The sequence below is a fragment of the Arthrobacter sulfonylureivorans genome (genome assembly GCF_047607445.1).
GTDB lineage: Bacteria > Actinomycetota > Actinomycetes > Actinomycetales > Micrococcaceae > Crystallibacter > Crystallibacter sulfonylureivorans_A.
The window spans coordinates 1-55024 of record NZ_JBLKRT010000021.1; the positions used below are offsets into that span (position 1 = coordinate 1).

Below are 55024 nucleotides of genomic sequence, written 5' to 3' on the forward strand. Positions count from 1 at the left end.
GCCCCGGGAATGAAGACCACTCCGGCATCGATCGCGTCGTAGAGCAGCGGATAGGTGTCCACGCCCTCCGGCAGGGTCACCCAGACAAAGAAGCCGCCCTCGGGTTCGGTCCAGCTGGCCCCTTCCGGCATGAACTCCTTCAGGGCGGACAGCATGGCGGCGCACCGCTCGGCATACAGCTGCCGGTAGGTATCGATCTGCCCCAGCCAGTCGTGCTCGGCAAGGTAGCTGGTGATCAGCATCTGGTTCAGCGTCGGCGGGCAGAGGGTGACCGCTTCGTTGGCCAGGTAGAAGCTCCGCTGCAGATGATCGGGCAGCAGCGCCCAGCCGATCCGCAGGCCCGGCGCCAGGATCTTGGAGAACGAACCCAGGTAGATCACGTCATCGGGGTTGCCCGCACGCAGCGGCTGCAGCGGCTGGCCGTCGAAGCGGAGCAGTCCGTAGGGATTGTCTTCGAGCACCAGGATGCCTGCTTCGCGGCAGATGTCCACCACATGCTGCCGGCGTTCCGCGGCCAGCGTGATGCCGGAGGGATTGTTGAAACTGGGAATCGTGTACAGGAACTTGATGCTGCGGCCCTCGCCCTGCAGCTCCTCGATACGGCGCTGGAGTTCGGACGGGATGAGGCCGTGCTCGTCCATGGGGACCGGTTCCACCTGGACCTCGTAGGCCTCGAAAGTGTTGAGCGCGCCCACGTAGGTCGGGTCCTCGCAGAGCACCACGTCCCCCGGATTGCAGAAGACTTTAGCCGCCACGTCTTGGGCGGACTGGGATCCGGCCGTGATCACCACATTCGCCGGGTCTGCGCCGGTGATGCCCTCGTGTTCCATCACGTTGCAGATCGCCCGCCGCAGCTCTTCGGTGCCCTGTCCGCCTCCGTACTGGAGGGCGGCCATGCCGTGCTCGGCGATCAGGCGCTGCGCCATGCCGGCAATCTTGTCCAGCGGCAGGGACTGCAGGTAAGGGTTGCCGCCGGCCAGCGAGACCAGGCCGGGACGCATCGAAATGTCGAAAACGTCGCGAACGGCCGATTGCCTGATGTTTGCGGCCCGCTGCGAGAACAAGTGTTGGTGCCGGTGCGACGCCGTCGCACGTTCTAGCGCCACTTCCGTTTCAGCTGGCAGGGCGTCGAGGTCAGCATCCTGTGAAGTCACTCACACAGGATAACGCGATGTGTTACAAACAGGAAACAGAAGTTTTCTATTGGTGCTTCGACTCAGAGCCAGCCGGCGTCCCGCGCCTTCAGCGCGGCCTGGAAGCGGCTGTCCGCGCCAAGCTGTTCCAGCATCCAGGCGATGTGCCGCCGGCAGGTGCGGACACTGATGTCCAGTCTGCGGGCAATCACTTCGTCCGAGTACCCGGCTGCCATGGCGTTGAGGATGGCATGCTGGATGCCGTTGAGGACCGAGGCTTCGCTGTCCTGCCCGTCGAGCACATAGGGGTCCGCCAGCTCCCACGCCACATGGAACAGATTGATGAAGACCTGGATGAGGTTGAAGTCGCGGACCACCAGGGCGCCCCGGTCTTCCGGGTGCAGTTGGCGCCCGATTAAGGCGAGGTTGCGGTCGAAGATCATGATCTTCAGCGGCACATAGGGCAGCGTACGGTACTCGCCGCCGGCCGGGGAGATTGCGGCGACGGCTTTACGTGTGGGCACATGGTCCAGCGTGCTGGCGTGGCTGATGTTTTTCCTGATCACCCCGCGTTGGAGCAGTTCGAGATCCTTCTGGATGCCTTCCTCGTGGACATCGGCCGAGGAGCCGGAGCCGGGCTGGCTGATGAGTACCTGCTCGGCGACGTCGCGGCCGTAGTCCACCAGGAGCTTGCGGATCACCGCGGGGTCTTCGAGGACCTCCACGGAGGTATCGAGCGAGACGCGCTTGCGTGCCGCCAGATAGGTGGGAACCAGGGCGGCCATATCCGCCCGGTGCCCGCTGATCTTGGTGCGCAGGTCGATGAGCAGCCGCTCGTCGGAATCCACCAACTGTGAGAGCGCAACGTCGGGGGAGATGGCAACATAGCGCTCCACATCGGGCGCCGGCTGCTGCAACAGTTGCCGGCTGACGAGCTCTCCGATGGCAATATTGAGGTCGCGGATGGTGTAGCCAAGGGCCGTGGACGCGGTCTCCTTGGTCCAGCCGGGGTGGGCCACAGCGAATTCATAGACCTCGAATGCCGTCCCGCTCAGCATGGGGCGCTCCTCCGGTGGATCCATTTATGTATCACGCAGGGCTTGCTATTTCAGCCGCCGCTTGGCCGCTCTTTGGCTAGTCTAAGGCACTTCTTCGGCCGATCTTGCGCTGCCGGAAGGCTGCTACTTCCTGCCATGGCCACATTATGCCACCGGTTCCGGGTGTTTGTCTGGCCAATCGTCTAACCACCAGATTTCCGCGGAATCACGCGGAGAATGGCCCACTCATCGCCGTGTCCGGAACCTGTCACCGCAAGCCCCAAGGCACGATCAGGGCATGTCCGGATGTTGCAAGTGGATTGGCTGGACAGGCAGAGCAGTAGCACGGAACTCTTGGAGTTGTCGGGCCGAGCAGTTGGGCTGGATAAGCCACCGTACGAACCGAAGCCATGTGAAGGGAATGACATGTTCAAGAAGATCGCAAGCATCGCGGCAGGGCTGCTGGTTGCATTGGGGGCGGTCTCCGCGGCCACCCCGGCAGTAGCCGCTGATCTAGGTCCGGTTCCGCAGTCCGCAAAGTCAGTCAACGTTTCTACTTCAGCCCTTATCTGGGACTGGTAACAAGCCGCCCCATCTCATCGGCACTGTGCTGATTCCGCAACCAGGATGACGCCGACTATCCCTCCCCAAGACCACCAGAACATCGAACCAGGAGAAGCGCATGAGCCAGCTGACAGCCATCCGCCCGACAAGTTCGGTGAACGTCAAACCGTACTGGTGGGTTCTGTCTATTTACACGGGTAGGCAGGACGTAGTCGACGCCGTCATAGGAGAACTGGTTACACCGCTGGTCGCCCACGCTCGCCGCGAAGGCGTGGGCCGCTGGTACTTCAGCCACAGCGCCGACCAGATGGGGCCTCACCTCAAGGTCCGGTTCCTGGGCCGCCGTCCAATCCTCGATAGCCTCCAAAGGTTTGAGCTGGCGGCCCGGGACCGGGTCCTGGACATCCTTCCCGACGTGACCACCCAGGAGAACTTCGTTCTGCCCTCGGGTAGCGAGAACTCCATCCAGACTTCCCCGGGCGACGCCGTTGTCCCCGTGCCGGAAGCCGACCTGGACCGCTTCGGCGGACCAGACGGGTTGGAACTGGCGGAGGAGGTGTTCGAACTGTCCTCCGAGCTGGCCATGTGGGCCACGCAGCGCTTCAGTAAGTCGCAAGGCCGTTCCGCGCTGGCCTCGTTGCTCCTGTGTGATGCGGCCTGGGCCATGATGTACGGGCCGAAGGCGCCGCAGTGGCCTGACCGCAGCAGATTGTCCTGGGAGTACTGCTGGGACAACCACTTGAGGGTATCCACAGCCGAGTTGGGCCGTTCGGCGCCGAAGGCGCGGCACAGCCTCACTGCAGGGTTGGTCGCACGCACGGCGCCGATGCACCGGTTGATGGCAGCCACCGCGGACGAGAGCAGCGTGCAGAACTGGCGCCGCCGCTGGATCAGGACGCTTGACTCCTACCTCTACCGGGCAGATCGGGCCCGTGTGAGCCGCAGCGCCCAGCAACTGACGTTCTGTCAGGCCCACCTGTTGATGAACCGGCTGGGATTTACTACCTGGGAGGAAGCCGCACTCGGTGTCTATGCCAGAGCATGGTCGCCCGAAGTCGAATCCTCCCTGTTGGAAAAGAGGACAAAATGACCCCGTTCGGTTTTTCGTCGATCGGACCCGAATCCAGGGGGCCGGAAGTCCCGAACGAAAAAACTTCAGAGGTTGACCAGTCCGGCGTACTGGGTGCGCACGGTCAGGATGACGACCTCTGGAACCTCACCGGCAGCAACTACCTGCGTGACGCCGCGTGGGCCGACCAAGCCTGGCAATAAGAGACGCCCACCGGCACTCCGCCGGACACTCAGCCATCCTCCCCCCCCCAATAGGATCAGGCCGGAGCCTCCCCCCCAACGCTCCGGCCTGATCCTTCTCTTGCGGGATCCTACGTTGGTGGAACGTCCGGAGCGGGGCTGTTCCACGAGAGTCGCCGGTCCTGCCCCAGGATTGAGATGATCAGCGGCTGCCGGCGGTCGGCGTCCGGAGGAACGTCGAAAACATGTGTCATCGGCGCAAGGTCATCCGTGCAAGCCAGCGAGCGTGGATCTTCATAGGTGTCGACGGCGTCGATGGCCACGTGGTTCGGTGACAAAACCGTCCTGCCGGTACTGACCACGGGGCACGACGACGACCCGTACGTGACGACGGCGAATGCGCTGCCGCCCTTGAGGAGAAACACCTGGATGGTGGAGTCGGGGTCAGCGAGCGGGTCGGGCTGCCGCAGCTCCGTGCCCGACCCCGGCGGCGTTCCACGGTACATGTTGTCACCCGGCTCGGGCAGCGGCCCCGCAGGCCCATGGCATCCGCCGAGCATCAACGCGCCAGCACCAACAGTGATGGCGACAGCCAGGGCCGCGAGAGTGCGGCGCATGTCAGCCGCCGGTAGGGGACTCGGCTGCCGGCGAAGCCAGCAGTTTGTTCAGCAAGCGCAGGACCGGCTGCCTAATGGCCGAAGACGTCGGCATCGGCAATGTCCTTGGTCCCGCGGTCCAGCGCCGACAGTTGCTCCAATTCCGGGGCCTCCATCATGAAGTCGAAAATGGCGAAATTTTCGGCCAGCCGGTCCGGGTGCGCGGACTTGGGGATCGGAATATGCCCCAACTGGGTGTGCCAGCGCAGCACCACCTGCGCCGGAGTCTTGCCGTACTTGTCGGCCAGCGACTGGACGGCGGGTTCGCGGAGCAGATCCCCGCCCTTGCCCAGAGGACTCCACGACTCGGTCACGATGCCGTGTTCGCGGTGGATCTCCACCAGATCGCTGCGGGTGTGCCGCGGGTCCAGTTGGATCTGGTTGACCTCGGGCACCAGCCCGGCGTCGAACAGGCGCTGTAAGTGCGCAGGCTTGAAGTTGGATGTGCCGATGGCCCGGACGCTCCCGTCCGCCAGCAGCCGGGCCAGGCCCTGGAATGCCTCCACGTAGCGGTCCTGCCCTGGGTTCGGCCAGTGGATCAGCAGCAAATCCACATAGTCAACGCCCAGTCGCCGGGCGCTGGCCTCGAAGGCCGCCCGCGCGCCGTCTACGCTGTGCCACTCCTTGTTGAACTTGGTGGTGATGAAGACGTCGGACCGGTCCAGTCCGCTGCGCCGCAACCCCTCGCCCACGCCCTCTTCGTTCTGGTAGTTCTCCGCCGTGTCGATCAGCCGGTAGCCCAGCCCGAGGGCAGTTTCCACCGTCTGGGCGACGTCGGTATTGTCCAGCGGCCAGGTTCCCAGCCCAAGCAACGGCATTTTGGCCCCATGGCGCAGGGTCACGAGCGGAGCAAGCAGGTCGGCCACGATGAGAGTCTCCTCTGGTTGTCCTTCCGGCCCGACCTCCGGGCCAGTGGCACCCAGCCTAAGGGCCAATGCGTCGGCTGTGCACCCCTGGCGGCGGCTAGCGGCATCGGAAGGCAGGGAGAGAGCAGGCAGCCCTAACGGCGAGCAGGCTCCGTTGATCCGGCGGATGCTTCCGACGCTGCCTCCGGGGCGCCCGAGTCAGGGGCTGCGGTGCGCGTTTCCAGCCAGGCCAGCACATCGGAGAGCCGGATCCGCCGGTGCGTCCCGCGGTACTGCACCGGAATGGTGCCGGCATCGGTCAGACGCCGCATGTACGTGAGCGAGACGCCGGCCACCTCGGCCGCCTGCGACGTATTCAGCAGCTCCACCGAGGAGCTGACCATCACCGCATCCCCGTGGGCGAAGCGGCGGAGCAGGTCGACGACGGCGTCCGCGGCCTGGGCGGGCAGCTTCACCGCCGTGCCATTGACGAAGACAGTGACATCCGCGCTTTCGTCGAGCGCTCGCTGCAGCCGCTGCGCCTGGGCAGCGGGAAGGGCATCGGTGGTGCGGGGCGTCAGCTGGGCCATGAACACAGCGTAGGGCACTTCCTGCCCCGATGGCGGAAGGTGTCCGCCGCCGTCGTTGTCTGGCTGTGACGCATTCTGAAGCCGGCGTTGACATGGCATCCGGGCCTGCTGTTAGGTGCTCCTAGAATCCCTTCCGGCCCGGCGTCGCTGCGGGCCGCCCTACGCCCACCCACAGGAGGACCTTGTGCGGCAGACTTGCCCGCTGAGCCGGACCGCCGTCGCGGCCTCCGCATGCCGGCAGGCCGGCGGCAGCGGGATCGCGGCGCTGGGGGAGCGGCGCCGGAGGAGCACCGTGGAGCGCGCGGCTTGATGGAGCAGATCGCCAGTCTCCCATTCGGGCTAGCAGTGCTGAGCTTGTTTGCCATTGTGATGCTGCGCGCCAACGCCACCTATTGGGCCGGCAGGGCCGTGGCCGCCGGTGGCCGGCACACCCGCTTGGCCCGTCAGCTGGATTCACCCCCGATGCGCCGGGCGGAGGCGATCATTGCGCGCTGGGGAGCCCCCGCCGTCGCACTGTCTTTCCTCACCGTGGGAATCCAGACGGCGGTCAATGCCACTGCCGGGTTGGGCCGGATGCCGCTGCGCCGCTACCTGCCGGCCGTGCTGATCGGCTCCGTGCTGTGGGCGCTGCTGTATGCCACGGTCGGGCTGGCCGCCCTGAGAGCCTGGCTGGCCGCGACCGCCGGCTCCCCGGTGGGGATCGCCGTCGTGCTGCTGCTGGCAGTTGCCGTGGTGGTCGGCGTGCTGCTGGCCCGGCGTCGACGGCAGCGGGACCAAGCCTCTGCCTGATCGATCTGCCTTGGCCGTCTGCTCCACCTGAACCGCCAGATCCGGCGGGCCGTCGGGGCGCCCGGGACAGAACACGTAGCAGACGACGTGGCCGACGCCTCAGCCGCTATCCCTCCCGCCGTTGGTGGCTCCGGCAGCGAAAACATTAGGCTAGGGGTATGCCCGCTTTCAGAAACCGTCGTGCCGCTGCCCTCCCCGCCAAACTTTCCCGCTCCTGGCTGCTGGCCTCCGCAGCGGACGAAGCGAATTTCGGCCCGGCGCTCGCCTCTGAAGCAGACTCGGTCATTTTCGACATGGAAGACGCCGTGCCCGCCGCGGGCAAGGCCGAGGCCCGGGAGCGCGTGGTGGAGGCGCTGTCCACCGGCATGACCGCCTGGGTCCGCGTGAACGGCATTGAAACCGAGTACTGGGCCGACGACCTGGCCGCGCTGTCCAAGGCGCCGGGCCTGCGTGGCGTCATGCTGGCCATGACGGAGAAGCCCGAGCAGGTCACGCACACCGCCATGCGCCTGCAGGCCGGCACCCCGGTGCTGGCACTGATCGAATCCGCCGTCGGCATCGAGAACGCCACCGACATCGCCCGCGCGCCGGGCACCTTTCGGCTGGCCTTCGGCGTGGGCGACTTCCGCCGCGACACCGGTGCCAGCGATTCGCCGATGGCGCTGGCCTATGCCCGCTCGCGGCTGGTGGTCGCGTCCCGCGTGGGACAGCTGCCCGGCCCGATTGACGGCCCGACCGTGGGCGCGCTCGGCGAGGAACTGCTCGAAGCCTGCAAGGTCACCGCGTCCATGGGCATGACCGGCAAGCTCTGCCTGCTCACCGATGCCGCCGACACCATCAACAAGGGGCTCTCGCCCAGCGAGTCGGAGATCAAGTGGGCGCACGAACTGCTGGACGCGCACGCGGCCGGCGCCGTGGTGGGCGACGGCTCCTACCTGCCGCGTCTGGCCCGCGCCGAGAAGATCTCCTCGCTGGCTGATTCCTACGGGCTCTGGAACGCGTAAGGCCCTTTAGCCCCGGTGAAGCCCGACGGCGGTGCCTCCGTCGGGCGCGTCCGTCGGGCGCTCACACCGCTTGGCGCCGCCCCCGGGTCAGTCCCGGGCGAACAGCTCGCGCAGGCTCAGCGCCGGACGCCCGGTCAGCAGGTCAACGTCGTGGGTCACCAGGTCCAGCTCCCCGGCTTCGATCGCCGTGTAGGTGCTGACCCAGGCGTCCACCTGCCAGCTAGGCGCGCCGTAGTGTGCACGGCTGGCGTAGGCCTCCTCCACCGTTTCATTGAGGAACGACGTCGGACGGCCGGTTGCCTCGGCGATGGCTGCTGCCGCTTCGGCCAGGGTCACTGATTCCGGACCCGTCAGCTCATAGGTGAAGCCGGCGTGCGGCATAGGTTCGGCAAGGATCGTCGCCGCAGCTCGGGCCACGTCTTCGCGGGCCACAAACGCCGCCTTCCCCTCGCCGGCCGGACCGCGGATAACGCCGGCTTCGTCGGCGAAGAGCGGCAAGATATCCGCGTAGAGGTTGTTGCGCAGCAGCGTGTGCTTCAGGCCGGATCCGCGCAGCTTCTCCTCGGTGGCGAAGTGATCGCGTGCCAGCGTGAAGGTTGCGTCTTCGGCCGCGCCGATGAACGAGGTGTAGACGATGTGTTCCACTCCGGCGGCGATGGCGGCGTCAATGAAGGTGAAGTGCTGCTCAAGCCTGTCTTCGGCTTCGGCGGCGGAGACCATGAACAGCGTGTCGACGCCGTCCAGCGCCGCGGCAACGGCGGCCTTGTCGCCATAACCGGCGCGCGCCGTCGTCGTTCCCGGCAGTTGCGGCGCGCGGGAGGGATCGCGAAGGATTAGCCGCAGCGGCAGGTTCTGCTCCGCCAGCATGCTGGCTACCATCCCGCCCACTTGGCCAGTGGATCCGGTGACGGCAATCGGGGTTACCTCGGGGGAGTCGGGTGCGCTCATGGCTACAGCATATTCGCCCGCCGCTACCGCGGCAGGCGGGGGACAAGGCAACAACCCGCTTTCGCTGCGTTGATGCTGCTACCGTGGGGACGTGCCAGCAGCCCAGAGTCCCGCCGGTCCGCTGCCTCCAGCCGGTCGGTTCGCGCCCAGCCCTTCCGGTGAACTGCACATCGGCAACCTGCGCACCGCGGTGCTGGCCTGGCTCTTCGCGCGCAGCAGCGGCCGCCGCTTCCTCATCCGGGTGGAGGATCTGGACCGCGCACGTGCCGGCTTCGAGGCCCAGCAGCTGGAGGACTTGGCGGCCATCGGGCTCGACTGGGACGGCGAGGTGGTGCGGCAAACCGACCGCGGACCGATCTACCAGCGGGCCCTCGAGCAGTTGGCCGCGGCCGGTTTGATCTACGAATGCTTCTGCACGCGGCGGGAAATCGCGGAAGCTCCCAGCGCTCCGCACGCCCCGGAGGGTGCTTATCCGGGGACCTGTCGAAACCTGACCGACGCTGAACGCGAGCGGCGCCGCCAAGACCGCCCCGCCGCGCTGCGGCTGCGCACCGACACCGCCAGCTTCACGGTCGCCGACCGGCTGCACGGCTGCTACACCGGCATGGTGGACGACTTTGTGCTGCGGCGCAACGACGGCGTGCCGGCCTACAACCTTGCGGTGGTGGTGGACGATGCAGCCCAGGGCGTGGACCAGGTGGTGCGCGGCGACGACCTGCTGTCCTCCGCACCTCGGCAGGCCTACCTTGCGCGGCTGCTGGGGCTGCCGCCGGTGGAATACGCCCATGTGCCGCTGGTCCTCAATGAACGACGGCGGCGCCTGGCCAAGCGCGATGGCGCGGTGACACTGGAGGCCCTGGCCATGGCCGGGATCAACGCCTCCGCGGTGCGGGGCATGCTGCTGCAATCGCTGCAGCTGCCGGACGCGCCGCTGGACCAGTTGGCCGGCGACTTCCGGCCGGAGGCGCTGCCGCTGGAGCCCTGGATCTTCGACCCGCCGCAGGTAACACTCTCCGGCGGCTGACTTTCCCCCGCCCGCGCTCCTCCCGGCCCGGCGCGTCCGCCGGGGCCGGCCCGCCGAGCCAGGCCGCTCCGCTGACCCGGACTTCATGCGGCGTTTGCCTGCGCTTTCCCCGGAGGGGCTAGCGTGAGGTCGTGGGCGGACTCTTCGTGGCGTTGGGCGACAGCTTTACCGAGGGCGTCGGGGACTACAACCCGAATTTCCCCAACGGCGTGCGGGGCTGGGCGGACCGGGTGGCCAAGCAACTGGGCAAGCAGGACCCGGACTTCCGGTACGCCAATCTGGCCGTGCGCAGCAAGCGCCTGCGCCAGATCGTCGCCGACCAACTGGAACCGGCCATCGCCATGAAACCCACGTTGGTCTCCTTCTACGCTGGCGGCAACGACATCCTGGAGTTCAAGCGCAGCATGCCGGAGTTGATGGCCGAGTACGAGTCCGCCGTCAGCAGGCTGGCCCAGACCGGCGCCCGCCTGATCCTGTTCACCGGCTTTGAGGTCATGCTGCCGCCGGTGCTCGAACCGATGCGTCGGCGAAACTGGGCATACAACGAGGCGGTCCGGGAACTGTCCCGCCGGTACGACGCCGTGCTGGTGGACCACTGGGCGTTCGAGCGGTACCAGGACCGCCGCATGTGGGACACGGACCGGCTGCACATGTCCGCGCAGGGGCACCGGTACATGGCCGCGCGGGTGCTCGAGGCCCTCGGCGTGGATCACACACTGCAGCCGAAACGGCCTGAACCCTTGGTGCCGGCTGGTTGGCGGGAAGCGATCCGGCGTGAACGTGACTGGTTGCAGGAGTGGGTGTTCCCGATGTTCGGCCGCAAGTTCAAAGGCATCACTTTGGGCGATAACCTGCCGCCGCGCTGGCCGGAACCGGTACAAGTCTCGCGCGGGCTGAAAAAGCTTGCCCGGCAGCGTTCTGTCGCGTCTGCTGGCTGAGACGCGCTCCGGTGGCCGCGCCAAACCGGCCGTTTGTCGCCCGCGCAAAGAATAACGCGGTGGGGCGTGCCTTCTTGTCCTGCAGCGGTTGTACGCTGTTGCCACAACTACAGGCCTGCGCCAAGCCGCGCCGTCGGGAAAAGGAGGCTGCCGCTGTGACAGTCCAGGAACCGCGCGAGCCGGTCCCGGCGCTCGCTGTTCCGGCGGCGTTCCAGGAGCCTGTGGTGAAGGTCCGGCCCGGCTGGGTCACTGCCGTGGTGTTGACCAATCTCGGCATCAACGCTGCGTTCTTTGGCCCGCTGCAGGTTTTGCTGGCCCAACAAGCGCAGACGTTCGATGCGGTGAACAAGGAAGCGGTCCTGGCGTTGGCCACCGGATTTGGCGCTGCAGTCTCGCTGGTTGCGAATCCGATTTTCGGCGCGCTGAGCGACCGCACCACTTCCCGGTGGGGACGGCGGGTGCCGTGGGTCCTCGCCGGCGGCGTCTTGGGCTTCGCGGCGCTGCTGCTGCTTTCCGGTGCGCCCAACATCGCGGTGATGGTGATCGGCTGGTGCCTGGTGCAGGCCGGCTGCAACGGAGCATACGCGGCCGTCACCGCCAGCATCCCGGACCGCGTGCCCCGACGGCAGCGCGGACGGATCGGCGGACTGGCGGCCATAGGCCAGACGCTGGGGATCGTGATGGGGGCGATGCTGGCCAACCTTGCCGGCGGATTTGTCGCCGGTTACATCTACTGCGCCGTGTTCCTGCTGGTCAGCATCATTCCGTTCGTGATTGCCGGCCGTGACACACCGCTGGATAAGAGAGACCGCGCGGCCTTCGGCTGGGGCAGCTTCCTGAAGGGCTTTTGGATCTCGCCGGCCAAGCACCCCGATTTCGGCTGGGCGTGGCTGACCCGGTTCCTAGTCAACTTGGGCAACAACATTTTCACGCTGTACTTGTTTTTCTTCCTGCAGGACGCCGTGGGACATCCGAACCCCGCCGCCGGCGTGCTCCTGCTGACCGGTATCTACGCGGGCATGGTGGTGCTGATGGCCTTGCTCGGCGGGCCGCTGAGCGACCGGGTGGGGCGGCGTAAACCCTTCGTGATCGCGTCCTCAGTGACCATCGCGACTGCCTCCGTCATCGTGGCGCTGGCTCCTGAGTGGCCGGCGGTGATCGCGGCCGCGCTGGTCCTCGGCGCGGGCTTCGGCATGTTCCTGGCCGTGGACTTCGCCCTGCTGACCGAGGTCCTGCCCAGCGCCGCCGACCGCGGCAAGGACATGGGCGTCATCAACATCGCGGCCTCGTCACCCCAGGTCATAGCCCCGCTGATCGCTGCCCCTACAGTGCTCTACCTCGGTGGCTACACTGCACTGTTCTTCCTGTCGGCCGCCATCGGCCTGCTGGGTGCGGTCTTCGTCGTCAAGATCAAGGGCGTGCGCTAGCTCGGCCCCGGCACTGGCAAACACCTCGGCCCACAAGGCCCTCGAGTACCCCGTCGTCGCTAAAGAGCTACACGTCGGCACTAATAGACAGTTTGCTTACTAAATACGTCTGTGCTTATGGTGAGGCAGCAAGGATGAGGGGAACCTCTCCTCGTCAGTTCATCCAGACAAGGCCGCCACGATGCACCAGGCGCGGACGGCGGCACCAACCGCCCGGTTTCGACCGCGGCTGAAGTGCCGGTCACGGCGCTCGGCAGGCGGTCGTAGAAGGAGGACAGATGAAGGCACTGACATGGCAGGGAAAGCGTTCAGTGAGCGTCGAGGAGGTTCCGGATCCGCAGATCCAAGAACCCACAGACGCGATCATCCGGATCACGTCGACCGCCATCTGCGGATCGGATCTGCATCTGTACGAGGTGCTCGGCCCGTTCATGGACAAGGGCGACATCATTGGCCACGAGCCGATGGGGATCGTCGAGGAAGTCGGTTCCGCCGTCACGCACATCAAGGCAGGCGACCGGGTTGTCATCCCCTTCAATATCTCTTGCGGCCACTGCTTCATGTGCCAGCAGGGCTTGCAGTCGCAGTGCGAGACCACCCAGGTCCGCGAATACAACAGCGGTGCGGGATTCCTGGGCTACTCCCGCCTATATGGCTCGGTGCCCGGCGGCCAGGCCGAGTACCTGCGCGTTCCTCACGCGGACTATGGCCCCATCAAGGTCCCCACCACAGGTGAGGACGAGCGCTACCTTTTCCTTTCCGACGTCGTGCCTACCGCTTGGCAGGCCGTGCAGTACGCTGCGCCTCCGGAGGGCGGGTCCTTGGCGGTGCTGGGCCTGGGCCCGATCGGCCAGATGTCCGCACGAATCGGGCGGCATCTGGGCTACCGCGTGCTCGCCGTGGACCCGGTCGCCGAGCGGCGCACCATGGCCGAGCGGCACGGCATTGAGACGCTGGACTCTTCCGGAGACGTGGCCGAGCGGCTGAGGGACCTCACGGACGGCCGCGGCCCGGACTCCGTGGTGGACGCGGTCGGGATGGAGGCCCATGATTCGCATGTGGCGGGTCTGGCCCACAAGGCCGTTGGGCTCCTGCCGTCCCCGTTGGGACGTAAGGCGATGGAGACGGCAGGGGTAGACAAGCTTGACGCGCTGTACACCGCCATCGACGCCGTCCGGCGCGGCGGCACGATCTCGATCAGCGGAGTGTACGGCGGCATGAAGGACCCGCTGCCGATGCTTACGATGTTCGACAAGCAGCTCCAGCTGCGCATGGGCCAGTGCAACGTGAAGTCCTGGATCGACGATCTGCTGCCGCTGGTCGATGACCCCTCCGACCCGCTCGGCGTCCTCGACCTCAAGACGCACACCGCTCCGTTGGATGAGGCACCGATGATGTACGAGATGTTCCAGAAGAAGGACGACGGCTGCATCAAGGCGGTCCTCAAGCCGTAATCCCGGCTCCCGCGACGACAACCCCGGCGTCGGGCCCCTTGGTTTCCGCCGTTGACCGGAGGACGATTAAAGGGTCGAGGTGAAGGAGGTTTGTGATGTGCTACTCCTCGAACAGGGATTTCGGTTGGCGCTTCAGGAAGGAAAACGAGCGCACACCGGAGACCCGCAGGGAAGAGGACACCAAGGGCGAGACTTGGACGAAGTCCGATGACTCCGAGGTGAAGGCTTTCCTGGACCACTCCCCAGTCGACGAACCGGCCAGCGACCGGCGGTTGTAGCCGAGACCGTAGATAACCATTGGAGCCCCGCAGAAAACCTGCGGGGCTCCAATCGCGCCAAGATCAGCGCTGTAACCGCCCTAATGGGAGGGCTCCTCTGCCGCAGCAACCGACGGTAAACGTGGATCCGCCCCGCTTTGAACGCCCTTTTGTCTTCTCTTGGTGCCGCGGGCGTCATATTCTGGAGCCGTTGCAGCTAGCTTTGCACAGATAGCCCGACCCTTCGGAGCCGGCCCCTCGCTCGAGAAGGAGGCGCAGGGTGGCGCATATCCAACTGCTGGGCACCGGCGGTACTATCGCGTCGCGCGGCCACAGCACCGGGGGAGCTGTCGCGGTCGATGCTTCATCCGAGCTGGTCGACACACAATACGGCGATGTCACCGTCAGCGCCCGCGACGTCCTGACGATCGGCAGCTACCGGCTGGATCTGGCAGACCTACGCCGAATTGCCGACGCGGTGGGGCAGGCCCTCGCGGATCCAGGCACCGACGGAGTAGTGGTCACCCACGGTACGGACACCTTGGAGGAAACGGCCTTCCTGCTCGACCTCGTCCACACCTCGCCCAAACCGGTGGTCCTCACCGGCGCCCAGCGCACGGCCGACAGCCCCGACGCGGATGGCCCGCGCAACGTCGCCGAGGCGGTCCGTGCAGCAGCCGACGAGCATCTGCGCGGCGCCGGAGTGCTCGTCTGCTTCAACGGAACAGTCCGTTCCGCCCGGGGTGCCCGCAAGGTACATACCACCGCAGGCAGCCCTTTCGGCGGTGGCACGGAAGTGGCACACATGGTGGGCGGCCAACTCGTCGTGACGGCTACACCCCGGCGCTACCCTCCCTTGCCGGCTCTGCCTGCCGCATTCGATGACATCCGCGTGGAGATCATCACCGCCTACCCCGGTGCGACGCCGGACTTGTTGGACCACGCAGTGCAGCTCGGGAGCCACGCCGTCGTGCTGGCCGGTACCGGGGTTGGCAACGCGGGTCCGGGGTTCGCCGAGGCGGTGAAACGGGCGACGGCGGACGGCTGCGTCGTGGTGCTGAGTACCCGAGCGCCGTGGGGGCCTGTGGTCCCCACCTATGGCAATGGCGGCGGCATCGATTTGGTGGAAGCCGGTGCCATCCCTTCAAGGGACCTCAACCCCTTCCAAGCCCGCATGCTCACCGCCGTCCTGCTGTCGCAGGGCAAGCCGCCAGAAGAATTCCCAGAGATGTTCGAAACCTACCTGTAAGAACATTCACCGCCACCAGAGGAGAGACCATGTCCAAAAAAATCTACGTCTCTGTCGGCATTGACGTCGACGCCGTCGGCGGCTGGTTGGGCTCCTACGGCGGGGAGGACTCACCCGGCGACATCTCCCGTGGGATTTTCGCCGGCGAGGTAGGTGTGCCCCGGCTCCTTCAGCTTGCCCAGCGCCGTGAGATGCCCGTGACCTGGTTCTGGCCGGGCCACTCCGTCGAGACATTTCCGGAGCAGTTCGACGCCGTGGTTGCTGCCGGCCATGAGATCGGGGTGCATGGCTACAGCCACGAAAATCCCATCGCGATGACGCGGAAGCAGGAGACCGAGGTTCTTGACTACTGCACCGACCTCATCGAGCGGCGTTCCGGGCGCAAGCCGGTGGGCTACGTGGCTCCGTGGTGGGAATTCTCCCCGGTGACCAATGAGATCCTGCTGGAGCGCGGGTTCCTCTATGACCACTCGTTGATGCACGACGACTTCACCCCTTACTACGTGCGGGTTGGAGACAGCTGGACCAAGATCGACTACGAAGCCGAGTCCGCCGGGGAATGGATGAAACCGCTGGTGCGCGGCCAGGAGACCGATCTCATTGAAGTGCCGGCCTCCTGGTACCTGGACGACCTGCCGCCGATGATGTTCATCAAATCCAGCCCCAACAGCCACGGCTTTGTCAGCCCCAGGGACATCGAACAGCTTTGGAAAGACCAGTTTGACTGGGTGCACCGCGAGATGGACTACGCCGTCTTCCCGATCACCATCCACCCCGACGTCTCGGGCAAGCCGCAGAACCTGCTCATGCTCGAGCGGCTGTTCGACCACATCCAGCAGCACGACGGCGTTGAGTTCGCCGTCATGGAAGACCTCGCGCGGGACTTCGCCGCCCGCCACCCCCGCTAGGGCTCTGATGGGTTCTGGCGTCAAAGAAAGCAACCGCCATGTCAACACCACGTTCCGCCCACGGTCGCTCGGTCGAGCCGTGGAATGTCCCGATCACCAAGAAGACCATCACGCAGGTCTCGATCGTTTGCTTTATCGCCTGGGTTGCCTCGGTCTATGACTACACCCTTTTCGGCACCTTGCTGCCGGTCATTGCGGAGGAGTTCGGCTGGTCAGCCGCTCAATCTACGGCTGTCAACACCTTCGCAACGATCGGCGTGTTCATCGTTTCCCTGCTCGTCGGCACAATCCTCGACCGGATGGGCCGCAAGAGAGCGCTCATCATCCTCATGCTCGGCGGGGCTATTGCTTCCGGCCTGACCGGCCTGGCGGCCGGCGCCGTCAGCCTGGTCATCATCCGATCATTCACCGGGTTCTCCATGTCCGAGGAGGTCGTCAACGCGGTCTACCTGAACGAGATCTACAAGGAAGCCAAGAGCCGGGGCCTGATGTACTCACTGGTGCAGGGCGGCTGGCCGGTCGGCGCCCTGATTTCTGCAGGCCTCTCGGCGCTTCTGCTGCCGATCATCGGCTGGCGCTGGACTTTCGTGGTGGCCGCCGTCTTGTCACTGGTCGTGGTGGTCATGGCCCTGCGACTGCCCGAATCGCCCACCTTCGCGGCCATGCAGGAGGTCAAACGCCGCCGGGCCAGCGGCGACGTGGAAGGCGCCCACCGGTTGGCGGACGAACACGACCTTGAGGAGGCAGCCCACCATGCCACCGGCGTTAAGGATGTCTTCACCCCGGAGCTGCGTTGGCACACCATCCTGTTGTCCCTGTCGTGGTTCTTCAACTGGGTTTCCATCATGGTTTTCTCCGTCCTGGGCACCACGATTCTGGTCGAGGCCAAGGGGGTTTCCTTCGATAACGCGCTGGTCATTCTGGTCTTGGCCAACGCGGTGGGCTTCGTGGGCTACGTCTTCCACGGCTGGCTCGGGGACAAAATCACCCGGAAGCGCACCGTGGTCCTCGGCTGGCTGGCGGGCGGCATCGTCAGCCTGATCATGCTGCTGGGCCCGGGCATCCCGGGAATCATCATCCCGCTGTACGCGCTGACCCTCTTCTTCCTCACCGGCCCCTTCGCGGCGCTGTTGTTTTACATGGGCGAGTCCTTCCCCGCGCACGTGCGCGGCATGGGCACCAACGTGGCTCACGTGATGGCGCCAGTCGGCGGCATCGCCGGCTCCGGTCTGTTATCCATCCTGCTCGCCGCCGGAGTGGATACCGGCTGGGCGGCAATCATTACCGGCACCGGCGGGCTGCTCATCTCCGCTCTGTGCATGGCCGGTACGCGCACCATTCGCGACGCCCATCAGAAGACGACGGTGATCGCATGAGGTGCAGTGATGTCAACCGCACGAACAACAGAAGGGTGGTGGTCGCGTGAACCGCGACGACGGACTCGAGGGCAAGGTTGCCGTCATCTCCGGCGGAGGCAGCGGAATCGGCCGGGCGCTTGCCGTAGCCTACGCCCGGGCCGGCGCCCACAACGTGATCGGCTACCTTCCTTCGGATCCGCATGACGCGGCGGACACGGTCCGTGCCGTCGAAGAGGCCGCGGGTCGGTGCGTCGCCGTCCCGATGGATGTGCGCCGTTTCGAGGACACGGAGAAGCTGGCCCAAGCAGCGCTGGACGAGTTCGGCCGACTGGACATCGCGGTCGCCGCGGCTGGTATTCTGCGCCGCGCGCCGCTGGCCGAGATGACCGACGAAGCGTGGGATGACATGATGGCCGTCGACCTCTCCGGCGTCCTGCGCGTCTTCCGCTCCTGCAGCATGCGGATGGACGACGGCGGAGCGATGGTCGCCACGTCCTCGATTGCGGGCGGCGTTTACGGCTGGGAGGAGCACAGCCATTATGCCGCCGCCAAGTCCGGCCTGCTGGGTCTGTGCCGGTCGTTGGCCGTGGAGCTGGCTCCGCGGCGGATCCGGGTCAACGCAATCATTCCGGGGCTGATCGAGAGCCCACAGTCGCTTGACCCGGTGAATTCGCTGGGCAGGGAAGGCCTCGATGCCGCCGGATCCATCATCCCGTGGGGCCGTGTCGGCAACGTCGACGAGGCCGCCCGCGCCATCCGCTTTATGACCAGCGACGACTCGGCCTACATCACGGGACAACAACTTATTGTCGACGGCGGGCTGACCGTCCGCTGGCCCAGCTGAGTGCCGGTCAGGAGTCCAGATGGAACGACAGCTTGTAGGCAAGATCGCCGTGATATCCGGCGGAGGCAGCGGGATCGGTGCGGCCATTGCGCTGCTCTTTGCCCAGGAAGGCGCAGACGTGGCGCTGCTGGATCGGGACGAACAGCACGCTGCGGCCGTGGCCGAGGAGGCCGGATCCTTTGGCGTCCGCACCACTGCCGTTGCTGTGGACGTGACCGACGGCGAGGCCGTGCGGCGGGCGATGGACGACGTCGCGGCAACATTCGGCGGTATCGACATCCTGGTCAGCGCCGCCGGCATTCTCGACGAGACGCCGTTGCTGGAGATGACCGAAGCGACGTTCGACAAGACCCTGGCCGTGGACCTCAAAGGCGTATTTCTGGCTGCGCGTTGGGCCGCGCCCCACATGGTCGAGCGAGGTGGCGGCCGGATCATCAACATCGCCTCGCAGCTCGGGATTAAGGGCGGCGTCGGCTTGACTCACTACGTGGCGGCCAAGGCGGGAGTGATCGGCATGACCAAAGCCATGGCGCTGGAGTTGGCCGGGCACCACATCCTCGTCAATGCGATCGCGCCGGGGCCCATCTTCACGCCGTTGATCGAGGGGCTTTCCGAAGAGTGGAAGGCCGCCAAACAGGCGGAGCTTCCCATTGGCCGTTTCGGACAGGCCCATGAGGTAGCGCCCACCGCCTTGCTGCTGGCCTCCTCGCCCGGCGGAGATCTCTATACCGGTCAGACCCTAGGCCCCAACAGCGGCGACGTGATGCCGTAGGTTGTCATCTCTTTCTTTCGGTGCTTGGCTGACACAAAACGGTCCACATCTGGGAGAGGACAACATGCACGCGTCAACGATGTCGAAGACCACCCTGCGGGCCGGTATTTTGTTGGGTGCCATTGCAGTGCTCTTGATCGCGCTAGGCCCACTGATTCTTGGCAACTTCGGAACAACGGCTGTTGTTGAAGGTGCACCTGTCGCCATGGCGGTAACAACCACCTATCAGCTGGTAACGGCCACTTTTCTGCCGTTTTCGGCGGCGTTCATCTCCGCGGCCCTGGTCATGCGCCATGTGGATTCGCTTGCCAGCTCGAAGACCTGACCACCCCTTGCGGTAGACCGGTTGATGCGCCGCCGGTTAAGTCACCGGCTGTCCGCACGGGATGCTCTCGTGCTGTGCCAGGGCGAGTGAAGAGGCGCCCTCGGCACCACCCAATGATTTCTACGAGGCGTAGAATTGATGTGTCCGGTCCGCTCGCCAGTGAAAGGACGGTCATGGACTTCTTCCTCGGGCTGCCGCTGGGGTGGGCAATCGCCGCGCTGTTCGGTGGAGCGATGATCCGGTCCAACACCACGTACTGGCTGGGCCGAGGTGTTGCCGCCGGCGCCAGGCGCACCCGTCTGGAGAAGTATGCGGACAGCGAGTTGATGCGCCGGCGGAGGCGATGACGGCCAGGTTCGGGCCGCTCGCGGTGACCTTGTGCTTCCTAACCGTCGGCCTGCAGACTGCCGTGATCGCCAGTTCGGGCATTGGCCGCATGCCGCTGCGCCGCTTCCTGCCCGCAGTCATCGTCGGCAGCCTGATCTGGGCCGTCGTCTACGCCACCATCGGGCTGGCCGCGATGGCGGCCTGGTTCGCACTCATTCTCGCGTCCCCGTGGGCGGCTGCTGGCGTCGCGGTGGCGGTCGCCGTCGTCGTACTTTGCTTGGCGAAACGGCGCACAAAGGGCCATCATGCGGTGGGGGCGGACGACGGCGGTGCTCTGGTTGGGCGGGAAAGGCCGGTCGAGCGGCTGCAGCGATGACGCAACCGTGCGCCCGGAGGATAATGGTGCGCGATGAGCAGGGTCCACCGTAGTTCCGCTCGGAAGCGTGGGCAGCGCCTGTGGGTGCTGCTGCGTCCCGTCCTGACCGGCGTGGCCTTGCTGGTGGTTTTCTACGCGATTCCGCTCGACCGCAAAGGCTCCATCCTTGCGCTTCTCATCGGCATTGGTGCGCTGACACTACTGGTTGCGTGGCAAATACGGGCGGTGACGACGTCGCCGTCACCGCGACTGCGGGCCGCGGAGTCGTTGGCCACGTCGATTCCGCTCTACATTGTCCTCTTCGCCAGTTCGCACGCCACCATGTCCTATTGGGACCCGAACGCCTTCTCGGAGCCGCTAGACCGAACGGACTCCCTGTACTTCACCATCACCACATTGGCCACGGTGGGATATGGCGACATCGTCCCGGTATCGCAGGCGGCGCGGATTGCCGTCACCGTGCAGATGGTCACCGGGCTGGTCCTGCTGGGCCTGGTGATCAAGATGTTCGTGGGTGCGGTGGATGTGGGCCTCCGGAACGCCGCGGACAGGCCCGCCGCCCAGGATGAGGCCGAACGGCTAGCGCCCGGCCATCAACACGACGGCGGCCCTGCCGAAACTGGCGGGCCAGAAGCCGGCATCGGCGGATCCGCCGGACCTGAGGGGCCCGAACCCGGTACTGGCGGACCCGCCATCGGCGGGCCCGCCAGCAGGTGACGGCCAGGCCTTAGTTACCAGTCGGCGCCAGGGTTCGCCGGTGCAGTACCAGGGCTCGCTGCCGCTCCGCCGGACGCACTCGGCTGATCAAGTTTGAGTGCCCGCGCTTTGACGTGTTCGAACTCTTGCTGGTTGATCGCGCCAGAGTCCAGCAGTTCCTTGGCTTTTGCTATCTCTGCAGTCGGACTTGAGCCAGCCACTCCGCGGATATAAGACTCGGTGTCCATGCGCATCGCCTGCGACGCCGCGTGGCTGCGCTCGGCCATTCCCCTGCCACGTGCGATCAGATAGATCAGTGACGTCAGGAAGGGCAGGAAAAGCAGGAAGATCAGCCATACCGCCTTCAGCCACCCGTTCAGGGACCTGTCACGGAACAGGTCAGTGATGATTCCGAAGAGCACGAAGAGGTAGGCGATGAAAGCGAACGCCCAGAAGAACCACCAGATAGTGTCCCAAAACGATTCCCCGAAGTTCATGGCACCCACCTCCGATTTCCCGGTACCACCGCACCGGATAGCCTAGAGCCCTTCCAGAACGTGGGCGCAGTCTACAACCTCACCGGGCAGAGCCGTCAAGACCTCGCCACGTGGGGGCCACCGGAGTTGCGGGAGCTGTAGGAGCATCAGGGGAGGCAGTTCCCCGTGCTCAGGCCGGTCCGGCGACTAGTCCTGCCGCCGCCAGTCATCGGCAGTGCACGGAAAGCCGGGCCGTCCCGGTTAGTGTGGGGTGGGTGGAAGCCCAGATTCTTGCGACCGTTGTTTGCGGTCTGCTCATCGCCGTCGGAATTGCCGGCATCGTCGTGCCCGTTTTGCCCGGTACCATCACCATCGGCATCAGTTTGCTGGTCTGGGCCATTGCCCTGCAAAACATGGTGGGCTGGGTGGTCTTCGCCATCGGCATGGTGTTCGTGGCCGCCGGCATGCTGGCCAGCCTGGTGCTCACCGGGCGGCGGCTGAAGCAGCGACAGGTGCCCAACTGGTCCATCCTGGTCGCCGTGGTGGCGGGCGTCGTCGGGATGTTTGTGATTCCCGTGGTGGGTCTGTTCATCGGGTTCGCGGCCGGGCTGCTGCTCAGTGAATTCGCACGACGGCGGCACTTCGGCCAGGCGGTCGAGGCCAGCTGGGCAGCGCTCAAGGCGGTGGGCCTCGGCATGCTGGTGGAGCTGGGCTGCGCCTTCGCAGCCGGGGCGGTCTGGGTCATCGGCGTGCTGGTGCAGTTTGTCTAGAGGTCAGTCCTGTTGGAGCAGTCCGGTGGTCCGGTAGGGGATCACTTCGCGTAGGAACATCTGCGTGGACGTGCGCGTGATGCCGGGACAGAACCGGATCTCTTCGCTCACCCGGTACAGGTCGTCCGGGCTGTGCGCCACCACGCGGATCAGCAGGTCGGTGTCGCCAGCCGGGGCATGGCATTCGAGCACTTCCGGAATCTTGCGCAGGGCGTCGACTGCATCGTTGAGCTTGCTCTGGTCCAGCTCGGCGCTGACCATGGCCATGACGCCGCGGTCCAACGCCTCGGGCAGCACCCGGGCCGAGTGGGTGCGCAGGCATCCCGAAGCGGCAAGGCGTTCCAGCCTGGAGTGAACGGTTCCGCGCGCCAAGCCAAGCCGCTGCGCCAGCATCATCACCGGGACGCGCGGGTCCTCGTCCAGGGCAAGCAGGATCCGCCGGTCGGTGGCATCCAGTTGCTGCAAATTGACCACTTCCTGTCGCTCGGGTGACCTCTGCTTGAACAGTCTGATCAAGTATAAGGCGGCCCCTTGCGCGGATTGTAGGCATGCTGGTGGAATAACTATCAGATCGGGCGAAGCCACAAGCCGCAGCCCGTTGAGGTGCACAGTCCATGCTCACGACGCAGGGCAGTGTTTGCGGGCCCGCGAAGCCCGGACCTTGTTGTTCACACAGCCGAAGACCCCTGCCAGTCCGTATTCCGGACCGCCAGGGGTCTCGCTGGTTAAGGGGTCTGCTGAGGAGGACTTTTCAGCGCCGGACTAGGCTGCATCCGCCGGAGTGTCGCCCTCGCTGGGCGGGAGAGCGCCCCGTTTCTCCTTTGGCTGGAAGAAGCGTTTGGAGCCCAGGAACAGGACGATGGCCAGGCCCACGGTCACCACGATGAACGAGAGTGTGGTGTTTCCGGACATGAAACTCCGGGTGATGCTGTAGATCAAGGTGAACAGGCTGCCAAGCATGATGCCGTTGGCCAACACCCGGTTGCGCTTCTCGACCAGCAGGCTCAGGCCGAGCAGGGCGACGGATGAGATCAGCGTCATCGTGGTGACGTTGCGGTTGTAGGTTTCGTACGCGTCGTCGTACGCGCGGTAGGCAGCGTCGTACTTCTCCTGCAGTTCCCGCTGCTGCGCCAGCTCTTCGGCCGTTGGGTCTGACTTCTGGAAGACCTGCTCCTGCGGAAACTGCGGCATCTCCGGCGGCGCATAAAACGTGCGGATGCCCAACCCAACAAAGAGCGCGATGATGACCCCCAGGAAGACCGTGTAGACGGCCTTGAGAACTTTGTTGTCCATGGCGTGAGTCTATGGGGCGGTTTTGTCCCGCCGGCGGGGACGCCAGTGAACGCTGCACATTCGTTATCAGCGTGGGTAAACCGCGGGGGTCTCTGTTGTGCTGCCCGCCACGGAGGTGTGTCTGGCTCGCAACACTGCATCCCGTCAGCTTTGCGATCGCCCCGCCGCAGACTTATGATCAAACGCAGTGGCACGGGGCTTTAGCTCAGTTGGTAGAGCGTTTCGTTCGCAATGAAAAGGTCAGGGGTTCGATTCCCCTAAGCTCCACTGAAGACGCGGGTCTTCCGGGGGTCCGGCTTGCAAAAAACACACTTTCCACACACTTTGGCAGTGATGAGGGCATCGAGGCCACCATTGCGCTTGTCGTCATGTCGCCAGAATAGAGCGCAGAACGACCTCCCTCAAAGAGACCCGCCGGTCTTAGGGGCCGCTTGTAGCCACTCCCAGAGTTTCACCATTTCAGAGACCCAGCGTGGGTCATGTCGCTGTCGTCGAAGCTACCGCAGCGTCTGGCCAAGGTATCGGACCACCGCGCCGTGGTGGACCGGTTGGCGCGCATGACACTGGCCCCCTGACCCTGTGCGCCGCACCAGATCATAGGGGGGAACTGCGCAGCACTATGCGGAAGGTGCTGGGAAGCAGTGTGCCACGGATAGGTGGGTGGATCGAGCGACCTTCACCCGGTGCGCAAAACCTACCATGCTGTGCTGCTGCCCCAGTCGGCCGTCTTACTCTTCGTATCAGAGCCATTGCGCCAGATGCCAGCCGTCCTCGCCCGGATGTATACGCAGTTCCAAGGTCCGCAGCGGTGAAGTTGAGGCGGACCGTACCTGCAGGCGCCAGAATTCGATGTAGACAATGTGGTCCTGCCCGCGCCCGGTGGGCAGGTTGGATTCCCACCAATTCCACCCGGCAAGCTGTCCTGATTGCTCGGTGTTAGCAAAAGACGGCTGGAGGATCCGGTGTGCTGGGTTCCTCGTACGAGTTCCCCCGTATCGGAGCTGATCTCAGTGGCGCTGCTTTCAGTGAGGGAGAGCCTCTAAAACGATCATCGCCGGCATTGTAGCTATGCTCCGGCAAGCGGACATGCAGGTGACAGAAAGTAGCAGTGATGACAGTGGGGTAGTGTATCTCTTTCTCGGCGCGTGCAGGGCGTCCAGCTCTGCTCCCGGGAAACCGCAGCCACATGCAACACGGCGGTCGTCATTTGACAGCGCACCGCCCGGCCGCATCCACGTGCGGACTTTTTACGAATCGCAGCCAAGATCTCTAAGGACCACGATGTCATGGTCGGAAGAGGTTGAATGCGACGACTACCAGACTGATGGCCAGCATGACATTGGCGACCAGCACCTTGCGCGTTACCGTTGCGGTGGTGGCAGAAGCCGTGTTCGATTCGGAGCCGGAAGCGTTGGTTTGCGCGAGACTTACAGCCAAAGCAACGCGAGGTGGGGAAACCATCACTGCCGCGGACGCTGCGACGTTTAGGATGCCTAACACCTGCACTGCGTCAACGCCTAATTCGTTGGCGGCGTCGCTAAAGCCGGCAGCGAACATGGCGGCCGAGGCAGAATTTGACCCGGTGATGTAGCCCCCGAGGAATCCAGCAACGGGTGCCAGCATAATGAACTCGGAACCGAGGCCGGCAGCTGCGTTAGCAAGCTGAGCGCTCATGCCGTTCATTGAGAGGAGAGCGCCGAAAGCCAGGAAGAGCGTGGTCGTGAGGGCTACTGGTATTCCACGAGCAAATCCAGCCCTTAGTGCTCCTGGCAGGTCAGCCCTGCGCATTCCCAGAAGGGCGGGGCTCGCAGCGACTGTGAGCGTCAGCCAGAATGCAGGTCCGGACGCTACATCAAGGAGAGTGTTTACTGGTACTGCTTTAACGACAAGGCTCATTGCGAACAGCCCGGAGCAGAGAAAAAGATAAGGGGCTAAGGCTCGGACAACAGGTACCCCCATGCGGATAGGGCTCCGATGCCGCCACTTGGCCCCCGCCAAGATGGTCAGCATAGCCGTCATCGACGAGAAGACGCCGGCCAGCGGCGGGCCGAGAAAATGGTTCGTGGCGATAAGCACTGCCCACATGAGGAGAACCGTGAGCAGAGTCTCCGTTGCCATGGCTAGCGCCTTGGCTCTGCCGACACCCACAAGGAGCATCGCCGCTGCCATGATGAGAAGGCACGGTAATGACAGGAGGGCTGTCCAAACTCCCTGCTCAACAAAATCAGTTCCACCCAGCTGCGACATGATAAGAATGCCTGGGGCCAACGAACCCCAGGGCCCAAGCAGTATGCCCAGGAGCCCGATGGTAGCGGATACCCGCACGGAGTAGCCGATCCGCACAAGCAGCGGAACGGAAATGATAACTCCCAACCCCCACCCGATTATCGCTTCAGCAAAGGGCGCCACACCAAGGCCTATCATTAGCATTGCCCGGTTCGGTTCATGGGCGGCGGTACTGAGCCACTGAGCGAGAGCGTGTTGGGATCCTGCTGCATTAAGCATTTCCGCCAGCAGGATCCCCGCCAGTATGATCACGATGACTGTGACGGTTGTGGCTCCGAGTGAAGGTCCGATTTGCGACGCGGCGTGTAAATCGATGGGAAACGATGTCAGGGTCAGCACGCCCGTTACGCTCAGTGCGATAAGTGCGGAGCGAAAGGCGCCGACTCGAAAGGCCAACAAGACGGCCACCAAGACTATGGGCGAGACCGCCGCAAGTGTGTTGATAGCTTGCATAAGAAACCTGCCCAATCTACGGGTGGAAGACGGCACCTGGAAGGAGTTACCGAAGAGTCGGCGACAACTGTCCGCTGCTAGAGCAGGTGCTGCTTGGACGCCGCTCTCGTGAACACGAGGCCGTCCTTCTCAATATGAGTCAGATCTCAAAGTCGGCGGTGGCTAAGTGCTCTTTGACCGGTCCTGAAACGTCAAGCACAGCCTGGTGCTTGGGATGGTTGCTGTAGGTTGCGAGATCGTCAAGGCTGTCAAAGTCCGCAACGAGACCCACGTCGTATGACGAAGCTGCTTGGAGAATGTCCACCCCGATGCTCATGGAGCGGATTTGATCAATGTGGTTCGGCAGGTCAGCGACCATGTCGATCCAAGCCAAGCGCTGCGCTTCAGTGAATTCGGGTTTGAAGCGAAATACGGCTACGTGCCGAATCATTTCTAGATCCTTAAATTTTCGAGGTCAATGAGACTAGTGCCCGAATTCGTCTGAGTCGAGTCTGGCCGGGGCGCCGGTGTCGAGTGCGGTAATGGAGTCCATTTCGATTTCACTGAGCTCGAAATCAAAAATGTTCAGGTTCTCTTGCTGGCGAGTCTGGTTGGCTGACTTCGGTACCGGGACGAGTCCCTGTTGGATATGCCAGCGGAGCACGACTTGGCTAGGAGTCTTTTGGTGCTTCTTAGCAGCGTCCATGACACTCGGCGAGGACAAGAATGATCCGCCGCGGCCAAGCGGGCTGTAAGAGGCGGTGACGATTCCGTGCTGCTTATGGAATTCCTGCTCGACAGACCACACATGTTCAGGGTCCAGTTGGATTTGATTGACAGCGGGGGTCAGGCCAGCTTCCAGCAAGCGCCGCAGATGGGCCGGCTTGAAGTTCGACGTGCCGAAAGCGCGGATTTTACCGGCGTCCAGCAGTTCCTTCAGTCCCTGGGCAGCCTCCATGTATCTGTTTTGATGGGGATTGGGCCAGTGCACAAGGAACAGATCGATGTAGTCAACGCCCAAGCGGGATGCCGCGGCGTCGAAAGCGTGCTTGACTTCTTCGACACCGTGCCATTTCTTGTTGAATTTGCTAGTGATGAAGATGTCTTCGCGTTCCAAGCCGCTGCGGCGAATGCCCTCGCCCACGCCGGCCTCGTTCTCATAGTTTTCTGCCGTATCAATGTGCCGGTACCCCAAGGCCAAGGCATTTTCGACGGCAACTGCCGACTCTGTGTTGTCCATGGGCCAAGTTCCAAGACCGATCATGGGTAGCTGGACTCCACCACGCAGTTCCAAGGTGGGGGCAATACCGGGCATGTTTCTCCTTAGCAGTGATTAGGCCAAAACTAAAAGATCAGGATGTGGCCGAGAGCTTGGACATGTGTGTGATGGCCAGCTGATAGCCGTGAGGGCCGGCGCCGGCGATGATGGCTGTTGCGGCTTTCGACACGTAAGAGAGGTGCCGAAACGCCTCACGTCGGTGGATGTTGGTGATGTGCACTTCGATGACAGGCAGGTCGGAGGCAAGCAGCGCATCCAGGATGGCTATCGAGGTCGATGTGAATCCAGCAGGGTTCAGAATAATTCCGTCTGCGGATTCGCGGGCCTCCTGAATCCAGTCGATGATTTGGCCCTCGTGGTTGCTTTGGCGGAAGTCGATGGCAACGTCGAGACTTTGAGCGGTCTCACGGCAGAGCTCTTCGATGTCAGCGAGGGTTGTCGTCCCGTAGGTCTGCGGTTCCCGAACGCCGAGCAGGTTCAGATTCGGGCCGTTCAAAATCATGATCTTGGGCCGTGCGGCAGGAGTTGCAATCATATGGATCGGTAACCTTCCCGGTTTCGGAGGAATCTCGGTGGCAATAACTAGGAACTGTCACCAGCAAACTAGCACATTTTTGGAACGCCGTTCTAAGAATGTGCGAACTAGGGGTACGGCGCCAATGGAACGCCGTTCCAACAGTGATAGCATCGTAATAAAATTTGTCCAGTGCCCAGCGTGAGCTTGAACCGGACACTCACCGGACCGCAGCGGCGGAAAAGCTTGTATCGGTATGTCACCGCACCGGCACGAAAGGAGAACAAGCTATGTCCATGGCGTTGTCTCGAGGTTTGCAAACCTTGGAAATCATGGCCGGCCAAGTGGAGGGGTTGCCACTCAATGAGATCGTGGTGCAACTCGGCTTGCCCAAGAGTGCAGCCCACCGAACGCTGACGGAGCTGGTTGATCTGGGCTACCTCCGCCAAGACCACCCGCAAGGCAACTACGTGCTCAGCATGAAGGTGGTGTCAATAGCACAGCGGCATCTGGCACAGATTCCTCTTGTCGATCTCGCCAAGCCGTTCTTGGACCGCCTCGCTGCCAGTTCAGGCGAGCTTTCCCGCCTGAGTATCGTCGATGGGGCCTCTTTGGTGTGGGTAGCGAAGACTCAGGGCGCGAAATCTGCACTCCGCTATGACCCGGACGCGGGCCAGGAGGTAAAGCTTTCGTGCAGTGCGAGCGGGTTGGCTTGGCTCTCAACCCTCAGTGACGAAGAGGCAATAGCCCTGGTGGAGTTGCAAGGGTACGCGGACTCAGACTCATATGGACCAGCGGCTCCCAGAAATGCAGAAGAATACCTGCGGGAGCTAAACGTGGCGCGGGAGCGCGGCTATGGCTACGTCAGCGACAGTTTCGAGCCGGGCGTATCAGCCGTCGCCGTGCCAATTGTTCCCGTGGGCGCAGGCAAAGCCGCCGGCGTACTCAATCTTTGCGGGCCCAGTGTAAGGCTCACTGCAGAGCGCAGTGAGGAGTTCGTGCCCGAACTTAAGCAGGCAGCAGCCGAGCTGGCGCTGCTCTTCAACGATCAAACAAGTGCCCAGGGGGCTGTTTTCGAAGCGACGGGGAAATCGTGAGGCATACAGAGCGCGAACTTGAACTGGCGGGAGCCGACCAGCTTGATGTTGATGCTGTAGTCGTCGGGACAGGTCTGGCCGGACTCACGGCCGCTACGACGTTGATCCAAGCCGGACTCAGCGTAGCCGTTTTGGAAAAAGAACAGGCACCGTCCGGGAGCACGCCGATGAGCGGGGGATGGTTCGCCTTCTCAGGAACAGACGAACAGGCACGCGACAGCGTGCAGGATTCAGCGGAATTGTTCGTCAAGGATATGTTGAAGGGGTCTGGCGGGAAGGCAGATGAAGCACTCCTGGAAGCATATGTGAGCCATCAGATGGCAGCGTACCGATGGCTCAAAGGGCTTGTGCCGAATATCGGTGTGCTGAAAATCAGTTCCGGTCAATCCGTTCCCCGCAGCCATCAAACAGACATTCATGCCCTAACGGCTCGCCTGCGCGAACAAATTCAAATTGCCCCGCAGGCCACCATGCTCTTTAATCACCGGGCCGACCAGCTGATCATTGAATCGGGCGGTCGGGTGGCGGGAGTGAAGGCATCCTCACCAGCAGGAGAGATGGCAGTCACATCTCGTGGTGGCGTGGTATTGACAACCGGAGGTTTCAGCAGGGCTACCGACTTACTTGAGATCTTCGCCCCGAAGCAACTGGCCGGGATCCCGTACGGAGGCGCCGGCAATACCGGCGATGGGCTGAAGATGGCCTGGCGGGTCGGAGCAGGCTTTCGTGACATGGGTTATGTCTCGGGAACCTACGGCTCGCACCCCGAGACGAGGATTGAAGAACATGAACTCTTGACCGCCTTCTACATGGGCGCGATCGTCGTGAACATCCATGGAGAACGATTCATGGACGAGTCCGATTCCTATAAAGTCTTGGGAGATCAGTGCTTGGATCAGCCCAACGGCCTTGGGTTCCAGATATTCGACTCGGTGGTCCGGGCCAAGTCCCAGCCGGGCGTCCCCCTGTCTGACATCGGCCATCTGCAGGAGAAAGGCCGGCTGTTCGTTTCAGACACTTTGAGGGGTTTGGCCGAGCAATCTGGTTTGGATGCGACAACGCTGGAAGCGACAGTAGCCCGCTACAACCGTGTCGCCGCCGGTGAAACCGAGGACGAATTTGGCCGAAGCGGATTGTGCAATGGCGTGGGGACCTTGATACCGATAGCCGAGCCGCCTTTTTACGCCTACCCCGCCAAGACCCTCATGACCTCTACCTATGCAGGGCTGACAGTCACCCCGGAAGCCGAAGTGACGAGCATCGATGGTGGCATCATCCCCGGTCTGTATGCAGCAGGGGAGGTAGTCGGCGGCTTCCATGGCAGCGCCTACATGACCGGAACCGCGCTGGGCAAAGCCCTTATTTTCGGCCGAGTAGCAGCGCAAACCCTGAGGCGAAGCATGCAAGCTGCAGGCGCAAGAGAGATGCAGGCGAATTATTAGGCAATGCCTGGAACGTGAAGGCTTGACGTTTGTCTCCAAACATCGCTTCGCTTATTAATCAGTGGTACGGCGCTTGCCTTGGGGCAACAAACATGGGAGCCGCCGGGGCGGCCCATTCAGGTGCTCGTCCAGCCTTACCCGTCAGATACCGACGACGGACGATGGCGAAGTCAATAATAATGCTGCAACCATTTTTGGAATGGGGCAGAAACATGGCGTAGCTCAAGGATCCGCTGGAGCGGATCGGCATTGGGCGGGAGGGAAAGGATTTAGCCGTTCTTGCTCAGACGATACTGGGCGGAGAGGCGAACCGGGGCATTCGGTGCACCGTAGCCGTCATATCCTTGGCGGCGTTCGACGACCTCGAAGAAGACGCTGCCGACGGTTGCCGTGTAGAAATGGACGAACTCGCCCGCCTCGTCGCGGTCGTAGAGCAGGTTCAGTTCCTGCAGTGCGGCCAAGTACTCAGGTTCCAAGCGGAAGCGCGCCTGCAGGTCGGCATAGTAGTTCGCCGGAATCTCAAGGAACTCCAGGCCGGCGGCCACCGCGTTGCGGGCCAGTGTCATCACGTCTGAGCAGGCGAAGGCAATGTGCTGCGGGTAGGCGGACGCCGCCGATGGGCCCGGCCGCTCCATCACCAGTGGTGCGATGTTCAGCGCCAGGCGGACTTGGCCGTCGTTGGTGCGCATGACCTGGCTGCGCACCAGGCCGACGGGGCTGGGCACCTCGGTGGAGGGCCGCGGAGCGAGCGAGAGGGTGCTCTCGTAAAACAGCACGCTCTCGTCGAAGTGCTGCCATGGCTGCGCCAGGTTGACGTGGTCGATGCCGGTAATCAGCTCCTGGCCCGGCCCCGCGGCGGCGTCGCTGACGAATTCCTCCGTCCAGGCGGAGGTGCCGTCCTCGGTGGCTTCACACAGAAAAATCTCGGTGGTGTCCGGCGCCCTAACGGCCTGCAGGACTGCTTCGTTGGCTTGGCTCTGCCGCGGAACGGCCTCAGCCTTAAGCTGGAGTGCCCGCGAAGCTGCTACCAGCGGATCTTCGACGTCGAAGGCCAGCGCGGCAATGGTCGGTTCCAGTCCGCGGGCCTGTTGTTCGTTGACGATGATCCGGGCCCGGCCCTGGGTCCAAAGCTGCACCGGCTTGGTGCGGTGCCGGCCGCGGAAGGCGAAACCGAGTTGCCGCAGCAGCTGCTGGACCTGTTCGGTGTCCTCCGCCTTTACTTCGGCGAAATTGAAGCCAGTCGGTTCGGCGACCTGGGGCAGCGTCGCGAGCTCCATCGCAAACCTGGCGTCCGGTCCGTCGGTCTCCTGCAGATGGACGGAGGTCTGTTCTTCAAGCCAAATCAATGACCGCATGGCGTCCACGGCGGTGCGTTCCTCGTCGGCCTGCCGGAACACGTCGTTGAAGATCTCCAGCGAGACCGGCCCGTTGTAGCCGCTGCGGACCAGGTGGCCCATGAACTTGTCGAGTTCCCACGCGCCCTCGCCCGGGAAGACCCGGTAGTGCCGGCTCCAGGACAGGATGTCCATGCTCAGCTCCGGGGCATCGACCAACTGGACGAAGAAGATCTTCTCGGCCGGAATTTTCTCGATCGCGGCCGGGTCCCAGCCGCGGGACAGGATGTGGAAGCTGTCCAGGCAGGTGCCGATGTTCGGGTGAGCGGCCAAATCGACAATGCGCATGGCATGTTCGAAGTCGTTGACGAATCTTCCCCACGCCAGGGCTTCGTAGGCGATCCGGATCCCGTAGCCCGCGGCCAGGTCGCCGAGCTGGCGGAGCTGGGCGGCGGCCAGATCGTCGTCGTCATGAATGGCCGTCGCCACGTTGCTGCACAACAGCATCAGGTCCATGCCCAGCTCGTTCATCAGGCGGAACTTTGCCTCGGCACGGTACAGGTTGTCGGCCAGCAGCTCCTCGGTGACGCCTTCGAAGTCCCGGAACGGCTGGTAGAGATCCAGGGAGAGTCCCAGCTCCGCCGCCAGAGAACGGATTTCGCCCGGGCTGCAGGGGCAGACCAACAGGTCCTGTTCGAAGATCTCGATGCCGTCGAAGCCCGCATTCGCGCAGGCGTGCATCTTTTCTTCCAGCGTTCCGCTGAGGCAGACGGTGGCGATGGAGGTACGCAAAGGGAAGACCTTTCCTGCAGCTGGGGCAGCCGTTACCGGCCTTGGGCAAGGAGTTCGAGGAAGTGTGCGCGCATCCGCGCCGGATCCGGTTCCAGTCCTGTGATGTAGCGGAAGGCGTCGACCGCTTGGCCCACGGCCATGTGGCCGCCGTCAAGCACGCGGCAGCCCCTGGCCTTCGCGGCCGCGATCAGCTCGGTTTCGACCGGACGGTAGATCACGTCCGAGACCCAGTGCCGGGGCTGGAGCAGGGCCGGATCCAACGGAAGACCCGGATGGCTGTGCATGCCGACCGGAGTGGCGTTGAGGACACCGTCGGCGGCCGCGAGCACATCCGGCAGCTGGTCCATGGGCGCGACCGCCACTTCCTGTTCCGGGAAGAGCGCGGCCAGGGCATCCCGTCGTTCTGCGGCCCGCTGGGGGTCAAGATCCAGCAGCGTCAGCCGCCGGAGCCCCTTCTTCAGCAGCGCGTAGGCGACGGCGGACCCCGCACCGCCGGTGCCCAGCTGGACGACCGCGCCGAGCCCGGCATCGGGCAGACCCTGTTCCAGTCCCCTGCTGAAGCCGGAGAAGTCGGTGTTGTGGCCAATGAACTTTCCGTCCCGGATCACCACGGTGTTGACGGCACCCAAGCGTTGGGCGTCGTCGGAAACGTCATCCAGGTGCTCCAGCACCAGCTGCTTGCACGGGTGGGTGATGTTGAACGCGTTGTACCCCAGATCGCGGCCCTGGTGCAGCAGTTGGCCTACCTGGCCGCCCGGACGGTTGATGACGGAGAGGTCGATCGGCCGGTAAAGATAGCGGATCCCGTGGTGGTCCGCCTCGCGTTCGTGCATCGGGGGAGTGAGGGAGGCTGTAATGCCTTCACCGATCAAGCCGACCAGATAGGACTCCGCAACCGTGCTCATGATGAAACCCTTCGTTCGATTACTGCTCCGCTGTACGTACATCGCACAGCGGAGCTAAGGCTTTGATCAGGATCTTGTGTGAGAAGTGCCTGAGCATGTGAATGAAACTAGGAACCGGAATACCGACCACCGGTGAGATCCAAGACTTGTCCGGTGGTGTAGCTGCATTCTGCCGAGAGCAGCCAGGTGGCCAAAGCTGCGAATTCGGGCGGATGGCCGATTCGCCCGGCCGGCACACGGGAGAGCAGTTGTGCGTTACGCTCGCTGCTCAGGTGCTGCAACAGGGGAGTGTCGAACATGGAGGGAGCCACTGCGTTTACGGTTATCCCGTCTGCAGCAGTTTCCTTCGCCACGGCTTTTACCAGCGCGATGACGCCGGCTTTCGAGGTGGAGTAGGCGGTCATTGAGGCATTGCCTTCCCTACCTGCAATCGATGAGAGTACCGCGATCCTTCCATACCCTTGGCGCTTCATCACGGGCACCACGGATTGGAGGCCCAGAAAACATGAATCCAAGTTGACCCGGAGGGTTCGCACCCAACCGTCGTAAGGGACGTCTTCGACGGGCGCCTCCGGTCCTTGCGCGCCGTGGCACATGAGAAGCCCGTCGATACGGCCGTAGCGTTCCAACACGTGGTCAACCACGAGGCGCCACTGTTCGGGATCGGTTACGTCCAAAAGCAGGTCTGCTCCATGGGAGTCCATGACGGACTCGTTGGCGGGGGCGCCGATGGCAAGGTCGGTGGCCACAAGGATGGCGCCCTCCGCCCGCAGCCGTTCAGCGGCGGCACGCCCCAGCCCTCCGGCTGCGCCCGAGACAAGGACGACCTGTTCCTCAAAGCGTCCAGGCCATGTTTTAGCAGTCATCTGTGTATTCACCTTTGTCGTGGAGCTGCGGGACCTGCAGGTATTTCCGTGAAGCCATTGATTCGTCAATGGCCATTGCTACCGCGAGCGTGTTGAAGGCGTCCCGGGCGGAGATCAGCGGTTCGGCTTGACGGCGGGTGACGGCCGCCAGATGTTCCAGCTGGGCAACGTAAGGATTGGTCTCCGTGCGCTTCAGTACCGAAGTTTCGAACGGGCTCTTCCAGTTGTTGGCGCCACGGTGACGGTAGACAGTCAGCGAAGGCAAGGCGATGGAAGCTTCAGTGCCAGATATGAAATAGACATCACCGGGCGGCGGCGACGGAAAATACGCTCCATAGCCGGACGTTAGGTCCCAGCACCATGGGGAGGCGGCAGCGTCTGTCGCCATCGCTGTACCTATGGCCCCGCTGGCGAATTCAAGCACGGCGCCGGCCGTATCCGGCACAGGGAACCCGCGTACCTTGGACGAGCCCAACGCCATGACAGAGTCGATGTCACCGGCCAGATAACGAATCACGTCGAGGTCATGGATGAGATTGATCAATACCGGTCCGCCGCCCTTGCGGGAACGCCAGGTCACATCGAAGTACTTCTCGTCCTTTCGCCAGGTGCTCAGCAGCCCGACCGAAACGACATGGCCCAAGCCACCATCCTCAATAAACCGCTTCGCGGCGACAATATCCGGCGCGTAACGACGTTGGTGGCCTACGAGAACCGGAACGTTGTGCTTATCCGAAGCGGCGATAATGCGTTCGGCAGCTTCAAGGGAATCTGCAATCGGTTTTTCTACCAAGGGTGTTAGGCCGCGCTCCAGGGCCGCCACAGCGGCGTCGGCGTGCATGATGTTAGGCAGCGCAACGATCACGGCGTCGACGGGTGCCTCGTCCATCAGATCGATGTAGCTGACGAAATGCGGTACATCCAGTTCCCGTGCTACCTCTTGCCCCGCGGGACTGGGGTCTGCGATAGCGGTGAGCTCGACGCCCTCTGCACTCATGCAGTAGTTGGCGTGTTCTTTGCCAATCAAGCCGGCGCCCAACAGGCCGATTCTGACGATACCCGTCATGGTTTTCGGATTCCTTCCTGCCGAATGTGTTACGTGGTCGGTGAAGCACGCTTCGAAAAGAGAGTGATGCGCGTCTCGGTTTTGTGCGGATACGTGATAGCGTACCGACCGACCGAAAAATCTGGAACTGTGTTCCAAAATGAACAATATCAGTCAGGAAGGAACACCGTCCCATGGAGAAGAGCAAGGCCAAGGCCTTGGGTGTGGCTCCGCTTAGTGCCATTGATCTGCCCCACGCGGAGTATGTCCGCGCGGCACACGCGGCTGGCTTCGGCGCAATTGGATTGCGCCTCGAAGCAGTCAGTGTCACCGACGTGCCCTTTCCCCGCGATAGGGGTTCAAAGGATTTCCGAGGGATAGTTTCAGCGCTGGCGGAGACAGGTCTGGAGGTACTCGACGTGGAGGTTCTCTCCATCCGACCGGACACCACGCGGGAGGAATGGTTGCCCCTGCTGGAACTCGGGGCCGAGCTGGGGGCCAGTTACTTGAACGTGGTCGGGGATCATCCGGATCTAACTGCGTTCGCGGATATTGTGGCCGCGCTGACTGTTGACGCAGAGATCTTCCAAATCCAACCTGTACTTGAGCCGGTCGGATTTCGTCCGCTGAATAATTTCGACACCGCCGTCCAGATTGCCCGGGCGGCAGGATGCGGTGTTGAACTGGATGTCCTGCATTACATGCGCACCGAGGCCGACTTCAGCACCATCGCGGACAACCCTGATTTGTTCCCGATCCTCCAGCTCTGCGACGCGCCCACGGAACTATCCGGTCACGGGGAAAGGCTTATTCCTGTTGCCCGGTCCCGCAAGATGGTGGACTTGATGATCGCCGAAGCGCGCGACCTCAGGCTGCTGCCTGGGCACGGAAACGCCCCCATTGGCGAGCTGCTAGCAGCCTTGCAGAGAACCGCCAGAATCAGTGTAGAAATTCCCAACACGGAACTAAGAGCAGGCCGCCCGGCACCTGAATATCTGAGGATGCTTGCCTCGGAAACCACCGCCTACCTCGGATCCATCACCGGCTCGGAGAGGGCGAAAGACCTTCCAACAATCAACCGAAAGGAACAGAACCGTGTCGAATGATTCGATACACGGGGGCACCTTGGTAGAGCGGCCCACCGAACCACGGTTCCTGCGCTGGCTCTCCAACTGTGAGCTGGTTCTCGCCGTAGCTTTCTTTGCGATCCTCTTTTTTGGTGTCCTGTGGCAAGTTGTGGGCCGGTATGTGCCAGCGCTGAACTGGCCGGGTGCTGGCGAAATTGCGCGCTATTCCCTGGTCGGAGTCGCCTTCATCACCGTCGGCTATCTGATCGGGAAGAACGGCCAGATCACCGTGGCCGTCATTGACAACATGGTAGGCAAGCGTGGACGGGTCATTGTCCGCTACATTTCCGCCATTCTGCTGGCTCTGATCTGCCTTGGGCTGGCGTGGGAAGCCTGGGCATTGTTTAGCGATGGCTTCCGTCGCTCAACAGCCGTGCTTCGCATTCCGCTGGGCTATCTGTTTACCCTGCCCCTGATCGGGTTCCTATCCGGGACGATTCTCGCCATCGGAAGGATCCTGCACGCACGTTACGAGGAACCGGACCTGCTGACACTCGAAGAAGAAGAGGACTGAGCCATGGAACTCGGACTGCTCGCCGTAGGAATCATCCTCCTCCTCCTTGCCCGTGTCCCGGTCGCGTTTGCGATCATGGGACCGTGCCTGGCCTACTTCATGCTGAACGGGTACTCAACGGGCCTGGCTCTCAAGACCGTCTTTGACTCTGTCAACTCCTTCCCCTTGCTGGCCGTGCCGCTGTTCATCTTTGTGGGCGTCATCGCCAATAAGCTTGGAATCGCCGATCGCCTGTTTGAATTTTGTCTTGCAGCCATGGCACGCGTACGCGGAAACCTGGCGTACGTCAACGTTGGTACCAGTGTCGGCTTCGCCTGGATGAGCGGTTCCGCCCTTGCCGATGCTGCCGGACTCGGCAAAGTTCAGGTGCCGTCCATGACGAAAGCCGGATACCCTTTCCGCTTCGCCGCCGGCTTGACAGCTTCTTCAGCACTGATCAGCCCCGTCATGCCACCGAGCATTCCCGCCGTTATCTTCGCGGCAGTGGCCACAATTTCAACCGGAGCCCTGTTCGCGGCGTCCGTAATTCCGGCACTGCTAATGGCCCTCGGGCTGGTTATTTACATCGCTGTCTGGGTGCGCAGGAACCCCGGCTTTGAGAAGGAACCCTTCGACCTAAACCGGTTGGGACGGGCGACGGTTCGCGTGCTTGGACCCCTGGGCGCGCCGATTATCATCCTCGGCGGCATCATGGGCGGCTTCTTTACGCCGACAGAGGCAGCGGGAATTGCCGGCCTGTATATGGTTCTGCTCGGCCTTTTCCTTAAGACTATGAGCTGGCGCGTCCTGTGGGAGGCTGCGAAAGAGACAGTCTTCCTCTGCGGCGGAATCCTCATCATCATCGGCGCCGCGGGAATGCTTGGCCAGATTCTGGCCCGTGAGCGGGTCGCGGTGAGCTTGGCCGAATGGATCACAGGCTTCACGGACAACCCGCTGGTCTTCCTGCTGCTCATCAACCTGCTCCTAATCGTCCTCGGCATGCTCATCGATGCGACTGCCGTCATTCTGGTGACAGTGCCCGTGCTCCTGCCCCTTGCCGTAAGTTACGGCATCGACCCAGTGCACTTCGGCGTGATCATGATCGTCAACCTGATGATCGGTCTGCTCACACCGCCGGTCGGCAGCGTTCTGTACGTCATGAGTTCGGTAACGGCCAGGCCCGTTGACGAAATATTCAAGGGCATTGTCCCCTTCCTGACCCCCATGGTGGCCGTACTGATCATCATCACGCTCTTCCCCCAAGTGGTCATGTTCCTGCCAAACCTACTCGGCTTCTAACCCGTTCCAATCAGCAACAACCAGCGAATCGCCCATGAGGGCAGACAATATAAGGAGAACAACCATGGCAATCAATCCACGCTTCCTCCGCAGGCTCGGATCAGGAATAGCGCTGACCGCAGCCGCGGGTCTACTTGCAGGCTGCGGTGCCGGCGGCAGCACGGAAGCAGGCGGCGACATCACCATTTCCTTCGCAAGCAGCCAGTCCGAGGCAACGCCGAACTTCTTCTGTGGCATGGAACTGTTCAAAGAACGTATTGAAGCCAAAGACCTCGGCATTACCGTTGAATTGTTCCCGTCCAGTCAGCTCGGCCCGGATGCTGAACGCGTGGCCAACATCCAGTCCGGCGACCTTGACATGGACCTGCAGGAAGCCGGCCTAGCATCGGTATACCCGCACGTGGGTATTCTGGGCGCTGCCTATGTTTTCGATGACGTCGACCACGCCTTCAACTGGATCGATAACCATTCCGAGGAATTTCGAACCGGATTCAACGAGGCCACCGACATGACCATCATTGACGGTTGGTACTACGGTTCACGGACCTTCAGCTCCAACGAGCCGATCCGCTCCCCGCAGGACCTGGCAGGCATGCAGATCCGCTTCCCGGACACCCCGCAGTATCTGGCAAACGCTGAAGCCATGGGCGCAAACCCTGTGGCTGTGGCCTATGAAGAGGTTTACGTAGCCCTCCAGCAGGGAATTGCAGATGGCCAGGAGAACCCCGTTGTCGGCACAAAGACCGCCAGCTACGACGAGGTCCAAAAGTACGTCTCCCTGAACAACCACCAGGTCAGCATCCACTGGGTGACCATGTCGGACGCAACCTTGGAGAAGCTGAGCGATGAACAGCGCGAAGCCGTCTTCGAAACCGTCAAGGAGATCCGGCCCGAAAACCGCAAGTGCGTCGAGGACGAGACCGAAGAAATCCTCAATGACTGGCGCGAAAACGGGCCGCTCACTGTGATCGAAGCAGATGAAGTGGATCGCGAGGCCTTCGCCAGCAGTGCGGAGAAATACTTTAAGTCCCACTACACGGGTGATGATCTGGCTTTCTACGAAAGCATCCGGGCCTCAGCCAAATAGTACTGCCCGATAACAATCGCATGACTTAGAGCGGCGCCCAAGTCTTTCCCACTAGGGCGCCGCTCGTCTGCTATTGATCGGTTCCGAGAAGCGCTGCATGACTCCGCGGCAACGCTGCCATCATCCGGATTCTTCAAAAGGAGGCTCTGTCATGGGCGCCGAGACTGCAAGTACCCAAACCGGACCAGCAGGCACGGTCTTGGTGGTCAACAAAGACGACCGCACTCTAATGCTCGTGGATGCCCAGAAGCTGCAGGTTGTTAGTACGGTGCAGTTGAGTGGTATCACCGGCCATGAGGTCGCAGTTCATCCAGACCTTCCGATTGCGTATGTGCCGATCTACAGCGATGCCCCGGTGGGGGTGTCCGGTACGGATGGGAGCACGATTGATGTCATCGATCTCGTCAGAGGGCAGCGCAGCGCGACGATCGACCTCAAGGCGCCCTGTCGCCCGCATGATGCGATGTTCGGGCTCGACGGATTGCTGTACGTAACAACCGAACTCAACAAGAGCGTCACAGTGATCGATCCCAGCACGCAACAGGTGGTGCGGACACTGAAAACAGGCCACGCGCAGTCACACATGATGGCACTGTCTCCCGACGGAACGTACTGCTACACAGCAAATGTAGAACCTGGATCGATCTCTGAAATTGACGTGGAGAACGGCCACCTGCTGCGCACGGTCGAAGTAGCTGAGGTGATTAACCGCATCTCGCTCTCGGCCGACGGGTTGACCGCATTCACAGCCGACCAGCGCCAGCCCCGTCTGGCCGTCGTAGACCTGGTTACAGGTTCCGTAAATCAGTGGGTCGAGCTCCCCTCAACCGCTTTCGGCACGGCACTGACACCCAACGGAACTGAGCTGATATTGGCCCTGCGGGGAAGTAACCAGATTGCCAAGCTAAACCTGAAAACCTTGGAGATAGTAGCTGCAGCCGATGTTGCTCCTTCACCTCAAATGATTGTGCTGGATCCAACCGGGGCAATAGCGTACACCGCTTCAAGCCAAGCAGGACTGCTGACGGCGGTCCGTCTCTCGGACATGAGTGCGATCGGTGCCATCGAGACAGGGCGGAACCCAGACGGCCTGGCCTTCGCCAACATCGCCGTATAGCAAAGAGTGGCCCCAGTGTGTGCTTCGCCGTTAGGACAGTTGGGTCACCGGCTACCGCCAGGGAAGGCGCTATATGGGCCGGCCCTGACCAACTTGCTAGCTGCCGATTGTGGGGTCTCTAGAACTTCAAGCCCTGCGCGCGCACGAACTCAAAGAATTTAACCCACTCCGCGCCGTGCTCATCGGCGATGTTGGGAATCTTCTGGTTCTTGTCGATGGTACCGGGGCCTTTTCGGGTCTCCTCGGTGACGATCACGCGAAGGGAATGTTTGGCATGGGCGATGACGAAAGGGTCGCCATCATTCTTCTGGTCCTGTACCCAATCTAAGGACTTGCTATGACCCTGCCGTGGGTCGCGCGACGCACGCGATCTATTCTCATGACGCCGAGCCCAGTTGGGGGCGCGGCACCGCTCCCGCCAAGGACGAACGCCGATGGCCTAGTGGGCGAACCGTAAGTTGTTGGGGGTTCTGATCGCCGAGGCTTGCTAGTGCCGACTAATAGTTGCACCGAACCCCGCCGCAGAATCGTCCGGAGGATTTCTAGAAAGCTCACAGCAATCGGGGCCTTCTGCCGAGCTTGCCGCAAACTTGGCATGTGCTGCGAAGGGGACAGGGAAATCAGTCGCCGCAGCCGGGCCACGGTAGCCTCGTCGCACCCAACGAGCGGCTCGCCCGTCTGAGCGCAGTGTGACCATGCGCGATAGCGCTGACGAAGGGCAGCCGCCCGGAAGTCGTAGCGTGAACTCCTCGGACTACGTCTAGATGACGCTCTGAGCACTTCCCCCACCACGACACCGGACAACAAGTGACCCCCTACCCCTCGCCAAAGGCGTCCATGAGTTCATTGGTCCCCGCTTCACGACGTCATCGTCTGGCAAACAGCACGCAGACTGCGGTCAATCGAGCCGCTTCCGAGCATCAACAGCATTCTGAATGCGTCGGACCACACAATCTAGGGGCGAGCACTTGAGTTTTTATTGCAAGCTCATGGACTACCTGTCCGATGCCAGGCATCCAAGAAATGCTTCGGCAAATCCAGACAAGACGTCCCCTCTAACCTCGGCTGAATTTTTACCATGATGTACCAACTCACACGGATGCATCGTCAATCAGCTGAACCCTGTTCCGTGTATCGGCCCGCCGAAAGGTCCGGCGACGAACCAGCAGGCGGCAAGAATCACTCGTCTCCGATGCCGGTCCGACGAGAAAACTTGGCCGTAATTGCCGCGGAACAGTCCATGTCCGCGCCCCTGACTGCTAGCTTCAGCTAAGCCCTGCCCACACCTGCCCATTTAGGTATTGACGCGTCCACGTGCATCGCAAAGCGGTTATCAGGGGATTTGCTCCACAGTTAGAGCGCGTAAAGCGCGGGTAACTTTCCCCTTATCGGGCCGTTTGTATCTGTTCGACGTAACTGATGCTCAGGAATTTTCCGGTTTTCTCGTCCCGAGCCAACCTGCCACCTCCGCTATGACAGCCTCCGGGTATGAAGCCTTCGAATAGACCCTGATCTCCAGATAGCTCGGGTCATCGATGTCCAGCGGCGGCAGATCATCTTCCCGCAGTCGAACCACCAAATAGCCGGCGGCAAGCAGATCCAAACTCTTGACACGGTCGATCAGCTGTTTCGGTTCGGGGGCATGCCAATAGGCGCCATCGTACTCAATGGCCACGTTAAGTCCGTCGTGCTCGGCGAGGATGTCGATGCTCCATGCTGTCGGTATGTTGAACACCTTGTCTCGGACGATGGCCCCCGAGCGGACGTTGTCGAACACTGCCTCGGCGGCCTCCAGATGGTGTAGTTCGATACGGGACTTGCCGGCCTGACGGCACTCAGGGCATTCCGACCCGGAGGAGCGGGACCCCAGAGTGCTCTCCCAGACATGGGAACGATCGACCGAGCACACCCACTTGGGAATGAAGGCCGTGTTGGCGGTCGGCCTGACGTGCCAGGCAGTGAGTAGGTTTTCCTCGCTCCATTCGGCGGCCAGCCCCGGATCGGACCAGGCCAGCGAATCGAGGATCGTTTCGCACCTCGGGCAGCGCAGACGCCTGCCCCCGTCCCGGCTGGCAGGTGACTCCACCCACTCGTAGCCGCAGCACGCGGCCTTCCAATGGATGCGGCGCTGTGAGCCCGGGACCACGTTCTCCGGCGTCCAGCGGCCGTTCCGGTCCGGGTGCCATTGGCTCGCGAGCTCCGGCTGCACCTCCGCAAGCATCGGCCGGTCTTTGGCAGCGGAAGCCTGGCCTTTGCAGGAGGGGCAGCCCGAGGACAAGAATGTTCCCGGCCTCGACTTTGGGTAGTGCCCGTTCGGGCACCTGAACCGGTACAGCCGCCAGTCTCCCTCCACCATGACAGCGTCAGGGTCAGTGTCATCAGCCCACGACGCCGCGAGCTCGGGGACTGAGGAGACAGGTGTCTGTTTGAGCCGCTCGTAGTCCTCCTGCCACTTCAGGCTGCGGGTCTCCTCGCACGACGGGCACTCGGGCCGCAGCCGGTCCGCCATGACGTATACCTTCGCGGAGAACTTCAGCCCGCACTCGGGGCAGATCCACCATGCATCCCGACGCGCTTTCATTGAGACCGTCTTGAACTCGGCTTCGCTGTTGGCATGGTGGTCCCACCACTTCAGGGCCGGACTGTCCGAGTTGGCGAACAGCTTCTGTCTGCCGCGGTCACGACCTCCCGTGGCAGACCCCTGACGGGGCACCGGGTTGTGCCCGCAGCTGCAGTTGAGATCATTTGGCCTGCGCGCCTCCTGACGGTCGCACCGGATGCACCGGACAACAACTGGGTGGTTGTCGCTCGGGATCGGCGTCAACTCGGCAACGGGCTCGCGTTGCCCGAGTGCGATCATCTCTTTGAGCGCCGCGGAGCCGACGGGTTCAACTTTCAGCCCGGAAAGGCGGTTGGCCATCTCTGCCCATTCCGTCCAGAAGCAGAAGCGGCAGGCCGGCTCATCCCTTGTTTGCAGGTCCAGCAAGTAATCCAAAAGGTAGTGGCACTCGGCGCTGCATTTGCGGCACCGGGTCAACCGACGAACCTTACGACCAGTGAACTCCTCGAGGGGATCGAGTCCCATACCGACGAGCATGTCGTCGAGACAGCTTGTGCACCATGTCGGTTTGCTGTTCGTGGTGAACGCCGCCTGGTTCACGCAGCCCGGCGTTGCACACGCCTGCACTCTCGCCATGCCTCTCCCAATCCTCAGGCTTTCCGGCCCATCCTCCGCCTCGATTTCTTCAACGGCCAGCGTACCCGTGTCCAGGACGACGGCGTCGCCGGGCATGGACTCCTATTGAGGCAGCGACTCACTGCTGTGCTGGTGGCCTGCTGCCCCTTCCCAAGGTCGGGTGGTACCGACCAAGGTCTTGAGTTCCCCGCGAGGTCGAGCGCTTGGAGGTCGTGATCCGCAAAAGAGGCACTCTGTTATTCGCTGCTGAGCGGATGGGTCCGAGCCGGTGCCGTCCGGCGAAAAGCGCCTTCAACGAGCAAAAACGGGGATTTTGGGCCGGTTGCGCACCTATTTGCGACCCTCTGCACACCCGGTTGCACACCCACTTTGGAGGTAAAACGCCTAGTCAGAGGCACATTGCACACTTTTTCACCAATTCGACCGGAAATACATAGCCTTTAAAGGGCCAGGGAAGTTAAGAGTCCCGTGAGGGAAGAAGTCTTGGCTCTATATGTGTATGAGGGCAAAAAGGGTGTGCAAGGTGTACAAGGGCCCCTTATATACATACTTCTCTCTCTTAAACGTTGAGAAATAGGGATATATAGGGGGCCCCTATGCCCCGCCGGCTTGTACACCCACGGGTGTGCAACGGGTGTGCAAGGTGCACACCCGTTACTGGAACCTGTTCAGGTCGCTTTGCCCCGACTCAACCAATTCTTCGAGGTGTCCTAGGATCACAGCCGCAAAGGCGTGGGCAGGCGGGCGATGACCTTGATCGCGGCCGCGACGCCCGCCGAAACGTTCATCGCCTACTCCGAGGATGCCGAAGAATTCTGGGCCAGCTTCGGCTGGACCAGGCATGAGCACCGGACGGACCCGGACCACTTCCGGCCGGCCTATGTAGGTGGCATCCCGGCTGCCGGATAGCATTTCCGGCATGACCAACCGGCACTTTCCCCTATTCCTGGCCAAGCCCATGGATCCGCACAGGACCATGCAGGGCGAGGACAGCCAGCAGTGGGCAGTGTACGCGGCCGAGCAGTCGATCAAGCCCGGCCGGCAGTTCGGCGACACCGGCGAAGTGCAGCAGTTCATTGACGACATCCTGGCCAGCCGGGCCTGGCAGGAGCGTTTCCCGCGGATGAAAAAGGTCGAGGTGTCCGGCCGGAAGGGGGTCGACGACCATCCCCTGGTTGGCCGCCGGACTTACTCCTACGGCGGACCGCGGGGACGGATGCCGTACGCCGAGGGCATGATCAGCCTGCACGAGAATATGGGCTTCGAAACCGTCGTCCTTCACGAGCTGGCCCACTGCGTGTCCCCGCAGTTTGTCGGCGACCCGTCCGGCGTCAAGAAAGGCGCCTTGGGTTTCAATTCGCCTCAACACGGCCACGGACCGTACTTCCGGGCGTCCTTCTCCTGGCTGTGTGAGCACTTCGGCTCCGACGGCACCCATTCCGAACTCTGGGACGCTTACCGGCACTACCAGGTGCCAGCCGCCCCCGTCGATGAGCTGTGGAAGGCCCTCGAGCAGTCTGCCCATTGGGAAGGCGTCCTGCAGGCGATGCACGATGAGGAAGAACCGAGCCTACCGAAACAACCGGAGGCAGATGGCCAGCGGGACGCACCAGGAGCTGCGGCCTTGGGTGCGCCGGGATTGGAATCGATGTGGTGGGGCTCGTTCCTCTGGGAAGCCAGGGTGCTGGCGCACAGGACCACCAAGACGGAAGTGGCCCGCCGGGTATCGCTGGTGACCAGGTGCAAAACCGCCGACGTGACGAGAATCGAGAATTACCGCCAGCCACCGGAGGATCCGGCGGAGCGGCTGCTCGCCTTCCAAATGGGAGTGGTGCTTGGCGCCGACCCACGCTGGATGCTCACTGCCCAGCACTTGTTTCGCATGGAACTGGGCGCGCGGATGAAGGACCTGGAGAAGCTGAACCGTCACTGGGTCGCCCACGTCCGGTGGATGAACCGAGCCTTGCGGCAGCGCCCGCCGTACTGGCGGGTCAGCGGGCACAGGTAACTCCGTCAGCGGAAGGAGCCATTCGGCTGACCTCCCGGGTTCCGGTGAGCTGGCCGACGTCGCCGCGGCCCCTTGTCCGCGCATAGCAGGGCCCAAGACGCCGCCCTTCCACAGACCGGGCGGGACCGGCAGTGAGGCTGAAGGACATGACGACAGAAGCAGGGCAGGGAACCGTAGCACTGGTGGAAACGAAGCTCACCTTCCGCCCGCCGGGCCCCGAAGTTGGTGCCAAGGAATTCTTCCTCACTCTGCGCGGGCTCCTGCTGGGCGGCTGCCCAGACCTCAAGCTCGGCTACCCGATCGTGTTCCGCACCGAAGACGGCGGGGCCACCCCGTGCCTGGACGTCCCGACTGCGGTCGCGATTCCCGCCGGCCATGAGGCCCACGACGCCGTCCGAACCCAGAGCGCGGCCTGGGAAGAAGCGCTCAAAGGGGAGCCGGACCTGGACCGGTTCAATGCGGCCAACACCAGCATCAACGAGGTCGTCGCCAGCTTCGCGGAAGCATCAGCAGCTGCCGCCGGCTTCGCCGTGAAAGCATCTTCGTCATTCTCCATGGTTTGGTGGGATGCGGACGCCGGAGACTTCCAGTCCTCGCAGCTGAGCAAGCCCCAGGCAGCGTAGCCGCAGGAGCTCCCGGCCGCACACAGCCTGACATGACCAAAAACCCAGCAGCAGGCCGCAGCCGTGTATCCGCCGGCCTGACAGAAGGCGGCCAGTTCGCCGTCGAAGCCAAGTCCGAGGCCACCGGCGTCTCCCTGGACGCTCCCTGCAGAGAGATCGATAAGGCTGCCATCGAATACCTGGGCCGCAGGGCCCGGTCCAAGGCGGCCTATGATCTCGGCGACTACCAGCGCAAGGTGGACCGGGGGCGCGGCTGGCACGGTCTGGAGGAAAGGATGGCCCGCCTGGAAGACATGAAAGCCAAGGCGGACAACTTCGAGAACCTGGGCACCGCCGAGCAGCAGGAGGCGCTGAGTTCCCTGCAACTCGGCCGCCTCACGCACCTGCTGCAGCCAGGCCAAACCCTCGGCAACAGCCGCGTGGCCGTCGCCGACGACCTGGACGCCAACCCGGAGGATCTGGCTTTGGCGCTGGAGGCCCAGAAGCAAATCCTGGACGAGCGGATCCCGGGTGACATCACGCTGACCAAGGTGGAGTCCGGCAAAGCCACCTTCGTAGTCAAAGACGGTTCCGTCACCAGCGAGATCGAAGCCTTCGACGGATACGTCACCTACAGTGCCGTTTCCGAGCAGGCCTGCGGCGAGCATGCCGACTGGCTCTACAAGGCAAACCGCAGCAACCACCGCGTGGGCGTTCGGGCGGAGGACTACAACGAGCACCACGAGTACGCGGTGATGATGGATGCGGTTGCCGACTCACCGATTAAGTTCGACCCGATGATCGTCTCCTTCGACCGGAAGGAGCGCAGCATCGAGCTGGGTGCGGACGGCAGCTTCTACACGTACAAGGTCAGCGGCCACATCCCGGAGCTCCGCACGGAGTCCGGCACCAAGCTGCACACGTCCATGCTCCACGGGTTCATGAACTACGTGGCGGTCAGCACCGGCACCGAAAACTCCGGCGGCTTCACCGAGGCGCTGCAGGAAGTGTTCCGCGAAACCGAGCGCCGGCTCGTCCGCTAGGGCACCAATGAAGTATGTGTCGCTTTACTTGGCGCAGGAATGGCAGCGGGCAATGCCACTAGCCTTGCGTTAGCGCTAGACTAGTGGCATGGAGATTTCTGCGAGAGAGTACGCGGAGCGAGAGGGGGTCTCGGTCCAGCGTGTCCGCCAGCTCATCGAATCCGGAGCCGTGCCGGCCCGCAAGGTTGGCAGGGCGTGGTTGATCGAAGCCTCCGCACCCAAGCGTGTCGCGGCCGCGGTGCGTCCGTTCTCGGCCGACTCAGTCTTCGAAAAAGCCCTCGCCCTGTCCGGCGAGAAGTCCTCCGTCCGGGGCGACAGGGTTCGGAACTGGCGGGAGCGCCTCGCCTCGGAGAGTGAACCGGAGTCCCTCCTGGTCGCATGGCTGGCACGACGCGCTGAGCGTAGGTCTTACATCGCCGACTCCGAAGACATCGCGGACCTCCAGGCTGATCCGCGTATCGCCCTCTCCGGGGTGTCCCATCCGGCCGCACAGCTGTCGTCCGGCCGGGAAATTGAAGGCTATGTGGAAGAGAGCCAGGCGAAGAAAATGGTCCGCGAGTTCCTGCTGCGTCCGGCTGCGGACGGGCAGGGGAACGTCGTCCTCCACGTTGCCAAGCACAAGCCCGAAAGGGTGCCCGAATTGATTGTGGCTGCCGATCTGGCTGATCGAGGGGGATACAGGGAGCGTGAAGCGGCTCGGCGCATCATCCGGGAGGTGGTCGGCAAGTGATTGTCCTGCCGGCAATGCCACCTGCCCAGAAAGCCTCTTGGGAGGCCCTGTTCGAGATTCATGAGGCAATGCCTGAACACTGGACCTTGGTCGGCGGCCAGGCTGTTTTCCTGCATTCCGTGGAGCGGGACGCTGCCCTGGTACGGGCGACCAGTGATGCCGACGCAGGCCTGGACCTGCGGATGAAGCCGGACATACTGCTGGCTTTCACGACGCTCCTGACGAAGCTGGGGTTCCAGTCGGACGGCAGGTCGCCCAGCGGCCACGAGCACCGGTGGACCCGTGGCCAGGCGAAAATCGACCTTCTCATTCCCCGCTTCACAGGGGAGCGCGCCGAATCACGTAAAGGCGTCACAGGCGGCACCACTATTGCGGCACCGGCGCTTCAGCAGGCTCTGGACCGATCCGAAACCGTCAAAGTGAATGCCGACGGGCTGATCGGGACGGTGAACAGGGTCAGTTTCATTGGTTGCCTCATCGGGAAGGCCGCGGCCCTTCGAATCATTGATGATCCCGGTAGGGAGCGGCATCTGACAGACGCGCTCACTCTGGCCGGAGTTATGAGCCGACGCGACATTCGAGGAGTCGAATTCACCCCGTCCGAAAAGGCGCACTTGGCCAATCTGGTCGGCCACCTGAGCCACAGCAGTCGGGTAGTTGATGGCCACCCGTCCGGCCAAGACGGTTATTCCAGGCTCTACGCACTGGCCTCTGGTTGGAATCCCGCAGACCCGAACGAGTGACACCTCAGGCCACTTGGCCAGCTTGGCCAAGTGCTGTTGCTGTTTCACTGACTGCAACGGTCCGGCCGGGCAGTGCATTGACCTTGGCCGGTCGACCGGCCGGCCGGCACAGCGACGACCACCATCACCATCACCGTCGCCATCGCCAGCTTGGCCACGAACAGTGGCCAGACAGGCCTCCGACAGGCTCTTACGCCGGTGGCCGTCACGTCCGAGGCGGGCTGCTCGTGGCCGCTGGATGGCCAATGTCCACTGGCCAGCCCTTCAAGGCTGCACTCGCCCGGCAGCGGGTCCGGTTGGCCGCGGCCGGCCGGGGAGGGCGATCCCATCTTCCGGACACATGGCCCCCATGCAGATCAAAACTTTGGCGTACAAGTCCCCGACCGTCGAAACGGTCCTGTTCACCGGCCACAACGGCGAGGAGCTGGCCCGCTGGTGCCGCGGCAAGCTGTGCGGCATGCTCCTGGACCCGACCGAGCGCATCATCAAGATTCAGACCCATCGCGACGGTGAGATCGACGTCGAGGTCGGCGACACGGTGGTCAAGCGCTCCGACGGCCGGTTCATCCGCTACACCGAAAACGAAATGGGCGAACTGCTCAAGGAGGGCAACTGATGGCCGCAAAGGACGTGCTGCGGGATGCGGTCGCGGAAGCGATTTTCACCGCGGGAGCGAAAGCAGCCGGAACCGGCGAAACCTACGAGATGGTGCAGCCAGCTCAGCGGCAGTGGCACCGCATGTACGCCGACGCCGGCCTGGAAGTTCTCCTCGACCCGCCCCGCGCCGTCGGGGAAGACATGGCCAAGCGCCTGTGGGTCGCTGATTGCGGCATCGAGGACCTGGCGTGGGCCGAGATGGCCTGGGCCGACATGGGCGGCGGGGAGCCGAGCGATGAGCGGGCCCAGTACGAGATCCGGGTTGATGAGTTGCTCGCCGTGCTGCGCAAGGCGATCGGCTGATGGTTGCCGAGGAGACGAAGGGGTTCTTCCTCAACATCGGGGCCAGCTACCGCTGCAAGTCCACCGGCACGGTCTTCGTGTTGGAGGGCCTGCGGTCCAAGCGCCGCGTCTGCCTGATCCATGACGCCAAAGGACAGAACCGTGAGGTGCGCGACTACGTGCCCGTGGACGACCTGGAGGCCGGCTACGAGTACGTCGGGTGTGACCACGTGGACCACTGCTGTACCCGCCACCGCGTGCATGTCTCGCCGCACCGCGGCTGCATGATGCGTTAGCGGCTACGCACGATGACCTCGACGTGCAGCGGTGCACAGAACCGTTGCAGCCAGTCCAGGCCCTCTTCGGTGTCGAAGACGCGCGCGAAGCCCGGATCGATCTGCACTGCGTCAGCGGCACGGTCTCCGAAGAGCACGTAGGCCGGTCCGGAGTTGCAGAGCCTGCTGTTCCAGATGCAGCCGTCGAAGCCGGCGCGGTGCGCAGCCTCGGCCCACAAGACCGTCTGGCCGTAGGTCGTTGGCTTTGAACCAGTGAGCTCCTCGGCCTCGACCTGCAGGGCTTTGAGGCCAGTGCCCCAGAAGGAGGCCAGCTTCAGGTCACGGGTCACCTCCAGCCTGCCCATGACCCGGTTGCGGTAGCGGCTCGGGATGAGGCGGCCGCCTTTCTGAGGCATCTCGTGCAGGATGGACTCGCACACCGCGACGTCCTCGCGGCTGGCCCCGTACAGCACCGGGACCGGGGGTGACCCGAAGAAGGCGAACCGGGTTGCGTCGCCGGCACCGGGGTTGAATTCGTCGGTGCGGAACCGGTTGCCGTGCACACGGTAGATCCTGGTTCCTGCCTCCAAGACCTCCGTCTGCGGTGTGAACGGATCCGGCGGCGGCGCTACCATTCGACCGACTCGCTGTTGCGGAGCTTTGCGACCAGGTCGCTGTCACCCAGATGGTCAACCGGGCGGTCGTCCTCGAAGTAGCCGGACGGTGCCATCAGCCAGTACACGAGGTCCTCGTTGTCCAAGCCCAGCTCGGCGGCGGCGCTGATCAGCTCCGGAATGACCGGCAGGACCTTCCCCGCCGTTCGGTCAAACTGGAAGCCGGGGTAGACGAAAGCCTGTCCGCGCTGCACACCGATGATCTTTCCGCCCTTCCGGAGGGACGCAGCGAGGCCTCGGTTGGACTTGGACCCTCCAAGGAGCACGGCCACGTCGGAGCCCGGGAACAGACCCCAGTCGCGGGAGATCTCCCGCCACAGGTTCTCGGTCGCCTGGACCGCTGCGGCGATTGAGGGCATGACCGGGTTTTCCAGGGCCGCGACCGCCGGCCCGAGGGATGCGATGCTGGCCTGCATCCGGTACATGGATTCGAGTGCTTGGGAGAATTCCTCCGCATGTTCCAGGGCCAGAGGTCCGTTGAGGGCAGGCAGGACGCTGGCCGCCCACTCCTGCACAAGAGCCGACGGCATCCTGGAGACAGCTGCCATGAGTGCGTCGCGAGCAGCATCCGCGGCAATCGCCTCTGACGCCTGGGCCTTTTCAACCTTCATTCGGACCACTTCCTCTAACGGTTCTCACAGTTCTATCCTAGTGTGACAACCGTGTTCAAGATAGGCCTTTCCGAAGTCGCTCGGGCAGCATGACATCATCACGGGATCTCGAGGGTCAGGGCTGGATGTGTAGCTCCCGCCGCTGGCAGTAAGAATTTACTAGGATGCGGATCCGGTCACCGGCCCTGTGTCCTCGTGAGGCGATCGGGGATCTTCGACGAGGTCTTCGGCCAGTCGCAACACGTTCCGGAGTGCGGGCGTTTCGGTGCCGGATTTCCAGACAATACTATTCTGTACCAGGTAGTTTTCGGCCAAGGGTCGGAGTACCAGGTTGTTGGCTGTGGTTCCATGCGCTGTTGTGCTGGCGAAGCCAACCCCCACTCTGGCGTTAATGAGTGCGAAGAGTGTCAGTGCGTCGGTGACGTCGATGATTTTTTCCGGTGTGAACCCGGCATTGTGACACGCCTCTTCGGCCATCCCCCTGACTGTCCATCCGGGCGCCGGGGCTATGAGGACCAATGGTTCCTTCTTCAGCGCCAAGGTTGGCACTTCGGTCAGGAGGGCTAGCGGATGGTCGGCGGGAAGCAGAACACCAAGTCTGCCTGACCCGAGGATGCGCCAGTTCAGTGACTCTCCTTTCACAGGGCCGCCGACTAGGCCGATGTCCAGATCCTGCTTTTCAACCATCCTGATGACTTCGGGGTTCCTGCGCGAAGAGTCAATGGCCAGTTCAATGTTGGGATAGGCGCGGTTGATGGAGCGGACCAGCGATACCAGGAGGTCGCTGGCAAATCCTCCATTGAACCCGATACGGATTCTGCCGAATTCACCAGTTCCGGCATTGCGCGCCTGGCTGCTGGCAGCATCGATGGCCCTCAGGGACGCCCGGCACGGCTCCAGGAAAGCCTCCCCCGCGTCAGTGAGCCTGACAGTTCGCTTGTTGCGCTCAAACAGTTGGATCCCCAGATACTTCTCAAGAGTAAGGATTTGCTGACTCACAGCGGGCTGGGCGATGTGAAGCCGAAGCGCAGCCCGGCCAAAGTTGAGCTCTTCAGCCACCGCTATGAAGGTCTTCATCCAGCGGACTTCCATGCTGCGTCGCCTTTCACCCAGCGTCTTATAAAAGTTTCTTATCACTCTAGCCGAGTTTTAGTCTTGGACGCTTATCTCTACAGTTGCCAGACTGATCTGGAAAAGGTGGCGAACAGCACAAGAGAAGGATCAGCGTGGCACTCACAATCGAACCGGGATCATTGGCCGTGGGATCGGCTGCTTTTCCGCAGTCCATGCCCGTCAAAGGAGGCTCGGGGGAAGTCCGGTACGACAACATTGTCTACAGTGCCGAACCTGGGTACCGCCCGCTGTTCTTGGACCTCCGGGTGCCCCAGTCGTCCAGTGAAGATTTCCCGTGTCCTCTGATCATCTGGGTGCATGGCGGTGGATGGCTCCACGGCTCACGCCGCCGTCAGGCTCCCAACATTCACCGGAACAGGGTTATCGAGTCCATCCTCGAAGGTGGGTTCGCGGTCGCGCTGGTGGATTACCGGTTGGTCGAGGAAGAGGGATTCCCGGCCCAGGCGTTGGATCTGAAAGCTGCGATCCGCTGGCTCCGCGGAAATGCCGGCGAGTATGGCCTCGATACTGCACGCTTTGCCTTGTGGGGCGAATCGGCAGGTGCACACATTGCCGCGATGGCAGCTCTGTGCGACCAATTTGGTGACGAGAGGACCGGGGAATTCCTCGCGGAGTCCGAAGACGTCCAGGCGCTGGTGTCATGGTACGGGCCTGCGGACATCGAAGCCCTGTTGGCGTCGGATCTTCCCATCAAGCATTCGGAGGAGTCCGGTGTCTGTTCCGTCAACCCTGTCCAAGCACTCGTGGATTCCACTGCTTGGACGGCAGCAGAGTTATCACCTGTCCGATATGTACGGACCGGAGTCCCCCCGATTTTTATCGCCCACGGAGCCGATGACCAGCAAGTAAGCGTGGAGCAGAGCAGGAAACTGCATCAGGCCTTGGTCAAGGCGGGCGCGAATTCTGAGTACCTCGAGACTTCTGGTGGTCATGTCTTTGTCGGGGCCACCGTGATTCCCGAAGTCACCGATAGGTCACTGGACTTTCTTCGGAAGCACCTTGGGCCCGGCGTATCCGCCGGCCTCGATCCGGATATTGCTCAAATGGAGCAACTGATGAGCGCCTCCGGGGAGTTCCCGATCTTTCCTCCTGCCGGGCAGCCACTCGACCCGATCGTAACCCGGATCAGAGGAGTAAAGCTCCGTGATGCCTTTTACCCACGTCAGTTTTTTGAAGTCGAGTCTGTCACGGACGCGGCGATCCCCGGACCGGCGGGCGATATTGGACTCCGAATTCAGAAGCCCTTGGGCGGAAGCGACGCTACGGTTGTCTATTTCCACGGGGGCGGCTGGATCATTGGGGACTTGGATTCCCACCAGGGGAACGCCAGCAGGATCGCGGCGCATGCCATGGCCAACGTCGTTCAGGTCGATTACCGCCTCGCGCCCGAGAACCCCTACCCGGCCGGCGTCGAGGATGCCATCGCCGCTTTCGAATGGGTCATCGAGCACATTGATCAGTTCGGCGGCAACCTGAACAAAGTGGTCGTGGCCGGAGACAGCGCCGGAGGAAACCTCGCTGCAATCGTGGCGCAGCACTGCCGGGCCATCGGCATCAGGCTTGCAGCGCAGTTCCTGATCTACCCCGCCACCGACCTCACCGCGGCTGCGGATAGCGCCATGCTGGAATACCTAGGCCCGGGAGCATCCTCCCTTGCCCGCGAACCACGTGCCTCTCCGGCATTGGCAGAGCGCCTGGACGGTCTAGCCCCGGCAATCATCGGCGTCGGAGCGCACGACTTCCTCTACCAAGACAACGTCCGGTACGCCCGGGCGCTTACTGACGCCGGCGTCACCGTCATTTTCCGCCAGTACCCAACCCTCAACCACGGGTTCTTCAGCTACGGAAGCGTTTCCGCTGCCTCCGATCAGGCCGCCGAACAACTATGCCAAGACCTCCACAAGGTCCTGCACAACTGACCAACCCTTCAACCCTCTACACAGCAGTTTCCATATCAACCACTCAAAGAAGAGAAGAATGAAAAAACTGACTCCTCAAGCGCTCCGCAGGGCATCCGTCGTCGTCGCGGCCCTGACAGCCTCAGCGATCGCCCTGACCGGGTGCGGCGGTTCCTCCGGTGCCTCGAGCCAGGCTGCCCCGGCGGTCAAGGACCCCAAGGTCCTTACCGTCTCCACGACCGGCGCGCCGATCAGCATGGACCCAGGTTTAAGCGGCAACGGTCGGTTGGGCACCATGCTGCAGCCGGCCTACGAGCCGTTGGTCCGGACGAATGCCGAGGGCGAACTGGAGCCGGCCCTGGCCGAGTCGTGGGACGTTTCCGACGACAACAAGTCGGTTACTTTCACCCTGCGGCAGGACGCGAAGTTCAGCGATGGCGAGGCCGTGAACGCGGCTGCAGCGAAGAAATCCATCGAGTACTGGGTCGCGAAGAAGGGCCCATTTTCCGTCAACCTGTCCTCCCTTGAGTCCATCACCGTCGACAGTGAGTACCAGTTCACGGTGAAACTCTCAGAGGCCAACCCGGACGTAGTCAGCATCTTCAATACCTACTGGCTGGCCGGTGACCTGATCAGTCCCAAGGCGGTTGACAACCCGGAGGTGCTGGGGACCGAGACCCACGGCGCCGGGCCTTATGTTTTGGACACAAAGTCCACCATCACGGGCAAGACTTACACGTACTTG

At 63.0% G+C, this 55024-nt stretch carries 59 protein-coding genes and 1 tRNA gene (1 of these 60 cut by a window edge); 38 read left to right on the forward strand and 22 right to left on the reverse strand.

Translation table 11 applies throughout. From position 1 onward, the window contains the following. Positions 1-1154, reverse strand: a 1154-nt coding sequence (locus ACMX2H_RS11240; RefSeq protein ID WP_414960578.1) for an aminotransferase-like domain-containing protein, incomplete at its 3' end; no start/stop codon positions are given. A gap of 62 nt (positions 1155-1216) precedes the next feature. After that, entirely contained in the window at positions 1217-2191 is a 975-nt protein-coding gene (locus tag ACMX2H_RS11245; protein ID WP_414960579.1) for a helix-turn-helix transcriptional regulator, read from the reverse strand. A gap of 661 nt (positions 2192-2852) precedes the next feature. Between ACMX2H_RS11245 and ACMX2H_RS11250 the strand changes: the two genes are divergently transcribed. Together ACMX2H_RS11250 and ACMX2H_RS11255 are read left to right on the forward strand one after the other, a co-directional pair. Further along, a complete protein-coding gene (locus ACMX2H_RS11250; RefSeq protein ID WP_414960580.1) occupies positions 2853-3824 on the forward strand; it encodes a lantibiotic dehydratase C-terminal domain-containing protein in 972 nt (323 codons plus the stop codon). Then, the gene (locus ACMX2H_RS11255; protein ID WP_414960581.1) at positions 3821-4006 is read left to right on the forward strand and encodes a hypothetical protein; all 186 of its coding nucleotides are present in this window, start codon (positions 3821-3823) and stop codon (positions 4004-4006) included. Before ACMX2H_RS11250 ends, ACMX2H_RS11255 begins: the two co-directional genes overlap by 4 nt. A gap of 110 nt (positions 4007-4116) precedes the next feature. On the opposite strand, the gene ACMX2H_RS11260 is transcribed toward ACMX2H_RS11255, so the two are convergent. From ACMX2H_RS11260 to ACMX2H_RS11270, 3 genes are all read right to left on the reverse strand, one after another. Then, a complete protein-coding gene (locus ACMX2H_RS11260; RefSeq protein WP_414960582.1) occupies positions 4117-4602 on the reverse strand; it encodes a hypothetical protein in 486 nt (161 codons plus the stop codon). Positions 4603-4673: 71 nt separating this feature from the next. After that, entirely contained in the window at positions 4674-5507 is an 834-nt protein-coding gene (locus tag ACMX2H_RS11265; protein WP_414960583.1) for an aldo/keto reductase, read from the reverse strand. Positions 5508-5641: 134 nt separating this feature from the next. Continuing rightward, positions 5642-6076 (reverse strand): helix-turn-helix domain-containing protein, encoded by a 435-nt coding sequence (locus ACMX2H_RS11270; RefSeq protein ID WP_136786467.1) that lies wholly within the window; start codon positions 6074-6076, stop codon positions 5642-5644. Positions 6077-6385: 309 nt separating this feature from the next. On the opposite strand from ACMX2H_RS11270, the gene ACMX2H_RS11275 reads away from it, so the two are divergent. Then, entirely contained in the window at positions 6386-6865 is a 480-nt protein-coding gene (locus ACMX2H_RS11275; protein WP_414960584.1) for a DedA family protein, read from the forward strand. A 158-nt stretch (positions 6866-7023) separates the two neighbouring features. Next, the gene (locus ACMX2H_RS11280; protein ID WP_136786469.1) at positions 7024-7869 is read left to right on the forward strand and encodes an HpcH/HpaI aldolase/citrate lyase family protein; all 846 of its coding nucleotides are present in this window, start codon (positions 7024-7026) and stop codon (positions 7867-7869) included. An 87-nt stretch (positions 7870-7956) separates the two neighbouring features. On the opposite strand, the gene ACMX2H_RS11285 is transcribed toward ACMX2H_RS11280, so the two are convergent. Beyond that, on the reverse strand, positions 7957-8817 hold the full coding sequence (locus tag ACMX2H_RS11285) for an SDR family oxidoreductase (protein WP_414960585.1): 861 nt from the start codon (positions 8815-8817) through the stop codon (positions 7957-7959). A gap of 121 nt (positions 8818-8938) precedes the next feature. Here ACMX2H_RS11285 and gluQRS point away from each other — a divergent pair, with 121 nt between their 5' ends. The 14 genes from gluQRS (at position 8939) to ACMX2H_RS11355 (ending at position 20793) form a co-directional block, all read left to right on the forward strand. Beyond that, positions 8939-9841, forward strand: coding sequence for a tRNA glutamyl-Q(34) synthetase GluQRS (gene gluQRS / locus ACMX2H_RS11290; RefSeq protein ID WP_414960647.1), 903 nt, complete (start codon positions 8939-8941; stop codon positions 9839-9841). Positions 9842-9972: 131 nt separating this feature from the next. Continuing rightward, positions 9973-10779, forward strand: a complete 807-nt coding sequence (locus ACMX2H_RS11295; RefSeq protein WP_414960586.1) for an SGNH/GDSL hydrolase family protein — start codon at positions 9973-9975, stop codon at positions 10777-10779. A 155-nt stretch (positions 10780-10934) separates the two neighbouring features. Further along, positions 10935-12206 (forward strand): MFS transporter, encoded by a 1272-nt coding sequence (locus tag ACMX2H_RS11300; RefSeq protein ID WP_414960587.1) that lies wholly within the window; start codon positions 10935-10937, stop codon positions 12204-12206. A 278-nt stretch (positions 12207-12484) separates the two neighbouring features. Then, positions 12485-13660: a zinc-dependent alcohol dehydrogenase gene (locus ACMX2H_RS11305; RefSeq protein WP_414960588.1), complete on the forward strand. Its 1176-nt coding sequence runs from the start codon at positions 12485-12487 to the stop codon at positions 13658-13660. Between the two features lie 95 nt (positions 13661-13755). Beyond that, positions 13756-13938, forward strand: coding sequence for a hypothetical protein (locus tag ACMX2H_RS11310; RefSeq protein WP_414960589.1), 183 nt, complete (start codon positions 13756-13758; stop codon positions 13936-13938). Between the two features lie 259 nt (positions 13939-14197). Next, complete coding sequence (locus tag ACMX2H_RS11315) at positions 14198-15166, forward strand: asparaginase (protein ID WP_414960590.1); 969 nt, start codon at positions 14198-14200, stop codon at positions 15164-15166. 29 nt (positions 15167-15195) lie between these two features. Further along, positions 15196-16074, forward strand: a complete 879-nt coding sequence (locus ACMX2H_RS11320) for a polysaccharide deacetylase family protein (RefSeq protein ID WP_414960591.1) — start codon at positions 15196-15198, stop codon at positions 16072-16074. Between the two features lie 38 nt (positions 16075-16112). Further along, positions 16113-17450, forward strand: coding sequence for an MFS transporter (locus ACMX2H_RS11325; RefSeq protein ID WP_414960592.1), 1338 nt, complete (start codon positions 16113-16115; stop codon positions 17448-17450). Between the two features lie 46 nt (positions 17451-17496). Continuing rightward, complete coding sequence (locus ACMX2H_RS11330; protein ID WP_414960593.1) at positions 17497-18276, forward strand: SDR family NAD(P)-dependent oxidoreductase; 780 nt, start codon at positions 17497-17499, stop codon at positions 18274-18276. Positions 18277-18295: 19 nt separating this feature from the next. Further along, positions 18296-19048 (forward strand): SDR family oxidoreductase, encoded by a 753-nt coding sequence (locus ACMX2H_RS11335; RefSeq protein WP_414960594.1) that lies wholly within the window; start codon positions 18296-18298, stop codon positions 19046-19048. Between the two features lie 79 nt (positions 19049-19127). Beyond that, on the forward strand, positions 19128-19373 hold the full coding sequence (locus ACMX2H_RS11340) for a hypothetical protein (protein ID WP_414960595.1): 246 nt from the start codon (positions 19128-19130) through the stop codon (positions 19371-19373). Positions 19374-19546: 173 nt separating this feature from the next. Continuing rightward, positions 19547-19720 carry a hypothetical protein gene (locus ACMX2H_RS11345; protein ID WP_414960596.1) on the forward strand — a complete coding sequence of 58 codons (174 nt, stop codon included), beginning with the start codon at positions 19547-19549 and terminating at the stop codon, positions 19718-19720. Next, on the forward strand, positions 19717-20076 hold the full coding sequence (locus ACMX2H_RS11350) for a hypothetical protein (RefSeq protein WP_414960597.1): 360 nt from the start codon (positions 19717-19719) through the stop codon (positions 20074-20076). Before ACMX2H_RS11345 ends, ACMX2H_RS11350 begins: the two co-directional genes overlap by 4 nt. 33 nt (positions 20077-20109) lie before the next feature. Next, on the forward strand, positions 20110-20793 hold the full coding sequence (locus ACMX2H_RS11355; protein WP_414960598.1) for a potassium channel family protein: 684 nt from the start codon (positions 20110-20112) through the stop codon (positions 20791-20793). 14 nt (positions 20794-20807) lie between these two features. On the opposite strand, the gene ACMX2H_RS11360 is transcribed toward ACMX2H_RS11355, so the two are convergent. Continuing rightward, positions 20808-21269: an SHOCT domain-containing protein gene (locus tag ACMX2H_RS11360; protein ID WP_414960599.1), complete on the reverse strand. Its 462-nt coding sequence runs from the start codon at positions 21267-21269 to the stop codon at positions 20808-20810. A 254-nt stretch (positions 21270-21523) separates the two neighbouring features. Between ACMX2H_RS11360 and ACMX2H_RS11365 the strand changes: the two genes are divergently transcribed. Then, the gene (locus tag ACMX2H_RS11365; RefSeq protein ID WP_414960600.1) at positions 21524-22018 is read left to right on the forward strand and encodes a DUF456 domain-containing protein; all 495 of its coding nucleotides are present in this window, start codon (positions 21524-21526) and stop codon (positions 22016-22018) included. 3 nt (positions 22019-22021) lie between these two features. Here ACMX2H_RS11365 and ACMX2H_RS11370 read toward each other — a convergent pair whose 3' ends face one another. After that, positions 22022-22483 (reverse strand): Lrp/AsnC family transcriptional regulator, encoded by a 462-nt coding sequence (locus ACMX2H_RS11370; protein WP_136786579.1) that lies wholly within the window; start codon positions 22481-22483, stop codon positions 22022-22024. Between the two features lie 297 nt (positions 22484-22780). Continuing rightward, entirely contained in the window at positions 22781-23311 is a 531-nt protein-coding gene (locus ACMX2H_RS11375) for a hypothetical protein (protein ID WP_414960601.1), read from the reverse strand. A gap of 194 nt (positions 23312-23505) precedes the next feature. On the opposite strand from ACMX2H_RS11375, the gene ACMX2H_RS11380 reads away from it, so the two are divergent. Next, positions 23506-23578 (forward strand) — tRNA-Ala (locus tag ACMX2H_RS11380). Between the two features lie 1017 nt (positions 23579-24595). Here ACMX2H_RS11380 and ACMX2H_RS11385 read toward each other — a convergent pair. The 4 genes from ACMX2H_RS11385 to aroQ form a co-directional block, all read right to left on the reverse strand. After that, positions 24596-26050: an L-lactate permease gene (locus ACMX2H_RS11385; RefSeq protein ID WP_414960602.1), complete on the reverse strand. Its 1455-nt coding sequence runs from the start codon at positions 26048-26050 to the stop codon at positions 24596-24598. 139 nt (positions 26051-26189) lie between these two features. After that, entirely contained in the window at positions 26190-26480 is a 291-nt protein-coding gene (locus ACMX2H_RS11390) for a Dabb family protein (RefSeq protein WP_414960603.1), read from the reverse strand. Between the two features lie 33 nt (positions 26481-26513). Continuing rightward, positions 26514-27344, reverse strand: coding sequence for an aldo/keto reductase (locus tag ACMX2H_RS11395; protein ID WP_414960604.1), 831 nt, complete (start codon positions 27342-27344; stop codon positions 26514-26516). Between the two features lie 37 nt (positions 27345-27381). Then, positions 27382-27843: a type II 3-dehydroquinate dehydratase gene (aroQ, locus tag ACMX2H_RS11400; RefSeq protein WP_414960605.1), complete on the reverse strand. Its 462-nt coding sequence runs from the start codon at positions 27841-27843 to the stop codon at positions 27382-27384. A gap of 269 nt (positions 27844-28112) precedes the next feature. Between aroQ and ACMX2H_RS11405 the strand changes: the two genes are divergently transcribed. Both ACMX2H_RS11405 and ACMX2H_RS11410 read left to right on the forward strand, forming a co-directional pair. Continuing rightward, positions 28113-28919 (forward strand): IclR family transcriptional regulator, encoded by an 807-nt coding sequence (locus tag ACMX2H_RS11405; protein ID WP_414960606.1) that lies wholly within the window; start codon positions 28113-28115, stop codon positions 28917-28919. Continuing rightward, complete coding sequence (locus ACMX2H_RS11410; protein WP_414960607.1) at positions 28916-30361, forward strand: FAD-dependent oxidoreductase; 1446 nt, start codon at positions 28916-28918, stop codon at positions 30359-30361. Before ACMX2H_RS11405 ends, ACMX2H_RS11410 begins: the two co-directional genes overlap by 4 nt. Positions 30362-30630: 269 nt before the next feature. On the opposite strand, the gene ACMX2H_RS11415 is transcribed toward ACMX2H_RS11410, so the two are convergent. The 4 genes from ACMX2H_RS11415 to ACMX2H_RS11430 all read right to left on the reverse strand — a co-directional run bounded on the left by ACMX2H_RS11415 (position 30631) and on the right by ACMX2H_RS11430 (position 35324). Beyond that, positions 30631-32487, reverse strand: a complete 1857-nt coding sequence (locus ACMX2H_RS11415; protein ID WP_414960608.1) for a bifunctional sugar phosphate isomerase/epimerase/4-hydroxyphenylpyruvate dioxygenase family protein — start codon at positions 32485-32487, stop codon at positions 30631-30633. Between the two features lie 32 nt (positions 32488-32519). Then, positions 32520-33392, reverse strand: coding sequence for a shikimate dehydrogenase (locus ACMX2H_RS11420; RefSeq protein WP_414960609.1), 873 nt, complete (start codon positions 33390-33392; stop codon positions 32520-32522). Positions 33393-33499: 107 nt separating this feature from the next. Further along, positions 33500-34258 (reverse strand): SDR family NAD(P)-dependent oxidoreductase, encoded by a 759-nt coding sequence (locus tag ACMX2H_RS11425; protein WP_414960610.1) that lies wholly within the window; start codon positions 34256-34258, stop codon positions 33500-33502. After that, positions 34248-35324 carry a Gfo/Idh/MocA family protein gene (locus ACMX2H_RS11430; protein WP_414960611.1) on the reverse strand — a complete coding sequence of 359 codons (1077 nt, stop codon included), beginning with the start codon at positions 35322-35324 and terminating at the stop codon, positions 34248-34250. The genes ACMX2H_RS11425 and ACMX2H_RS11430 overlap by 11 nt, the downstream gene beginning before the upstream one ends. A gap of 173 nt (positions 35325-35497) precedes the next feature. Here ACMX2H_RS11430 and ACMX2H_RS11435 point away from each other — a divergent pair, with 173 nt between their 5' ends. The 5 genes from ACMX2H_RS11435 (at position 35498) to ACMX2H_RS11455 (ending at position 40426) form a co-directional block, all read left to right on the forward strand. Next, positions 35498-36409, forward strand: a complete 912-nt coding sequence (locus ACMX2H_RS11435; RefSeq protein ID WP_414960612.1) for a sugar phosphate isomerase/epimerase family protein — start codon at positions 35498-35500, stop codon at positions 36407-36409. Next, positions 36399-36944 (forward strand): TRAP transporter small permease, encoded by a 546-nt coding sequence (locus ACMX2H_RS11440; RefSeq protein ID WP_414960613.1) that lies wholly within the window; start codon positions 36399-36401, stop codon positions 36942-36944. The genes ACMX2H_RS11435 and ACMX2H_RS11440 overlap by 11 nt, the downstream gene beginning before the upstream one ends. Before the next feature lie 3 nt (positions 36945-36947). Beyond that, positions 36948-38222, forward strand: coding sequence for a TRAP transporter large permease (locus ACMX2H_RS11445; RefSeq protein WP_414960614.1), 1275 nt, complete (start codon positions 36948-36950; stop codon positions 38220-38222). Between the two features lie 64 nt (positions 38223-38286). Continuing rightward, positions 38287-39309 carry a TRAP transporter substrate-binding protein DctP gene (gene dctP / locus ACMX2H_RS11450; protein WP_414960615.1) on the forward strand — a complete coding sequence of 341 codons (1023 nt, stop codon included), beginning with the start codon at positions 38287-38289 and terminating at the stop codon, positions 39307-39309. 151 nt (positions 39310-39460) lie between these two features. Further along, positions 39461-40426, forward strand: a complete 966-nt coding sequence (locus tag ACMX2H_RS11455) for a YncE family protein (RefSeq protein WP_414960616.1) — start codon at positions 39461-39463, stop codon at positions 40424-40426. A 118-nt stretch (positions 40427-40544) separates the two neighbouring features. Here ACMX2H_RS11455 and ACMX2H_RS11460 read toward each other — a convergent pair whose 3' ends face one another. Next, the gene (locus ACMX2H_RS11460) at positions 40545-40862 is read right to left on the reverse strand and encodes a DUF4411 family protein (RefSeq protein WP_414960648.1); all 318 of its coding nucleotides are present in this window, start codon (positions 40860-40862) and stop codon (positions 40545-40547) included. A gap of 987 nt (positions 40863-41849) precedes the next feature. Beyond that, a complete protein-coding gene (locus tag ACMX2H_RS11465; protein WP_414960617.1) occupies positions 41850-43718 on the reverse strand; it encodes a zinc-ribbon domain-containing protein in 1869 nt (622 codons plus the stop codon). Between the two features lie 651 nt (positions 43719-44369). Here ACMX2H_RS11465 and ACMX2H_RS11470 point away from each other — a divergent pair. The 9 genes from ACMX2H_RS11470 (at position 44370) to ACMX2H_RS11510 (ending at position 49983) form a co-directional block, all read left to right on the forward strand. Next, positions 44370-44531 carry a hypothetical protein gene (locus tag ACMX2H_RS11470; RefSeq protein ID WP_414960618.1) on the forward strand — a complete coding sequence of 54 codons (162 nt, stop codon included), beginning with the start codon at positions 44370-44372 and terminating at the stop codon, positions 44529-44531. Positions 44532-44541: 10 nt separating this feature from the next. Beyond that, positions 44542-45630, forward strand: a complete 1089-nt coding sequence (locus ACMX2H_RS11475) for a hypothetical protein (protein WP_414960619.1) — start codon at positions 44542-44544, stop codon at positions 45628-45630. A 146-nt stretch (positions 45631-45776) separates the two neighbouring features. Continuing rightward, a complete protein-coding gene (locus tag ACMX2H_RS11480; protein WP_414960620.1) occupies positions 45777-46253 on the forward strand; it encodes a hypothetical protein in 477 nt (158 codons plus the stop codon). Between the two features lie 32 nt (positions 46254-46285). After that, positions 46286-47275 carry a hypothetical protein gene (locus ACMX2H_RS11485; RefSeq protein WP_414960621.1) on the forward strand — a complete coding sequence of 330 codons (990 nt, stop codon included), beginning with the start codon at positions 46286-46288 and terminating at the stop codon, positions 47273-47275. Positions 47276-47363: 88 nt separating this feature from the next. Beyond that, the gene (locus ACMX2H_RS11490) at positions 47364-48005 is read left to right on the forward strand and encodes a hypothetical protein (RefSeq protein WP_414960622.1); all 642 of its coding nucleotides are present in this window, start codon (positions 47364-47366) and stop codon (positions 48003-48005) included. Then, on the forward strand, positions 48002-48748 hold the full coding sequence (locus tag ACMX2H_RS11495) for a hypothetical protein (protein ID WP_414960623.1): 747 nt from the start codon (positions 48002-48004) through the stop codon (positions 48746-48748). The genes ACMX2H_RS11490 and ACMX2H_RS11495 overlap by 4 nt, the downstream gene beginning before the upstream one ends. Before the next feature lie 349 nt (positions 48749-49097). Continuing rightward, positions 49098-49364 carry a hypothetical protein gene (locus ACMX2H_RS11500; RefSeq protein WP_414960624.1) on the forward strand — a complete coding sequence of 89 codons (267 nt, stop codon included), beginning with the start codon at positions 49098-49100 and terminating at the stop codon, positions 49362-49364. Continuing rightward, complete coding sequence (locus tag ACMX2H_RS11505) at positions 49364-49708, forward strand: hypothetical protein (RefSeq protein WP_414960625.1); 345 nt, start codon at positions 49364-49366, stop codon at positions 49706-49708. Before ACMX2H_RS11500 ends, ACMX2H_RS11505 begins: the two co-directional genes overlap by 1 nt. Further along, positions 49708-49983, forward strand: a complete 276-nt coding sequence (locus tag ACMX2H_RS11510) for a hypothetical protein (protein ID WP_414960626.1) — start codon at positions 49708-49710, stop codon at positions 49981-49983. Before ACMX2H_RS11505 ends, ACMX2H_RS11510 begins: the two co-directional genes overlap by 1 nt. Here ACMX2H_RS11510 and ACMX2H_RS11515 read toward each other — a convergent pair. From ACMX2H_RS11515 to ACMX2H_RS11525, 3 genes are all read right to left on the reverse strand, one after another. Then, a complete protein-coding gene (locus ACMX2H_RS11515) occupies positions 49980-50597 on the reverse strand; it encodes an RES family NAD+ phosphorylase (protein WP_414960627.1) in 618 nt (205 codons plus the stop codon). The genes ACMX2H_RS11510 and ACMX2H_RS11515 overlap by 4 nt on opposite strands. Next, positions 50591-51247 carry a hypothetical protein gene (locus ACMX2H_RS11520; RefSeq protein ID WP_414960628.1) on the reverse strand — a complete coding sequence of 219 codons (657 nt, stop codon included), beginning with the start codon at positions 51245-51247 and terminating at the stop codon, positions 50591-50593. Before ACMX2H_RS11520 ends, ACMX2H_RS11515 begins: the two co-directional genes overlap by 7 nt. A 159-nt stretch (positions 51248-51406) precedes the next feature. Continuing rightward, positions 51407-52324, reverse strand: a complete 918-nt coding sequence (locus ACMX2H_RS11525) for a LysR family transcriptional regulator (RefSeq protein ID WP_414960629.1) — start codon at positions 52322-52324, stop codon at positions 51407-51409. 209 nt (positions 52325-52533) lie between these two features. On the opposite strand from ACMX2H_RS11525, the gene ACMX2H_RS11530 reads away from it, so the two are divergent. Beyond that, positions 52534-54300, forward strand: coding sequence for an alpha/beta hydrolase fold domain-containing protein (locus ACMX2H_RS11530; RefSeq protein ID WP_414960649.1), 1767 nt, complete (start codon positions 52534-52536; stop codon positions 54298-54300). 58 nt (positions 54301-54358) lie between these two features. Beyond that, positions 54359-55024, forward strand: partial view of an ABC transporter substrate-binding protein gene (locus tag ACMX2H_RS11535; protein WP_414960630.1) — the start only. 765 nt of this gene lie beyond the right edge of the window; only the first 666 of its 1431 coding nucleotides appear in the window; the start codon lies at positions 54359-54361; its stop codon lies beyond the right edge, outside the window.

What these genes read in the sequence shown, in the direction of transcription:
- ACMX2H_RS11405 (WP_414960606.1), top strand. Translation starts at nt 28,113, where the DNA reads ATGTCCATGGCGTTGTCTCGAGGTTTGCAAACCTTGGAAATCATGGCC.
- ACMX2H_RS11375 (WP_414960601.1), bottom strand. Translation starts at nt 23,311, where the DNA reads ATGGACAACAAAGTTCTCAAGGCCGTCTACACGGTCTTCCTGGGGGTC.
- ACMX2H_RS11420 (WP_414960609.1), bottom strand. Translation starts at nt 33,392, where the DNA reads ATGAGCACGGTTGCGGAGTCCTATCTGGTCGGCTTGATCGGTGAAGGC.
- ACMX2H_RS11510 (WP_414960626.1), top strand. Translation starts at nt 49,708, where the DNA reads ATGGTTGCCGAGGAGACGAAGGGGTTCTTCCTCAACATCGGGGCCAGC.
- ACMX2H_RS11480 (WP_414960620.1), top strand. Translation starts at nt 45,777, where the DNA reads ATGACGACAGAAGCAGGGCAGGGAACCGTAGCACTGGTGGAAACGAAG.
- ACMX2H_RS11475 (WP_414960619.1), top strand. Translation starts at nt 44,542, where the DNA reads ATGACCAACCGGCACTTTCCCCTATTCCTGGCCAAGCCCATGGATCCG.
- ACMX2H_RS11275 (WP_414960584.1), top strand. Translation starts at nt 6,386, where the DNA reads ATGGAGCAGATCGCCAGTCTCCCATTCGGGCTAGCAGTGCTGAGCTTG.
- ACMX2H_RS11520 (WP_414960628.1), bottom strand. Translation starts at nt 51,247, where the DNA reads ATGAAGGTTGAAAAGGCCCAGGCGTCAGAGGCGATTGCCGCGGATGCT.
- ACMX2H_RS11390 (WP_414960603.1), bottom strand. Translation starts at nt 26,480, where the DNA reads ATGATTCGGCACGTAGCCGTATTTCGCTTCAAACCCGAATTCACTGAA.
- ACMX2H_RS11245 (WP_414960579.1), bottom strand. Translation starts at nt 2,191, where the DNA reads ATGCTGAGCGGGACGGCATTCGAGGTCTATGAATTCGCTGTGGCCCAC.
- ACMX2H_RS11325 (WP_414960592.1), top strand. Translation starts at nt 16,113, where the DNA reads ATGTCAACACCACGTTCCGCCCACGGTCGCTCGGTCGAGCCGTGGAAT.
- ACMX2H_RS11305 (WP_414960588.1), top strand. Translation starts at nt 12,485, where the DNA reads ATGAAGGCACTGACATGGCAGGGAAAGCGTTCAGTGAGCGTCGAGGAG.
- ACMX2H_RS11515 (WP_414960627.1), bottom strand. Translation starts at nt 50,597, where the DNA reads ATGGTAGCGCCGCCGCCGGATCCGTTCACACCGCAGACGGAGGTCTTG.
- ACMX2H_RS11505 (WP_414960625.1), top strand. Translation starts at nt 49,364, where the DNA reads ATGGCCGCAAAGGACGTGCTGCGGGATGCGGTCGCGGAAGCGATTTTC.
- ACMX2H_RS11335 (WP_414960594.1), top strand. Translation starts at nt 18,296, where the DNA reads ATGGAACGACAGCTTGTAGGCAAGATCGCCGTGATATCCGGCGGAGGC.
- ACMX2H_RS11340 (WP_414960595.1), top strand. Translation starts at nt 19,128, where the DNA reads ATGTCGAAGACCACCCTGCGGGCCGGTATTTTGTTGGGTGCCATTGCA.
- ACMX2H_RS11525 (WP_414960629.1), bottom strand. Translation starts at nt 52,324, where the DNA reads ATGAAGACCTTCATAGCGGTGGCTGAAGAGCTCAACTTTGGCCGGGCT.
- ACMX2H_RS11500 (WP_414960624.1), top strand. Translation starts at nt 49,098, where the DNA reads ATGCAGATCAAAACTTTGGCGTACAAGTCCCCGACCGTCGAAACGGTC.
- ACMX2H_RS11435 (WP_414960612.1), top strand. Translation starts at nt 35,498, where the DNA reads ATGGAGAAGAGCAAGGCCAAGGCCTTGGGTGTGGCTCCGCTTAGTGCC.
- ACMX2H_RS11490 (WP_414960622.1), top strand. Translation starts at nt 47,364, where the DNA reads ATGGAGATTTCTGCGAGAGAGTACGCGGAGCGAGAGGGGGTCTCGGTC.
- ACMX2H_RS11320 (WP_414960591.1), top strand. Translation starts at nt 15,196, where the DNA reads ATGTCCAAAAAAATCTACGTCTCTGTCGGCATTGACGTCGACGCCGTC.
- ACMX2H_RS11360 (WP_414960599.1), bottom strand. Translation starts at nt 21,269, where the DNA reads ATGAACTTCGGGGAATCGTTTTGGGACACTATCTGGTGGTTCTTCTGG.
- ACMX2H_RS11355 (WP_414960598.1), top strand. Translation starts at nt 20,110, where the DNA reads ATGAGCAGGGTCCACCGTAGTTCCGCTCGGAAGCGTGGGCAGCGCCTG.
- ACMX2H_RS11530 (WP_414960649.1), top strand. Translation starts at nt 52,534, where the DNA reads ATGCCCGTCAAAGGAGGCTCGGGGGAAGTCCGGTACGACAACATTGTC.
- ACMX2H_RS11260 (WP_414960582.1), bottom strand. Translation starts at nt 4,602, where the DNA reads ATGCGCCGCACTCTCGCGGCCCTGGCTGTCGCCATCACTGTTGGTGCT.
- aroQ (WP_414960605.1), bottom strand. Translation starts at nt 27,843, where the DNA reads ATGATTGCAACTCCTGCCGCACGGCCCAAGATCATGATTTTGAACGGC.
- dctP (WP_414960615.1), top strand. Translation starts at nt 38,287, where the DNA reads ATGGCAATCAATCCACGCTTCCTCCGCAGGCTCGGATCAGGAATAGCG.
- ACMX2H_RS11270 (WP_136786467.1), bottom strand. Translation starts at nt 6,076, where the DNA reads ATGGCCCAGCTGACGCCCCGCACCACCGATGCCCTTCCCGCTGCCCAG.
- ACMX2H_RS11470 (WP_414960618.1), top strand. Translation starts at nt 44,370, where the DNA reads ATGACCTTGATCGCGGCCGCGACGCCCGCCGAAACGTTCATCGCCTAC.
- ACMX2H_RS11285 (WP_414960585.1), bottom strand. Translation starts at nt 8,817, where the DNA reads ATGAGCGCACCCGACTCCCCCGAGGTAACCCCGATTGCCGTCACCGGA.
- ACMX2H_RS11395 (WP_414960604.1), bottom strand. Translation starts at nt 27,344, where the DNA reads ATGCCCGGTATTGCCCCCACCTTGGAACTGCGTGGTGGAGTCCAGCTA.
- ACMX2H_RS11255 (WP_414960581.1), top strand. Translation starts at nt 3,821, where the DNA reads ATGACCCCGTTCGGTTTTTCGTCGATCGGACCCGAATCCAGGGGGCCG.
- ACMX2H_RS11280 (WP_136786469.1), top strand. Translation starts at nt 7,024, where the DNA reads ATGCCCGCTTTCAGAAACCGTCGTGCCGCTGCCCTCCCCGCCAAACTT.
- ACMX2H_RS11425 (WP_414960610.1), bottom strand. Translation starts at nt 34,258, where the DNA reads ATGACTGCTAAAACATGGCCTGGACGCTTTGAGGAACAGGTCGTCCTT.
- ACMX2H_RS11465 (WP_414960617.1), bottom strand. Translation starts at nt 43,718, where the DNA reads ATGCCCGGCGACGCCGTCGTCCTGGACACGGGTACGCTGGCCGTTGAA.
- ACMX2H_RS11445 (WP_414960614.1), top strand. Translation starts at nt 36,948, where the DNA reads ATGGAACTCGGACTGCTCGCCGTAGGAATCATCCTCCTCCTCCTTGCC.
- ACMX2H_RS11485 (WP_414960621.1), top strand. Translation starts at nt 46,286, where the DNA reads ATGACCAAAAACCCAGCAGCAGGCCGCAGCCGTGTATCCGCCGGCCTG.
- ACMX2H_RS11310 (WP_414960589.1), top strand. Translation starts at nt 13,756, where the DNA reads ATGTGCTACTCCTCGAACAGGGATTTCGGTTGGCGCTTCAGGAAGGAA.
- ACMX2H_RS11350 (WP_414960597.1), top strand. Translation starts at nt 19,717, where the DNA reads ATGACGGCCAGGTTCGGGCCGCTCGCGGTGACCTTGTGCTTCCTAACC.
- ACMX2H_RS11430 (WP_414960611.1), bottom strand. Translation starts at nt 35,324, where the DNA reads ATGACGGGTATCGTCAGAATCGGCCTGTTGGGCGCCGGCTTGATTGGC.
- ACMX2H_RS11345 (WP_414960596.1), top strand. Translation starts at nt 19,547, where the DNA reads ATGGACTTCTTCCTCGGGCTGCCGCTGGGGTGGGCAATCGCCGCGCTG.
- ACMX2H_RS11455 (WP_414960616.1), top strand. Translation starts at nt 39,461, where the DNA reads ATGGGCGCCGAGACTGCAAGTACCCAAACCGGACCAGCAGGCACGGTC.
- ACMX2H_RS11250 (WP_414960580.1), top strand. Translation starts at nt 2,853, where the DNA reads ATGAGCCAGCTGACAGCCATCCGCCCGACAAGTTCGGTGAACGTCAAA.
- ACMX2H_RS11385 (WP_414960602.1), bottom strand. Translation starts at nt 26,050, where the DNA reads ATGCAAGCTATCAACACACTTGCGGCGGTCTCGCCCATAGTCTTGGTG.